Below are 57,671 nucleotides of genomic sequence, written 5' to 3' on the forward strand. Positions count from 1 at the left end.
TTAGTCAATCTAATTATCGTCTTAGCCCCCTTGATATCAAAGGGATTTATACGTGTTTTACCACCTTGAATATATGAATCAAAAGTGTTGAAACTTTTCCCCTTAATCCAAGTATTGGAGCAAACCTTCCTTGATAAGAACTCCAAAACATGGCGTTGATTCGGTGGGAATTTGCGAGACTCCTGCGGAAAAACGATCGAGTGAAGACCCCGCAGAGAGGCAAAGCCGAACGAGGAGGCTTCACCGATTGTCCGCGGAAAGCGAGTGAATTCCCACCGAATCAACCACTCAGCACCAAAACTCCTTATTCCAGATTATGCTTCTTATCTGGAATAAAACTATTTAGATTAGTTGATTCCAAAATCAACACCAAACTTTAACATAGCCTATAATTTAAACTATGTAAAAACAACTCCCATGCCCTGAAGACATGAGAGTTGCACATTTAAGAGCGAACAATATATCCTTGTTGATCCAATGCCTCTACGGCTTCATCAAGCATCTGCTCATTGGTAGCAACAATCGTATGCATATGGATACCGCCTGTTAGTTCCAATAAGTACGTTGCTTGGTTGGATTGGATTTGTTTGATAAATTGCTTAACTTCTTTTCGATTTGAGATATGCAAGGAAGCTGTTAAATCCCCATATACTGGGTGTTCAACGGAGACATCTTTTATAATTACCCCATGATCGACTAGTAGGTTTAGTTCTGCTTCTGTTTGGTCTGCTGTGTGGTAGCTTACGATGGTGCGTTCAACTTGATTAACATTGTTGGAGTCATTCAAGTACATATACCCCTGACTCGTAGCAATGATAGGTTCTTGTTTGGCTTTTAATAAAGAGATATCTCCGACAATAACCTGCCGACTAACATTGGCTTGTTTCGCTAATTCGCTCCCTGTTATCGGTTCAGAGCTAGATCGGAGAATCTCCAAAAGCATGGCACGTCGCTCTTCACCCAGCACTTTCTTCTGATGGCTCATATCTAACGCTCCCTTTAAGTCTTTGTACTAAGTTATTGTAGCACAATTTGATGGCGCTCTTCGATAGTTTGTATAAGGGTATTCGCTAATTGTTTGACTTCCTCTTTCGTATGATCTCTACCAAATGAGATACGAATAAACGTCTTGGCTGTTTCTTTGCTTTTATTCATAGCCATCAAAGTTGGGGAAGGAGCCTGGTTTCCTACCTGACATGCACTTCCTGTGGAGAATGCAAACCCTCGTCGATTACCTTCAAGCATCATCCACTGTCCTTCTATTTGCGATACACATAAACCAACGATTGCATAGATGCGTTTTGACTTGTTCGGGATAATCCAGTCAACATATGAATCTACCGTATTCATTGTTTCGACAAACGTATCATGCAACTCTTTAAAATGATTGGTATGTGCAGATAAGTTCTTTACTATTTTTTGAGATGCAACTGTAAAGCCAACAACTGCAGGTGTATTTACAGTACCGGCTCTTACACCTTTTTCATGACTCCCATTTGGTAGGAACGGGTGAAACGTTAAGCTCGGTCGGATGTAAAGAGCCCCAACGCCCTTAGGTCCATATACCTTATGACTGGAAATGGCATAGCTATCGATTTGAGGGACAATCCCCGTCACATCTACCTTTCCAAATGATTGAACGCCATCCACATGGAGCAACACTCCAAATTCACTGCAAAGAGTAGCGATTTTTTCAATAGGCTGGATTGTTCCTAGCTCTGGGTTTACATGCTGAATAGCTACACATGCCGTATCTTCCGAAAGCTTATTAGCTAGCTCTTCTATGTCTATTATTCCCTCATCTGTAAAGGGGATTCGACTTATTTGATAGCCTTCCCTTTCAAGTTTTTGGGAACAATGTTCAATAGAAGCATGTTCGGCACCGGAAATAATAATGTGCTTTCGGTTTTGATTTGAGCTGATTAACGCATGTATGCCTAAAAAATTACTCTCCGTTCCACCAGAGGTAAAATAAATCCCTTTCGATTCTACCCCTAATAAATTACCGAACGTATTTCGGCACTCCTCGAGTAGCGTCTCAGCCTGACTACCTGTGTCATGTAAACTTTGTGTATTTCCAAAATAGGAAGTCGCTGCTTTGTTGTATGCTTGGAGCGCCTCTTCATCGATTGGACATGTAGCTGCATAATCAAAATACATCATGTAATCGCCTCTTCCTTACAATTTTTCGCACAAAATACTTGTCATTAGTTTAATTGTATGTAAATATAAGTGTCAAGACACCTGTTAACTCAGGAGGTTACAAAATGCAAAAAACAGACGTTGTCATAATTGGTAGTGGGATTGCATCACTCCAGCTTGCGAGTAAGCTTTCTAAGCATTTGAATGTGATTGTTCTCACAAAGTCTAGCCTTCAACATGGGAACTCTTCTTTGGCACAAGGCGGCATTGCTGCAGCTATTGGCTTGGATGATGATCCCTACCAACATTATTTAGATACATTAGAAGCAGGAAGATATAGCAACAACCATCAAGCAGTTCAATTATTAACCGAAGAAGCCCCGGAAATGATTGATGATCTTTTACAACAAGGGTGTGAATTCGATCTTACAGAAGATGGTACCCCTTCGCTAGGTATGGAGGGCTCACACCGCCAACATCGTATTGTTCATGGTGGTGGTGATCAGACAGGAAAGCGAATTGTTGAATGCTTAACACAACAAATCGGAAACAACATTACCGTGATAGAAGATTTTTTTGTTTATGAGTTACTGGTCGATTCCCCTTCCAATGCATGCTATGGCGTAAAAGGAAAAGATCGTGCAGGTGACATTCAAACCTTTGTTGCTAGTCACATCGTACTCTCCACTGGCGGTTGTGGGCAGGTGTATTCATTAACTTCAAATGCATCAACTGTAACTGGAGACGGCATTGCGCTTGCTTATAAAGCTGGAGCAACAGTGATGGATATGGAATTTGTACAGTTTCATCCTACTCTCCTTTATTTAGATGGAGAAACAAAAGGATTAGTTTCAGAAGCTGTACGGGGCGAGGGTGCCAAATTAGTCAATGAACATGGTGAACCTATCATGAAAGGCGTCCATCCCCTAGAAGATCTCGGACCACGTCATGTCGTTTCTCAAAGGATTTACGAATCTATCCAGCAAGGTCATACGGTTTATCTAGACATCCGCTCCATCGCAAATTTCCAAAAACGATTCCCTAGTATTACGAGCCTATGTGAGTCACATGGCGTATCGATAAGCCATGGGTTTATTCCTGTAGCACCTGGATGTCACTTTTTAATGGGTGGAATCCAAACAGATGAAATAGGCAGAACGTCTATTAATGGACTATACGCCATTGGAGAAACCGCATGTACGGGAATTCATGGGGCAAACAGGCTGGCAAGCAATTCATTACTTGAAGGACTTGTCTATGGGAAGCGTTTAGCTAATTACGTTAATCAACAGCCAATTAGAACCTATCAAGCTATCTCGAGCCACTTATTACACAATCAACCTAGCATACATCCTTCTTTACCTCTTCCAACCTTTACACATATCCAAAGAAAGATGATGAGACACACAGGCATTGTCAGAGAGAAAGACTCTTTAAAGGAACAGCTCAACTGGCTTGAATCTTATTCCCTGAAGCATTTATTACAAGCAAACTATAACGCCCTTACGAAAGACCAAATCACGACCATTTTTATGCTTATCACATCTTGGCTGATTACATCCTCTTCCTTAACACGGGAAGAGAGCCGCGGAGGACATTTCAGAAGTGATTTTCCATTGGAAAAGAAAGAGTGGGAGGCGAAGCATATCCTCCATCAGAAACACTATACAAAGGGTGACATACATGAACAAAATCAAGCTACGGCAATTAATTGAACAATTTTACCTTGAGGATATAGGGGAAGGCGATCAAACAAGTAGCCTTTTATTTGATTCAACCACAAAAGGAAAAGTACATTTTATCGCTAAAGAAACTGGTATTTTTTGTGGAACAGATGTTATTGAAATAGGTTATGAGCTTCTATCGAAACATATCGAAATCCAATTCTTTATACAAGACGGAGACCAAGTAGAAGAAGGCCAGATAATCGCGACAGTGGAAGGTCCCATGTCCACATTGTTAACTGGTGAACGTGTCATCTTAAACCTCATACAAAGAATGAGCGGCGTAGCTACCATTACGAAACAAGCAGTGCTTCTATTAGATAGTCCTTATACTAGAATTTGTGATACTAGAAAAACCACACCTGGACTTCGAATGCTTGAAAAATATGCAGTTCGAATGGGTGGGGGCTTTAACCACCGAAATGGATTATATGACGCGGTGATGATCAAGGATAATCATATTGCCTTTGCAGGGTCCATTACGAAAGCGGTGACTAGTTTACGAGAACAGTTGGGACATATGATTAAAGTTGAAGTCGAGACGGAGACAGAGGAACAGGTAAGAGAAGCAGTCGAAGCTGGTGTAGATTGCATCATGTTCGATAACCGAACACCAGAGGAAATAGAACAATTTGATAAGCTCGTTCCTGTTTCCATCACCACTGAAGCCTCTGGTGGGATTAATCTAGCAAACTTGCATACGTACCGCCACACTGGCGTTAATTATATATCGCTTGGGTGTTTAACCCATTCGGCAACGGCCCTTGATATTAGTGTAAGAGTTGAAATGCAATAAGGAGGTACTATAGTGAATATTTTTGAAGCAGTTGAACAGAAAACTCCGATGCTTCCGGAACAGTATAAGCAAGCTAGTACAGAGGATTTAGAGCAACGCGTACGTGGTGTGAAAGAACGAATGGGTTCCCGTCTTTATTTGCCAGGACATCACTATCAAAAAGATGAAGTCATTCAATTTGCAGACGATCGTGGCGACTCATTGAAGTTGGCTCAATTGTCTGCAGATAATCACCAAGCCGAGGCGATTGTATTTTGTGGGGTTCACTTCATGGCTGAAACGGCAGACATTTTAACGAAACCTGAACAGAAAGTGTACTTACCTGACATGCGAGCAGGCTGTTCCATGGCCGATATGGCCAACATTGATCAAACGGAACAAGCTTGGCAAAAGCTCATGGAGCTATTTGATGATACGATCATGCCGCTCACCTACGTGAACTCTACAGCTGCTATCAAAGCTTTTGTAGGGAAGAACAATGGTGCAACCGTGACCTCCTCCAATGCAGAACGGATGGTAAGCTGGGCATTCACACAAAAAGAACGCATTTTATTTTTACCAGATCAGCACCTTGGACGAAACACAGCCTACAACCTGGGTATTCCATTAGAACAAATGGCCGTTTGGGATCCGATTATAAATGAGCTTATTTATGAAGGAAGTATAGAAGATATCAAGGTAATTTTATGGAAAGGACATTGTTCTGTGCATGAGAATTTCACCGTACAAAATGTTCATCAATTACGAGAAGAATCTCCGGATATGAACATCATTGTCCACCCAGAATGCCGCAGAGAAGTTGTGGCATTATCTGATGATGCAGGCTCAACCAACCACATCATCAATACCATTGAAAATGCACCATCTGGATCATCATGGGCCATTGGTACAGAGATGAACCTAGTGAACCGAATTATACAGGAGCATCCTGATAAACACATCATTTCTCTTAATCCGAATATGTGTCCGTGCTTAACCATGAACCGCATAGATCTCCCCCACCTTGCCTGGTGCTTAGAGTCCATCGAAAATGATGAACCACATAATGTTATTGAGGTAGATGCGAACATTGCTCGAGACGCAAAGAAAGCTTTGGATCGGATGTTGGAAAGAGCTTAGAAAAGTTCATCGTGATTGTTCACCACATCGCGATTACGTGTTTTCCGTTTAAAAGATTTGATTATCCAAAAAACAAGGCCTCCGCAATTGGGGAGGCCTTGTTTTACGTTATCCGAGTACATTTTTCGATAGGATAATAATGTTTAAAACTACTAGCGCAGCTGTAATGCTCACTTCTATCGGTGAGCCAGTGCGAAATGTATAAAAGAACTTCACGTGCTTTCTACTTATCGGATAAAACAGTGGAATCCCTCTTTTGGTGAGAAAATCTCCAAATAAATGGGAAACGATACCTGTTAAGAAACCAATTAAATAAAACAAAGGGATGGCGATATATGTATGAAGTAGGAAACTGTACGCCCCCATTAATGCAAGAAAGGCAATGGAATGGGTGAATTTACGATGCCCAGAATACACAAACAATAACGGCGATAAAATCATCAATAAAAACTGAGCAGACCTCGAAAACCCTGGCGTCAATATCTCCACTCCAACGAGGCATATAACAAACATAAATCCCCAGCGCTCGAATGGCCCACCTAGCTTGGACTTTGGTGTATCGATATCCGGTATGAGCGATCCAATAATGACTGCTACAAAAAATAAAATCGTAGCAAACAACTGCTCCGGTATGTAGCCTACACTATTGTATATCGTAATAGCCCCCATCCCCCACGTAAAGCCCATCACCTGATGACTTGTAGCAACCATATGCATCCTCCTTCTCATGTTGAACCTTATCCATGGTGCTGAATGGTTACAAATACCAATAGTACGATATTAATGGGCTTTGGTTCAATAGGATAATCGAGCGAACTTACGAGAGTTGTGGCACAAGAACATAACACTAAGTACTATTATCTTTTATCAGCAAAAAAGCCTTCCTACAAAAGGAAGGCTAACGTATCTATTTATTTGTGTAATCTAGCAGATGCAACTTGATCTAGAGCTTGCTTCAAGTCCTCCCAAATATCCTCCCATGCTTCGAGTCCCACTGATAGACGGACCAGCTGGTCGGTAATGCCCATACGTCTTCTCGTTTCTTCCGGTACGACCGAGTGCGTCATGGTGGCTGGGTGCTGGATTAAGGTTTCTGCATCGCCTAAGCTTACAGCAGTTTTAATAAAACGCAGCTGATTGAGGATATATTGTGCATCTTCCTTCTCTCCCTTTATTTCAAAGGAAATCAGACCCCCGCCTTGCTTCATTTGTTTTTTCATAATGTCATAGTCTGGATTTGTAGCATCACCCGGGAAATAAACCTTTTCTACAACAGGGTGATCTTTCAAATAGGCAACGATTTTTTCTGCATTCTGACAATGACGATCTAGGCGGACAGGAAGTGTTTTTAACCCTCGTAGCAATAACCAGGCATCAAAAGGAGAAATAATTCCTCCTATATCTTTTTGCGTCGTCATCGCCACCTCTTGAATGAATTCCTGCTTTCCAACCAGCAAACCAGCCACCACATCTCCATGACCCCCGATATACTTCGTAGCGCTATGCAACACGACGTCACAGCCTTTTGTTAAAGGCTTTTGTAAATACGGCGAACAGAACGTATTGTCGACGACCACAGGAATGTTGTGCTCCTTGGCCACAGTGGAAACGAGCTCTAAATCGATTAAATCCATGGTCGGATTAATTGGTGTTTCAATATAAATACAGGACGTCTCTGGTTTAATAAGCGAACGAATTTGTTCAGCGGTCTTCATGTCACTAAAATCTGTTTGGATATTATATTTTTCTTCCATCATCGTTAATAAGCCAAACGTACAACCATACACTCCACGCGAACAAAGGATATGATCATTTGCTTTTGTTAAGGCAATTAACACAGCCGATACAGCCGCCATACCAGAACCAAAGGCAAGGCCGGCCTCCCCTTCCTCAAGCTGAGCGATACGATCTTCCAACGCTTTTACTGTTGGATTACCTAGACGGGAGTAAATGTATCCATCTTCCTTCCCTGCAAAACGCATTTCTCCCTGTTCAGCACTATCAAACGTAAAGGTAGATGTTTGGAATAGGGGTGTTGTCAAACTTCCTAAGAAATCCTTTGAATCATAACCCCCATGGATCACCTTTGTTTCAAAACCATGCTCTTTCTTCATCCTATATCCCCCTCTTACTTAGAAGAACCCTTTATTACTATCATATGGGATGATAGCTATAAATGAAAGCGTTTTCTTCTAAAAGGTGCCAGACCCCCACCACGTTAATGCATTAAAGTATGGCTTGAAATTCCTCCTGTCTATTACACTTCTCCTTCATCAAAGCTCAGAATATACTCTTTATAGTTTGAAATTTGGGGTTCTTGAAATAAGTCGAGGATTGTCTGTATTTCTATGAAACCATGATTCGAATTCATATCAACATACAAGGGATAACTACTCCATCGATAAGTATCAGGTGAGTAAGAGAGACCGGCTTTTACTGGATTAAGATGGATGTATTTACTTACCTTTTTCAAGTAGTGAGTAGATTCAATCAATTTCGAATGGTATCTTCCTTGAAAAACATGGCCTGAGAAATCATATTTCTTATTGAAATACTTTGCATAACGAAATTGAATAAATTTCATGATCTCTCCAGGTGAGTGATTTTGCAATTCTACTAAAAGGTGAATATGGTTTGGCATGAGGCAGTAGGAGAGGATAGTAAATGGAGACTCTTCCTGACACTTCTTCAATAGATGTAGATAAGTTTCATAATCTTCATTACCATAAAACAAATGACCTTTTCTATTTCCTCGAGCAGTTATGTGTAATTGTGCGCCCCGATACCATACACGTATAGGTCTAGACAAAATAATACCTCCTTTCATTTCTTCATGATTTTACGAAAAAAAATGAAAAGAGGCGAAAGTATAATTTGCCAATCTTATGGTTCTAAACTGCAGTAATATTAATTTATGAAATAACGTACCTCAACATTTTGCTAGCAAAAGATAGCTCAATACAGTAATTCCATGATATTTTATCACACTAACGCAGTGGGGGTCTGGCACCGTTAAAGAGCGAGCTTCACACCAATCACGCTCAAGATAGCACCCTTAATCAGATTGATCCGTTTTTCTATAGCTGGATATCGCTCCAGCCATATGCGAACTTTTTCAGCAAAAAAACTTATTGTCGTAAAGATGACAAATGCTTGTAGTAAAAACACAATTCCCATCAAAACCATTTGAATAGGAACCGCCCAGGCATTGCTAGTAGAATCGATAAATTGTGGGAATAAAGCTAGAAAAAATAGGGATACCTTAGGGTTCAGAACATTCATAAATATACCGCGCTTATAGAGCTTGCTATAGCTTAGTTTAGGCTGTGAACCTATTTCAAAGGAGGTTTTGCCTTCCCGAAAAGCACCCCAGGCTAAGTATATTAAATATATGGCTCCAGCGTATTTTACTATCATGAACGCGAAACTCGACTGATAGATGATGGCTGATATTCCAGCTGCAGCTGCTGTAGTATGTACAAATATCCCAGTACACAACCCAAGTGTCGTCATGATACCTGCTTTTTTATTTTGTGAAATACTTTGAGCAAGCACAAATAAATTATCTGGTCCTGGCATTATAGTAAGCACAACTGCAGCACCTAGAAATGAAAGTAGCAACGCAATACTCACTTTATCCCCCTCCTTCTCTACAGTTTGTTTATCATGATTTTACTATGGTTTATTGAAAAGAAACACCTTTACGCATAAATTCCTTTATCATGTTAACGCAGTGGGGGTCTGGCACCGCATATTGAAAAAGGATAAGAAAGGCTTTTTCTGCGCAATACCTTTAACGCATTAACGTAACGGGGGTCTGGCACCATAAAAGGCGGCACCGTAAAAAGCCCCTCTGACCATGTTGGCCAGAGGGGTGTTTATCTACCTTCTTGCAAAATCCACGAACCGGAATTTGTCTGGGCGGTGGCGGGATTCTGTGTATTGGAAAAGGGTAGTATCGTCGAGGTACACAAAGTTTTTGATAACGACCACATTGGGATAGTCTTTTAAGTCAAGGTAGCGCTCGTCTTCGTTGGTAGGCTCTTCTACTGTAATCTCTTTCTTAGCAAAGCTTATCTTGAGCTCTAACTCTTGTTCCAAATAAGCATAAATGGATTCTTCGCAAATGCTCTTCGTCAGCTTTGGTACTTGATTATAGAGAATATAATCTTTATCTAAGATGATTTTCTCCCCTTGAAAGGAACGAGAGCGTGTCACATGCCAGATTAGATCCTCATCACCTAGTTCCATTGCGGAACGAATGTGCTCTTCAGGAGATGATAAGGAGAGCTCATGTACCTCGGTAACGGGTGGTTCTCCCATATCATCGGCAAGTTCCTTAAAGCTAACGAGTCCTGAGACAGGGAAATCAAACTTTTTAATATCGAGTACAATAGAGCCTTTTCCACGTACCTTTTGGATATATCCATGCTGAGATAACCGATTCAACGCCTTACGAATCGTTTCTCGTGACGTTTCATACGTTTGAGAGAGTTCATTCTCTGAGGGAAGCTTCTCTCCTACTTTGTAGACCTCTTTTTTTATTTTCTCGACAATGTCCTGATAAATGGACATAAATTTGTTTTGTTGCATGACACCATCACTCTTTTAGTTTACTTAGTTAAATGAAAGACAACAGACTCATACGGACGAAGAGTGATGTGATGAATGTCTCCTTGCGTATCTTGATAATTGGTCAATAGAACGCTTCCAGTGTACCCTTCTACATCAATACCTTCTGGTAACGTAAAGGTTGTTTCATTCGCATAAAAGTTGTTCACGACAAGTAGCTTTTCGCCCTCACCATGACGAACATAAGCAAAGATTTCATCATCATCTTCGAGAATGAGTTCGTACTCTCCATATGTCATGATATCATACTGTTTGCGAAGTTGAATAAGGCGTTGGTAATGATAAAAGATGGAAGTTTCATCTTCTAATGCAGCCTCAGCATTCACTTGTTCGTAGTTAGACGCAACAGGAATCCATGGGATATTTTCTGTAAACCCTGCCTGTCTTCCATCTGTCCATTGCATTGGTGTACGTGAGTTGTCTCTTGATTTTTGACCTAAAATGGCTAGGATTTCCTCTTCATCTTTTCCTTGTTCTTGAAGAATCTTATACGTATTAAGAGCTTCGACATCACGATAGTGCTCGATGGAATCAAATTTTGGATTGGTCATACCAAACTCTTCCCCTTGATAAATATAAGGAGTGCCTCGCATCAGATGAATCGTTGTCGCAAGCATTTTAGCTGACTCTTTGTGATACTCTTCATCATTACCAAAGCGTGATACAACGCGTGGTTGATCGTGGTTACACCAGAATAAAGCATTCCAGCCGCCGCCTTGCTGCATCCCAACTTGCCATTCAGATAGAATCTGCTTCAGCTGTTGAAAATCAAAATCGGCAACTGTCCATTTTTCTCCGTTAGGGTAATCGACTTTTAGATGGTGGAAGCTAAACGTCATATCTAGCTCTTCGCGTTCAGGGTTTGTGTATTTTACACAGTTATCGATTGTTGTAGAAGACATCTCCCCTACTGTCATCATTTCGTATTTAGAGAAGACTTCCTGATTCATTTCATGCATGAACTCATGCACACGAGGGCCGTCTGTGTAATACTTACGACCATCGCCTTCGTAGTCATTAGGGAACGCCTGATTCTTGGAAATCAGATTAATAACATCCAAGCGGAAACCATCAACACCTTTTTGTAGCCAAAAATGCATCATATCGTAGACGCTTTTACGAACCGCTTCATTCTCCCAATTCAGGTCAGCCTGAGTCACGTCGAATAGATGAAGGTAGTATTGGCCTGTACCTTCATCGTAAGCCCATGCATTGCCTCCAAATTTAGACTGCCAGTTCGTTGGTTCCGCACCATCAACTGGATCCTTCCAAATATAATAGTCACGATATGGATTGTCTTTGGATTGTATGGACTGCTGGAACCATTCGTGCTCTGTAGAAGTATGATTAACCACAATATCCATAATGATACGGATGTTTCGTTTATGAGCTTCTTCTAGAAGACGGTCAAAATCCTCCATCGTGCCATACTCTTCATGAATATCAAAGTAATCGCTAATGTCATATCCATTGTCACGTTGAGGGGATTTATAAATAGGAGTTAGCCAAATAACGTCTACTCCCAATTGATCGAGATAATCAAGCTTTTCAATAATACCTTGAATGTCTCCTGTCCCATTTCCAGTCGTGTCATTGAAGCTTTTAGGATAGATTTGATAAACAACAGAATTTTTCCACCATGGTTGTGTCATGTCTGCACCGTCCTTTGAAGATTTTTAGAACGAGCAAATAGCAACCAATAAAGCAAGGTTGCTATTCCACTCGTAAATGTTTCCTACATATATTTTCTATACTTTACGACCTTTAGCAATGAAGTAAGTGGCTACGAATGGTAGTACAATAACAATCGCCATTCCAATTAAGAAGAATAACCAATCCTCAGGAAGGATAGAGAATATTCCTGGTACGCCACCTACACCGATAGAAGAGGCTTGTACGTTTTGCACCGTAATGATTAGAGCTGCAACAGCTGAAGATACTAGCGCTGCAATGAATGGGAACTTATAACGTAAGTTTACCCCGAATAAGGCAGGCTCTGTGATACCTAACCAAGCTGACAAGCCAGATGAACCTGCTAGTCCTTTCAATTTCTCATCTCTCGTGGCCATCATCATACCAAGTGCAGCAGATCCTTGAGAAATGTTGGATAGTGCTAGAATTGGCCATAAGAACGTTGTACCTGTGTTACCAATCAGCTGAATATCGACAGCTAAGAATGTGTGGTGCATACCTGTAATAACCATTACTGGATATAGTGCACCGTAAATTAAACCACCAAGTGCAGCAAAGTTATCGAAGATTGAAACAAGTCCATCTGTAATCAAGTTACCTAGTCCAAACATAAGTGGTCCGATTGCAATAAACGTAATGAAGCCTGTCACTAGTAGAGCAACTGGTCCAACGATAAGTAACTGAATAGAGTCCGGAATACGTTGACGTAAAAACACATCAATTTTAGCTAGTATATACGAAGCAAAGAGTACAGGTAATACCTGACCTTGATAACCAATCTTCTCCACTTCTAATCCAAATAAATTCCATTTTGGAACAGAACCTTCTTTTACCGCTTCACCATATGACCATGCGTTTAATAAATCTGGGTGAACAAGCATTAAACCAAGTACGATACCGAGTAGTGGATTACCACCGAATTTCTTAACCGCAGACCAACCTATCAACCCGGGTAAAAACACGAAGGCTGTATTGGCTATTAGATTTATAATATTCGCCAGGTCACTCCATTGTGGGTACACATCAATCAGGGACTTCTCATCAAAGAAAATGCCCGTCCCAGATAAGATATTGTAGATACCCATAAGCAAACCAGCTGTAACGATGGCAGGTAAAATCGGAATAAAGATATCTGCCAATGTTTTAATGGCACGCTGCAGTGGATTCATTTTCTCGGAAGAAGCTGCTTTTACATCATCTTTCGTAGCTTCTCCAACTCCAAGTTCATTTAACTCTTTATACATCTTCTCAACAGTTCCTTGTCCAATCACAATTTGAAATTGTCCATTTGTTGAGAAAGAACCTTTAACTGACTCTATGCTTTCTAGTTTGTCTTGATCGACTTTACTCTCATCATGTAAAGATAACCGAAGTCGCGTTACACAGTGAGTTGCAGCCGCAATATTCTCTTGACCACCGATGGCCTCAAGAATTTGTTTAGCATCTTTTTTCAAATCCATGATGTACCCCTCTCCCTGCATAAAATTTTGTCTCATAAGAAAAGCGCAAGCGCCCGCTTAGCGACGTACAAACTGCGGCCCACACGACGTGGGTTGGTTCGATGTTGCTACGTGATGTAGCGATTTTAATCGAACTTACCCTGAATCCGTATGAGATAAAGCAACACGAAGAGCTTAAGCGATTCGATGTTGACTTATCGTAAGGAGGAGCAGGAAGTTTGCTAGTCGCTGGGCGCTGAAGCTAGACATGTAAGCGCCAGAAACAATACTTTCTTCACTTAAAAAAAGTTGTCTAACCCAAGTACCAACAGCTAGTTGAACAAAGCACCTGAGTATTTTCACAGAAAAAATAAAGCGTTTTCCTATTACCTTGTATATACATGATATCGCATACATTTAATTTTGTATATACAAGCACTCATTTTCATAATATTTATTCTATTTTTTGATATACAATCCATTAAAAATTGAAAACTAGTATTATTTCGAAGGATTCATCTTTCTGTAACCATCTTCCATGCCTTATACTTATATGGTGTGAATCTGAAGATGAAATGAGGGATCGTATGTCTGAAAATGAACAAAAAGTTGGTATTTTCTATACCCTTTGTGCTTATACCTTATGGGGAGTCTTACCTTTGTATTGGAAGCAAGTACAGAAGGTTCCTGCTGGTGAGATACTAGCTCACCGTATTGTATGGTCATTTCTTTTTATGATGGCTATTGTGTTCATTACGAAAAACGGGAGAGCTCTTTTTCAGGAAGCGATCCAACTCATTGGACAAAAAAAGAGGTTAATCGGAATAACGCTTGCATCTATTACGATTAGTATTAATTGGCTCACCTACATATGGGCAGTGAACGCCAATCATGTTGTAGAAGTTAGTTTAGGATATTACATCAATCCTCTAGTAAGTATCCTGCTTGGGATGATTATTTTGAAAGAACGTCTTACGCCATGGCAGGTTGTATCATTTCTTTTAGCAACGATAGGAGTCTTGAATCTAATCATTCATTTTCATCAAGTTCCTTGGATTGCCTTGCTGTTAGCGTTAAGTTTTGGAGCATATGGACTGTTAAAAAAACAAATTCAGCTCAGTTCCATGTTTGGCTTAACAATTGAAACATTCATGATTACGCCTATCGCGATACTGTATTTAACTCAGAGCAACTTAGCTGGTACAGGATCTTTTACCATCTCCCCTCTCGTCACATTATTATTGGTTGGGGCTGGAGTCGCAACAGCAATACCATTGTTGTTTTTCGCAAGTGGAGCGAGGAGAATCCCTCTTTCCATGGTTGGATTTCTGCAATATGTGGCTCCTACACTCATGTTGTTACTTGGCGTTTTTCTATACAATGAGCCGTTTACGGAGACTCACTTCATTTCGTTCGCATTCATATGGATTGCCTTGTTCCTATACAGTCTTTCGCGTACAAAATGGTTTGTCCATGTAGAGCACAAATTGTTCCCTAATAAGAAGTCCATCCAACAACACTATTAAAAGTTCCCGTTATTATTTGAAAGAAACATTGTCACCTTGCCTATTTTTGAATATACATGTAACGAGTTGATTCATATAGGAAAGGGTGTACGAGAATGGGATATGTATGGGGAGTGGACTCTACCCAAAAGGTTACAAAAGAGCTTTATGATTGCGTATTAAAGACCTTTGGGAAACCTGAATACTGGGGAAGATACTTAACTACTGTACCAAACGCTTCTCAAGGATTAACATCAGAAGAAATTACATTTTTGCAGAATAGCGGCACCAAAGTATTGCCAATTTACAACAATTTCAAGGATGCCACTGGCTATCGAAAAGGAAAAGTTACAGCTCAGAACGCCGCATTTCACGCACAACGACTTAAATTTCCAAAAGGGCGATTACTGTTTGCAAATATTGAGAAGTTTTTTGATGTAGATGAATCTTGGATACGGGGCTATGTGGATGGACTATATAGTACTGATTATAAACCTGGCTTCTACATTGACCCCGTAAATGGTCCGTTTAGTAGTGCTTATTGTAAAGCAGTATCGAAAGACAGCAGAGTTTCCAATCAATCGGTATTATGGAGCACCCTCCCCGATCGTGGCGTGTCAAAGGCAAGAAAAGCCCCGAAATTCAACCCAACCAAACCAACATGCAAATCAAACGTGTGGGGATGGCAGTACGGTCGTAATGCTAAAAACTGTCCCATTAACACAAACCTGGTGGATGACAGGCTCTATAATATGCTTTGGTAAGGTAAAAACGTTAATTCGAGCTAATCTAAAGAAAAGAATGGGTCCGATACTAAAAATGGATAGGATGATAATCGGACCCATGGCTAGTTATAGAACTTCATCATTATCTCCTGTCTGTTCTTTATTCGTATAACTCTTCCCATAATAAGACAAAGTAAAGAGAACAAGTCTTATATGAGGAGGAACTTTTTTATGAACGAAAAGCAAAATGACACCATACCAACAAGCTATTGGATTAAAGACACAAACCTTCCTACCTTCCCGTCTTTATCTCAGGATACATCAGTAGATGTTGGGATAGTTGGCGGTGGTATTACAGGCATTACAACAGCTTATCTATTAGCGAAAGAGGGCTTTAAAGTAGCCCTTCTTGAGGCGGATGAACTAGTAAAAGGGACAACCGGACATACGACTGCAAAAATCACAGCTCAACACGATGTTATTTACCATGAATTATTGCAGCATGTAGGAAAAGAAAAAGCCAGGCTGTATTATAAGTCCAATGCGGAAGCTCTTACATTTATGAAAGAGCTAGTAGAAGAGAAACAAATTGATTGCGATTTCACAGAAGAGGATGCTTTCATTTACGCGAATACAGATAAAGGCGTTGAGAATATTGAGAAAGAGGTAGAAGCGTATAAGGAACTTGGCATACCAGGCGGATATGTAGATGAATTACCTATCGATTTTTCTATAAAATCAGGGATTGTCATGGAAAAACAAGCACAGTTCCATCCCTTACGTTACCTATCATTCCTAATTGATGAGCTAAAGAAAATGGATGTTGAAATCTATGAACATACTGTCGCAAATGATGTGGAAGAAGGAGAACATCCAACCATCGTGACAAAAGAAGGCTCTCGTGTCACGTGTTCCTCCATCATTTCGTGTTCCCATTTCCCTTTTTATGATGGTAAAGCATTGTACTTTAGTCGAATGTACGCTGAGCGTTCTTATATTGTTGGTGTAAAAACCGAGAAACCCGTTACAGAAGGAATGTATCTAAGCGCAGATGAGCCGAAGCGCTCGATTCGAACAGCTACTGTTGATGGTGAGCCTATGTTACTTATTGGTGGAGAAAGCCATAAAACTGGCCAAGGAGGGCATACTTCTGATCACTTTGAGGCTTTACAACAATTCGCAGATGAGCATTTCACCATTAAGCAGACCATGTACCAATGGGGAGCTCAAGACCTAATAACACTAGATAAAATCCCTTATATCGGTCGATTAACTTCTAATCATGACAATATCTTTGTAGCTACAGGTTATCGAAAATGGGGAATGACAAACGGAACAACGGCAGCCATCCTACTTTCCAACCTTATTAAAGGGAAAAAATCATTGTATGAAGAGCTCTATACACCATCACGTTTCTTGGCAGACCCTAGCATAAAGCATTTTCTCAAAGAGAACCTAAACGTAGCGAAGGAATTCGTAAAAGGAAAAGTACAAGCTCCAGAAAAACATATCGAGGACTTACAAAACAATGAAGGCGATATAGTCACCTATGACAATCAACGAGCAGGAGCTTATAAGAATGACGAAGGTAACGTACATGTTGTAGATACTACATGCACTCATTTAGGCTGTGAAGTGGAATGGAATAACGGTGAAAAAACATGGGACTGTCCATGCCACGGCTCAAGGTTCTCGGTCACAGGCGAGGTTCTGGAAGGTCCGGCTGATCAACCTTTGAAAAAACTAATGTAATAATATTTTGTTAACCAGCTGTATCCTGAATCAGTTGGCTTGTTACACACATTGCACATATATCTATCCCGAGCGCCCAGCAACTTGTAAATTTCCAGGGCGCTTTATATTTATTCTATAACCCGGTCAATTGCATCTCCTGCTACTTCTACAAGGGAATGGTCTTGCAAGTCATGCCCATACAATAATTGAATAACAGATACATACACACCAAAAAACCTTGCCAAAATATGAGTATACTCATGGACCTCACCATACATATTGAAAAACCTTTCCCGAGCTTGTTTTGGGAAGAACGTATAAACAAAGGCCAAATCAATTGCCGGGTGTCCAATGTGAGTGTCACCCCAGTCTATAATCCCACTCAACATTCCATCTTCATCAACTAGAACATTCCTTATATGTAAATCACCGTGCACAAGAGTATTCCGGTTAAAATCAACCCCTTCTACCCTCTCCAGTTCTCTCAAAAATGCTGACATCTTTTCATCCCTAGCTAATAACCCAATTTCATAAGCTTTGGTAAGGTTGGCTAAGAGCTTTGGCTTCCTTTTGGTAATGTTCAAACGTTCAATCGGATCCACAGGAACACCACATTGTTGGGCCCAATCCTTTGATACGGAATGGAGTTTTTTCAAAAACTCAGCGATCAATGGAACAGAATCGGCCCGAATATGATCTTCGATAACGCCTGGAACCTCTCCTTTAATAAACGGATAACCAAGAAAAAGCCATGGATATCCGTAATCCGGCTGACCAAACATAATTGGTGTTGGAATAGATATCGGTAGTTGGGTGGACAGCTTAGGTAGGAGTCCTTTTTCTATCTTTAATAAATCTTCAGCAATTTGCTTTCTAGGGAAACGGAAAATATAATTTTGATTCACTTCAAATACGGTATTATCAAACCCCTCTCCAATTTGTTGAATGGATACAGGGTGAAGATTGGGAAACTGGTTTTCAATCAGTTGAACGGCATCTTTTGAAGATATCACAACTTCGGGAGTCCAATCCGCACACATCACAACATCTCCTTTTCAAACAAAATAGCTAACATGTAGACATTATTATAATTCATTTTCATTAAAAGCGCAGGATACATTTCCCCAAAACATCTGATTTTCTTTTAACATAAATCAGAAGCCTCTCTCTAAATTATGCATATTTTCCAGAAAATAAAAACTATCTAGAGCTATTAATAGGAAAATAGTGTTAAATGTATATTTTTCAGAATTTTTGAAAATAGAACAAGCCATACGGCTCTGTTTCGAATTTAAAATTTTCTGATAACTATGGGATAATGTTATTTATGATAGAGATAAACCATTAATTGGAAGGGGACAATTACATGAAGAAGTTATTTACGCTCGTTATTGCACTATTATCATTTTCATTACTAGCAGCGTGTGGCACTAGTGGTGATTCAGCCAACGGTGAAGGCGGAGACAAAGAAACCTATACTGTGGCAACGGATGCTAATTTTAAACCATTTGAGTTCAAGGACCCTGAAACAGGTGAAATGAAAGGGTTTGATATTGAACTAATGAAAGCCATTGCTGATGAGGCTGGTTTTAATGTTGAGTTCAAATCCATGCAATTTGATGGACTTATTACAGGAATGCAGTCTGGTCGTTTTCCATTAGCGATTGCTGGTATTTCCATTACGGATGAGCGTAAGGAATCAATCGCTTTCTCTGATCCATACTATGATTCTGGTGTTGTTCTAATGGTTAATAAAGACAACAACGATATTAAATCTATAGACGACGTAGATGGTGTAACCGTTGGTACTAAAACGGGATCTACGAGTGAAAGCTACTTAAAGCAAAATACTGATGCGGAAGTAAAGGCATTCCCAGATATCATTAATGCATACATGGACGTAAAGTCAGGACGCCTTGATGCAGCACTTTATGATTTACCAAATGTGAAATACTACATCAACCAAAGTGGTGAAGGTAAGTTAAAAACAGTTGGTGACGTACTGGAAGCCCAATCTTATGGAATTGCGTTACCGAAAGAATCTGAGTTAGTTGAAGACGTAAATAAAGCGTTACAAGCTGTTAAAGATAATGGAACCTATGACGAAATCTATGAAAAATACTTTGGTTCCAAATCAGAGTAAGAACCACTCATATACTTCTTAGATTACCTCTATGGGCAAAGAGCGTAACAGGTGCATGTGCTTGTTACGCTTTTTTGCCCGTAAATGAAGACAAGGAGCGATAATACAATGATTGAAGCCATTCAAGAATCTCACTATTACAATAGCTTGCCATTTCTTCTAAAAGGTTTACGTTGGACAGCCTTCATTACCTTTGCTGGATTATTTATTGGCTTTATACTTGGTGCTATCTTTGGTTTAGGTAGACTATCAAAAAGTAAAATCATCAGTACCCTTTCTACTGTTTACGTAGAAGTCGTTCGTGGTACACCGATGTTAGCTCAAATACTTTTTATTTATGCGGGCCTAACAAAAGGAATCATAGGATTTAATATAGATGCTGTGACGGCATCGATTACCGCGATTGCTATAAACGCAGGCGCATACATAGCAGAAATCGTTCGTGGAGCAGTTTATTCTATTGAAAAAGGACAGCACGAAGCTGGCCGGGCGATGGGTTTAACGCAACGCCAAACGATGAGGTATATTATTTGGCCACAAGCTTTTAAACGAATGATTCCTCCTTTAGGGAACCAATTTGTAATTAGTTTAAAAGATACATCCTTACTATCTGTTATTGCGATCCCAGAGATTGTTTACCAGGGTAAACAATACTATAATATTACCTATTCTCCATTCCAAACGTTAGTCATGGTATGTTTGCTTTATCTAGTGATCACCATACCAACATCACTTTACCTACGTCGATTAGAAAGGAAGCTGGATGTCTAAATGATTACAGTAAAAGATCTGCATAAATACTTTGGAAAAAATGAAGTGTTAAAGGGAATCAACGCTCATGTTAATGAGAGCGAAGTGGTATGTGTCATTGGCCCATCTGGTTCCGGTAAAAGTACTTTTTTACGTTGCTTGAATTTATTAGAGGAAGTTACTTCTGGAGAGATTGAAATCGATGGAGATGTACTAACTGACCCTAAGGTGGATATTAATGCTGTGCGCTCGCAAGTTGGGATGGTGTTCCAACATTTTAACTTATTCCCACATATGAGTGTATTAGATAACATCACCTTAGCCCCGATTAAAGTAAAGGGACTCTCTAAAGAAGAGGCAGAGGAAGCTGCACGTCCACTTCTTGATAAGGTTGGACTTTCTGATAAAGCGGACGCATATCCTGAAAGCTTATCAGGAGGTCAAAAACAGCGTGTGGCTATCGCAAGATCACTCGCCATGGACCCTAAAGTTATGTTGTTTGACGAACCAACTTCCGCTCTCGACCCTGAACTTGTTGGCGATGTACTTCAAGTAATGAAGGATCTAGCAAAGGAAGGCATGACGATGGTCGTCGTAACACATGAAATGGGCTTTGCTAAAGAGGTAGGAGACCGTGTACTCTTTATGGATGAAGGAATCATTATGGAAGAAGGGTCCCCAACTCAAATTTTCGATATGCCTCAACATGAAAGAACCCAATCATTCCTTAGTAAAATACTATAATGACAAAAGAGTTGCTGTACACCGGCACTAGATATTTAAAGCCTAGCATACTAGTATGCTAGGCTTTTTCTCTATCATGAATGATATTATGGATGTGAGAAGCTTTTTAGAATGAGCGTTCTTCTTCTACTTCATGATATTTATCAAGAATGTAAACTTTACTCGGAGAATGCTCTTTGGCAATTTCCTCAGCTTTTTCTACTGCAGAATCACGATCAACGTAATGCTCAGTAGGCGCTACATCTTCTACTTTTACTAACCAACCCGTAGCATCTTTGTTTGGTGCAACTGTGTATTCGTTCATGATTTATCGCTCCTTTTTTTTATGGGTTTGGTAGAGATGTTCCCATTCTTTTGCCAACGCAAACATTATATTTAAAAAATATGCGTTTGGTGATTCCACTTTCTCTAATGAAGTGGAATATTTGCTGGGGATTTATGAGCGAGATTTAATTTTTGGTTTGTTAAAGTTTGTTGTTGATATAATAATGAAAGAGTTTTATGTTCTTACACAACATAACTGGTGAGGCTGGACCCGTTACGTTTGTGAGGAAGGGGCTACGGTGAAATGGTTCGCTTTCCGCGGAGGAACATGCAAGCCTCCTCGTTCGGCTACGCCTCTCTGTGGGGTCTCGCATTGTCCCTTCTTCCGCAGGAGTCTCACCATTTCCCTCCGCCCATAGTATGTGGTATAACGGATCCTTCGTATTTAGTGCTAGATTGAGTATTAAGATAGCAACACATCAGTCAATCTTGTTCATTTTAGGTCCCTTGATATAAAAGGGGTTTCAGCATGTTTTACCACCTTGAATATATGAATCAATAGCGTTGAAACTTTCCCCTTAATCCAGATAAAAGGTAAATACCTTCCTTGTCGACTAGCGTACTATAAACTAGTTATGTTTGTGGATAGCTTTGATAAAGTGATGTGGGCCTACAGGATGTAGGTCAGTTCGATGTTGCTGCAGGAAGCAGCGATCTTAATCGAACCTCCACCTGTTCTCGAACTTCACCATAAACAGGACAGTTTGTACATCGCTAAACGGGCGCTCACGCTTTTGTTTATAAGGACAACAAAACATGGCGTTGATTCGTTGGGAATTTGCGAGACTCCTGCGGAAATACGATCGAGGGAAGACCCCGCAGAGAGGCGAAGCCGAACGAGGAGGCTTCACCGATTGTCCGCGGAAAGCGAGTGAATTCCCAACGAATCAACTATTCAGTACCAAAAGTTTAACGTTTCTTAATTTTAAGAGCGAAATCAACGATATATGGCGACCGACTATTATTTTCACTAAAAAAGTCGCATGAGAATAACTCTCATGCGACTTTGCGCTTCATATCGCTTATGCAAGCTATGCAGTTGCCCATTTACCAATCGTCTCTAGTGCTGATGATTGAGGGAAACTTTCTTTAAAGTACTTGTAGTATAAGCATTCTTGTTTGCTTCGGATGGGTACTGTTGCTTCTTGATTTAGCTGTTTAAATTCTTTATCAGATATATGCTCGTTTGCATAGCTTTCCAATATATCTAAAGCACCGCTCCCTGCTGAGAATTCCTCTTTCTTTCTCCACAATACATGTTCCGGAAGCATATCGTTAAAGGACTTACGAAGAATGGTCTTCTCCATTTGTTCTTCTGTATGAAGCTTTAAATGGGCAGGAATTTGTAACGCCTCATCAATTAACTCTAAATCCAAGAACGGAACACGAAGTTCAAGTGAGTGTGCCATACTCATTCTGTCCGCTCGTTGAAGATTAATATTATGCAGCGTATTAATGATTCGGATGATCTCCTCATTCAAGGATTCTGTTGTTTCAAACTTGCTAAGATAATCGTATCCTGCAAACAACTCATCTGCACCTTCTCCTGAAAGGATAACCTTCACATGCTTAGAAGCTAGTTTCGATACAAAGTAGTTCGGTAATGCACTTCTGACTAACGACGGTTCATATGATTCTAAGGAATAGATGACATGTGGAATAGCTTCAATTAGTTCTTCTTGCGTGTACACGTACTCATAGTGTTCCGTCCCAATCGCTTCTGCTACTTCACGAGCACGTAAAAGGTCTTCACTACCTTCTGATCCTACACAGAATGATTTGATTGGTTGATCCGATTTGTTTAACTTAGCCGCAATTGCTGCAATTAAACTACTGTCTAATCCTCCACTTAGTAGGACGCCTACTTCTACATCAGCTAACATACGCTTCTCAACAGCCTTTGTTAAGGAATCATGGATAGCTGAAGTATATGCTTCTTCCGGCTTTTCCTCCGTAGTATTGGTTGGATTCTCTATTTTTCTATAACATACAAACCCTTTTTCAGGAGTGAAATAATGACCTGCAGGAAACTCTCGTACGTCATCCGTCACCTGGTATAACGTCTTAAGCTCTGATGCGAAAATATATTGGTCGTTCTCATCCTTACCGTAATATAGAGGCTTAATCCCTAATGTATCACGTGCTGCGATGAATGTATTGGTTTCTTCATTTGCAATAAAGAAAGCAAACATACCATCTAGCTTCTTAATTCCCTCTACTCCTTCTTTCTCCACTATTTTAAGTGCTACTTCACTATCTGACTCTGTTAAAAATGTTTCTGTTTTTTGTAATTCCTGTTTTAATTCAGGGTAGTTATATATTTCTCCGTTACAGACAATCCATTTTGACTCATCTTGATTATGAATAGGCTGGATGCCATCATGTAAACCAATAATAGATAACCGCTGATGCCCGAGGTGAAAATGTGTTAGTGGTACCTCTTTCCCTTCGTCTGGACCTCGATGTTTCATACTGTCTAATACGTTGTTCATTTGTTGTTTATTGATATGGCCTGTCATTGCAAATATGCCACACATGTTTATTAAGTCACCTCAGTGTATTTTATTTAAACCGTCTTATATTATATACTTCCCCATAAAAATAACCAAATGTAGGAAGATACAACATTTTGGAATCCCCTCTATTATTTGTAAGCATAAGCTTTCTATTTTATTAAGACTAGATAAATTAGCTACTCATTAAACGAGAGTGTCATTTATTAAAATTTTAGAAATAAATGTGTAGTAATAAGCTGTTTTTGTTTATTTTTCATTCACTGTATTACAGTCAGCTTTTATAATATAAATACGAACCACTATACCACATTTCCAATAATTGATAACAAACCCCGTCCCCAACTCTCGTAAAAATGAATGTGGGACAAGTGTGATTGTACTATCCTAAATGTTAGACAGGATGTGATGAAGGTGAAGCATAAGCTTATAAAAACCATTACCATATTAGTCTCTTTAGTTGTCGTTTTTACAGGAGCTCTGTATCTATACGGTAAAGAAAACGCAACTTCAACCGAAAATAAAGAAGTAGAGAAAATCCATACAAAACAAGCAACAAAGCCAGTAAGAGATACTTCTGAGGAAGAACCAGAAACCGAAGAAAAGAATATATCCGAGGGAATCAAAGAAGCCTTCTCTCATGTAATAGATGGAGCAAAGGGTATTTTTATTCGTGAAAATCTAGATATTGTCGCCATAGGAGATTCGTTAACCGAAGGGGTGGGTGATAGTACGAATAATGGAGGCTACGTAGGGATTGTGGAGAGTACGTTACAAGAAAACAAGAATAACGTAGAGATTTCGATCAAGAACTTTGGTAAACGAGGCAACCGTACCGATCAATTACTTAAACGATTGGAAGAAGATAAAATCGCTTCCTCTATCGAAGATTCTGACCTTATCCTTATTACGATCGGTGCCAATGATATTATGAAAGTTGTAAAAAATAATGCCACTAACCTAAACTACCAGGCTTTTGTTCAGGAGCAAAAAAGTTATCGTAATCAACTACAAGAGATTTTCACAACCATACGAAATAAAAACGATGAAGCGTCTATCTACTTAATTGGATTATACAACCCATTCAATCAATATTTCAGCAACATCCCAGAGCTTGAACAAATTATTCAAGATTGGAATAGCATTAGTAAAGACGTTGTAAGGGAAAATGAAGGAGTTGAATTCATACCTATCAAAGATTTGTTTGAAAACCCTACCCAACCTCTTTACTCAGAAGACAATTTTCATCCAAATGAAAATGGCTATAAACTAATGGCAAAACGGGTACTTGATTCTATTAAAAGTGAGATTGAAAAGATAGAAGACGAAAATACCACTGAAGAAGACAGCAATCAGGAGGAAACAGAATGATCGATAGAGTGGAGTTTTGGTATGTTCAATGCAATTAAAGTAAACAAGTGGAAATGGCTATTTTGGTTGTTGGCCATTATTAATGTTGGTGTGATAGCGTGGTTAGTCTTTCTCGTCTATGTGCCGTCGAATACAACAACCATTCCTGAAGATGACCCTATACAAGGCAAACAAGCTGAGTTCACCCTTCAATCCACTACTAATAATATTAATGAAATTATTAATAGTTATTTAATAGAATTATCAAAAGGGGAACCACTAAAATACTCTGTTTCCCTTGAAGATAGTGTAGAATTGAGGGGAACGATTATTGCTTTTGAGAAAGAAATACCATTAACAATGAAGTTTGAACCAAAGGTACAACAAAATGGCGATCTTATGTTAGAGCAAACTTCTATTACACTAGGTCGATTACAATTACCTAATAGAAAAGTATTAGATTATATACGTGATAATTATCCAATGCCCGATTGGGTCATCGTAAACCCAGATGAGGAAAGTATTTATGTAGCTTTCACGAAAATAAAAGCTAAATATGGCTTAAAAGTAAAAGCCAAAGCCTTTGATTTAGAAAAGAATCAAATCGCCTTTAAAGTAACTGTTCCACATGAAACGCTAGGCCTAGGAAAATCAACTTGGCTCAAAAACTTCATGCAAAAACAAACAGAACTGCCTGAGAACAATTAATGTTCCCAGGCAGTTTTTTTGTTACTATTGTTCCTCTATCTAGCTCAAACCTAGAAAGTAGGGAATATGTGTGCTAATTAGCAGCCCACGGACTGACCTAGATACAGCATTATGAGCGAGATTCTTGATTTATGATCGAGAATTGCATTTTATGAGCCAGATTCTTGATTTATGAGCGACAATTTAAATTTATGAGCGAGCTTCCAATTAAGTACTATTCCTCCTCAACAAGTGGATAAACGCCGTTTTCATCATGGATCTCTTTACCTGTTATAGGAGGATTGAATACGCACACCATTCTCATGTCCGTTTTTCCTCTTAAGTAATGTTCATCATGTTGGTCGAGAGCATACACGGTCCCGGTTTGGATAGGATAAACCTTCCCATCAGATACCGTTTCGACCTCTCCTTCCCCTTCAATACAATAGACAGCTTCCAGATGGTTCTGGTACCAAATATGGGTCTCCGTTCCAGCTTTGATTATAGTGTCATGCATAGAAAATCCCATGTGGTCTTTTTTTAATAGAAGACGACGACTCTCCCATGTGTCTCCTTTAACCTCCTGCTCAGTACCAATGATGTCCTCTAACTTAACAATTTTCATAAAAATGACCTCCTAATTTTTCAAATAGTTCAGACATTATAACTACTACTCTATCGATATCCCTTAGCTTAATCAAGTGAGATCTATTTTAAGGATTAGGTATGGAGCTAAATTATACGCTCTTTACTCTTGATGAAACAGAAGGGAAACGTTCAGGTCTTATCGAAGAATACACAAGTGAGCAAACATAAATAAAAGGAGTGACACACTATCTTAAATGAAGAAATGTTGTTTCAACAATTATCATTTGTACGCATGAGAACACTAGCAGCCCTTGATGCCACTAGGGAGGATATGGCTGATGTACAACCTGAGGGATTTCAAAATACAATTCGCTGGAACCTAGGGCATATCTATACTGCCCAAGAAAACCTGATACACCGTTTCATCGGAGAAGAGCCCACACTCCCTGCCCATTATGTAGAACTCTTTAACGCAAATACTAATCCATCTATGTGGGAAGCATCACCTCCTTCGCTCCAAGAACTTCGCGAAAATCTAGCTGAGCAAACAGAAAGATTGAAGCAAACTTTTCAAGGGCGCTTGTACGAAGAAGGAGATAAACCCTTTCAATTAGGTGAAAACGTCACGTTTACCACCCTAGCTGAGATTGTGAATTTCACTATTTGGCATGAGGGATTACACCAGGGTACGATTACAGCATTAAAACGTGCTCAAGGCGAAGAGCAGCTCTTTGCAACAACAACTAAAAAATAACCAACACAAAAGCCCCCTTGGTTTTATATGAACCAAGGGGGATCTTCTTATGAAGACATCGATTGATTGGATTTTTGCTCATCTTTTGTACTAGAAGAGTTTTTCGTTTGATCAATTAATATGGCCTTGTCCTCCACAAGAGCCTTATAGAGCGAGTACATCATGAGCAGCATAATGACCGAGAATGGGAGTGCCGCTGTAATTAAAGCATTCTGCAATCCTTGTAATCCTCCCGTGTACAGAAGAATTGCTGCCATGGATGATTGTGCAACTCCCCAAGCGAATTTCACCGTCTTTGGTGGATTTAAAGAACCATTTGTACTTTGCATACCCAGTACAAACGTCGCTGAGTCTGCAGATGTTACAAAGAATGTACCGATTAAACACAAGGCTATTATGGACGTTACAATCCCTAACGGATATTGAGTAAGCGTTCCAAATAATGCTTGCTCTGGTGCTAGACCTGCAATGTCCGCTCCAGCTTGTTCTAAGTTAATCGCCGACATTCCGAATGTTGCAAACCATAAAAAGCTTACTAGCGGTGGTACAATGAGTACGCCCATCAAGAACTCACGAATGGTACGCCCTCTTGATACCCGAGCAATAAAGATTCCTACGAACGGAGACCACGCTATCCACCATGCCCAGTAAAATATAGTCCAGTCTTGAATCCACGTTTGATTTTCATCATTCGTTGGAGAAAGTCGAAAGCTCATTTGTGCAACATCATTAAAATACGAACCAATAGTATCCGTGAAGACATTCATTATCTTCAATGAAGGTCCTACAACTAACATGAATGCAAATAACAAAAGCGCTAAGAACATATTTGCATTACTTAAGTACTTAATCCCTTTACTTAATCCGGTATAAGCAGAGAACATAAATAATACAGTTACAATACCAATAATCAGAAGTTGTACCCAAAACTCGTTAGGTAAATCAGTTAAGAACGTTAATCCACCATTGATTTGAGCAGCACCAAACCCTAATGTGGTAGCTACCCCGATAACCGTCGCAAATATGGCTATAACATCAATTATCTTTCCAATTGGTCCTTTAACCTTGTCTCCTAATAAAGGGTACAAGGTCGCACTAATTAAACCAGGCGCATCTCTCTTAAACTTAAAATATGCCAATGTTAATGCTACTAAGGCATATATGGCCCATGCATGTAATCCCCAATGGAAATAAACATATTGTACTGATTCCTGTAATGCTGCAGGTGTTCCTGCTTCTGCTGTTGGGGCGTTATTGGAGTAGTGAGAAACAGGCTCAGCTACCCCCCAGAAAACTAGTCCAATTCCCATACCTGCACTAAATAGCATAGCGAACCATGTAGGCATACTATATTCAGGTTTTTCATCTGCCTTCCCTAGCTTCAAGCTACCGTATGGGCTCACAATGATAAACAGACAAAACAATACGAATAAGGTAACGATTAATAAGTAATACCACCCAAAATGAACACTTATAAAACTACGAATGGATGAGGTAACACCTTTTAAATTTTCAGGAGATAGTACCCCCCAAACAACGGATATTGCAGACATAGCAATTGCTATCCAGAATACTAAGGTGACTTTCTTCGATAATGGATTTGTCACAATCATACTCCTTTCAGAAAGTAATGCCTTTAAGGTTGGTTTGAGTAAACTCAAAGGATCTTGGCTAATACGACTGGATTTTTATGGAGTAACATAATATACCTATACCCATTAAGGGGGAATATAAACAATAGAATCATTTCATGATATAGCTATTCCTTCATATAAATAAATAAGAGAGGTGGTTATATGAAAAGGGATAAAAGCAGAGTGAACTGGGATCAATTTTCAAAAAGCGTAGAACAGGTTCTTGGGGAAGATTTTTGGGATGAGATGCATCATATGATTCCCAAGCGTGGGCCAGCCTATGATATGTATGAAACAGACAACGAAGTCGTTATCGTAATCGAAATACCAGATCTTAGATCAGCTGAAGAAATAACGCTAAAACAACATGGAACAGACTTATTGTTACAAGGTGCATTGGCATATCGGTATCCTATCCCTAAAGAGGAATTACTTCATGAAGAACGCTTACATGGAAAGTTCAAGCGAACCATTCACATTCCATTCCACTTCACATCAAACGACATCCATACATCCTATAAAAACGGCTTATTAGTCATTCATGTGAATAAACCGGCCACACCTGATGGAATTCCCATCACCTTCCAAGAGGAAGAATAATGATAAGAAAGCATAGTATGCTGCAAATATAAAAAACAACAGTACCTCATGAGATACTGTTGCTATGATTGAATATAGATGTCTCGAGATGAGTCATCGCCCTTTTTCATGAGCCTCACTTCAATTATGCCATCTTTATATTGAGCACTATACTGTTTACTGTAAGGTTGTTCAGGAAGTTGTATGGCCTGGGTTTCCCCTCCCGGCAGACCAGTTATAATGAGCTTACAGTTTCCTAAGGAAATCGACAATTCATGAACAGAAACCGTGTCAGGTATTTCTATTTTCACAATATAATATTGGTGAAGCTCTACTAGTTCATAGTTCAATTTATTGGATTTTGATTCAATTACATCTTCATTGTGTTTTTGTGGAACATAGCTTCCATTAAGTGATTGTTGAATTGTACGCTGAATATAGGAATCTATTGTTTTCATATCCATCATGTCTGGTAATTGCCCATTCCATTGATGGGTATTACCCATTTTGTTTAACTGCGATAATATATCAAATAAATGCTTCAACCTTGGTCAATCCTTTCCATTTAGTTTGAAGGAGGTGTAGATAATGAAAATCCAATTTCAGAATTTCTCCATCGATCAGTTAAGCGAATCTTCTGCCGTCTTCTCCGGTGATAATTTTCAGACCAACTTCTCCACCTCCACACGTCGTAATGAAGGTAATGGCTCTATTAATGGAGATAAGAATATTCATATAAACAACAAACACATCATTATGAAAAACACAGATCAACAGGATGATTCCTAATGTTTTTTTTCAAGAAAAAAGAAAAGCAGTTAGAGGAGACAATACAACAATTACAAAGACAAATATTAGAACTGCAAAAGTCGATTAGTACTGAGCAACAAAAAGGAAATGAATTTCATTTTCATATTCAACATGTAGATATCAAAGATCCTACTTTAGAACAGTTAACCTTCTCTCTAGAATCCTTAGATATTGAGGAACTAAGTGGTGCACTAAACGTTGGAAATAACTTTGGAGTATCTGTAGATACCCCTGAAAAGAAACAACAATCACAACAACAAAATCAACAGGTTTCTACAACCAAAAAAGGATACTCAGTGTCCTTTCCAACAAGTAAGGAGGGTTGAAATGGACTGTCCTTCACCTAATTTTTTTATTGGAACCATACGGATTGGAACAGTTGAAGGCGCTTCTTGTGTGAACTTTGGAAATAACGCACCTTCCCATTTTGAAAGTTATAAAAAGCATTCTCAGGGCTTTGGCTCAATTACTGGAGATGGGAATAAAACAGAAGGGGTTCGCTCATTGTTACAAGATGCAGCCTTTATGGATATGATGACCAATCAAGGACCTAAAAGTGAGCAACCTGAATGGGTCCAACAGTGGATGAAGAAGAAAATGGAAGAGGAGCATGATTAAGTCTCCTCACCTTTTTTCTCCGCCTCTTTGTAGTTATTTGAGACCGTTTTAATTGGTGTATCTACAATATCATTATCATCTACAATATTCAGGTTATGAGCGATAACATTCCCGTTCCCAACAACCAAACCGATGCCGTTATTCATTTTAAAATTTGTAGACCAATTTGCTTGGTAATTTGAACCGGTAAATACTCCACTATTCATCTCCATATTGTTTATGTTTATCGAATCAAATTGAATATGCATATAGAACCTCTAATACTGAATGTTTGGCTGAGGGTTTACAATCTCTGGGTTCGTAACTGGAACATCTACAACATCATTATCCATAATAATGTTTACATTGTTTGGCATCACTACAAATCCGGCGGATATCCCTGCAGCGTTATTGCTTTTCCCTTGCCAAGACCAGTCTGGTTGGTTATTTTGTCCTGTTGTTATCGTAGAATTATCACTAAGCTGATTAGCAGCAATTTGATTAAAAACAATAGATATTGGCACAATCTCACTCCTCACTATTCGTCATGTTGTATCGTATTCAGTTATACATTTATTGTGCTGTTTGCCTAAGGGGATGATAAAAGAGTTTTTAGTTTTATCACATGATCTCCCCTTGCATATTTGTGTGTGAGGCGTATGATTAAGGATGAAATAAGGAGGGATTACTATGGCATGGCTTCACATAGCACATTCCATGCGTTTTGTCATAATAGGGTTATTTTCCTTAACAGCTGCTAGTTTATTTACTTTTCAATCTATCGAAATCATTCAAGCATTCTCGGAATTATTCGCTGATTTATTTAAGCGTAGATAAGGAATAGGAATGGGTCTATTCACAAGGAATAGACTCTTTTTTTTTAGGAAATTATAAAATTCAATGCTTGTGTACACTAAAAAAGTGAAGTGGCCACGTCCAGCTCCAGCGCCTACCCCCTCGGGATGACCAAGGCGCTTGCGCTTTTGTTCTTACATAATTTTAAATGATTGCTATAATGGAAATACAAATAATCGTCAGGAGGTCTTTATGTGAACATTATTGTATTTGGTGCAGGAGGGCGTACAGGACAAGAGGTTGTCAAACAAGCATTAGACGAAGGTCATCAAGTAACAGCATTCTTAAGAACACCTTCAAAAATAAGCCTCAAACATCCTAACTTAACTATTCAAGAAGGAAATGCTCGTGATGAACAAGCTGTATGGAAAGGTGTAGAAGGACAAGATGCCGTTATATCTTGCCTCGGCACAGCTGGTCGTAAGAAATCAACGAACCTCTCGAATAGTACAGCGAATATTATAAACTCTATGAAAGGACACGGAGTTGAACGGATTGCTTATATGGCTTCTGCAGGTATTCATAAAGAAATTCCTGGTGTAACAGGAATTATGGCAGGCATCATTTTAAGAAACGTTCTAGCAGACCATAAAAATGCCTACCTTCAACTAAAAGACAGCAACCTTAAATGGACCGTAGCTAGACCCTTACGTTTAGATAATGGCCCTATAACTCGGGAATATCGTACATCTGATGAAGGTGTACCATCAAAAGGAAAGAAAATTTCGCGTGCTGATGTAGCACACTTTTTAATCAAAGCTGTAAAAGAAGACACCTTTGTCTCAAAATCTATTGGACTAGCTTATTAATATAATGGTTGGGAAAGATAGCCTACGTGGCTATCTTTTTTTGTATAAGAAGTTCTGATTTGTTATAGTGAAGTTTATATTTAGATACTCGAAATAGTTTCCTTGGATGAAAGAAGGGTTTTTTACAAATGAATACAGAACACCTTGCAAAACGAAATTTGCTAATCATGTGGTTTGCAAACTTCTTCATTGCAGGAAGTATGACGATGGTTATGCCTTTTCTGTCTTTATACATTGAGACATTTGGTAACTTTTCTGATCCATATGTACAACGTTGGTCCGGATTAACCTTTGGGATAACCTTCTTCACAGCTTTTATTTTTTCGCCTATATGGGGAAGGATTGGTGATCATTACGGGCGAAAGATAATTCTCGTCCTATCTGGCATCGGTTTAGCACTATGTGTGTTTCTTATGGGATTTGTCACTTCTGTCCTGCAATTATTTATTTTACGCCTGTTTATGGGTGTGTTTACTGGATTTATCTCGACCTCACAGGCGTTAATTTCGACGCAAACACCGAAAGACATTTCAGGAAGAGCTCTTGGCACACTACAGACTGGAAATGTCACTGGTAGTTTAATGGGGCCGTTATTCGGAGGAGTGCTAGCTGATACGGTAGGTTTTTCAAGTACATTTCAACTAACCTCCATCTCTTTATTTATAGCAGCGATGTTCGTTCTTTTAGGGATTCAGGAATACAGAATCGAGACAGAAAATGAGTCCGCGCAGCCCTATTCACGAAAAGAAGTTATACATTATATTTTAACTCATCCAGTTTTGTTAACCGTTATGATTGTATCCATGTTTGTGCAAATCGCTCACTTCAGCATCCAGCCCATTTTAGCTCTTTATGTAAGTGAATTACATGGACCTGTTAATCTAGCATTCTACTCTGGTATTGCCTTTTCTATTGCAGGATTAGGTAATCTGCTTATGGCTCGAAAATGGGGTAAGATTGCTGACTCTATTGGTTATGAAAAAGTTCTTGTCTTCTTGCTTTTGGCATCTGGAATCATTTATTTACCGGGAGCGTTTGTGGAGAACATTTGGCAGCTTGTTGCCCTCCGTTTCTTACTAGGGATTACCATTGGCGGGATTATCCCAGTTCGAACAGCTTATATACGCCAAGTTGCCCCTGTCTCAATTCAAGGCGAAGTACTTGGCTACAGCACAAGCTTACGTTTCCTGGGAAATATTATCGGACCTGCTTTAGGAGGATTACTTGCTAGTGCGTATGGCTTCACCTCCGTTTTCTTTACGACAACCGCGTTATTGCTTATAGGTGGATTTAGCTTTGGTCTGATTCTACAAAAACAACCTAAAGCTATCGGAAAATATAGCTCGTAAAAAATGGCGCAAATTCCCAAGTGAACAGACACCCAAAACGATATAGATTTCACGAACACTTTGGTGTAAGAACATGCAACTATTCAAAGGAGGAATTTCATGTCTTCTTACACAGACGAGACAAATCAACAACAAACGACATCTATAGATAAGCATAATCCCGCCACTTCACACACAAAAGACAAGACACCTAAGAAGCCATGGTATAACCAGGGATGGGTGTGGCTAATTGTTACGGCTATTGGACTAAGCGTCTTGTTCTTTCTACTTCGTGGTGTCATTGATCAATTAAGTCAATTAACACAACAAACTAGCGAGCAAACGAAAGCTCTTCAAGACCAAACGCAAGTGTTACAAAATGTAAAAGATGCTATCAATCAACTAGCTATGAAAGTACAAGCTTCCGCAACAAAAATTGCAGATGCTATTAAAGAAACCACTGCTTAAGTATGGTAATAGATTCATCAAGTAATATACTAAAAGGGCTTGGAACTTGATGTTCCAAGCCCTTTTGCTATACCTCTAGACCCTCGTTATCTTGAAAATTAGAGTTCGTATTGCGCTCTTCCATTCTCTTATGCTCTCTATGAACTACTTTTGCTCTCTTCACTTCCTCTTATGCTCCCTTCCTCTCACCCCCACCCTAGTCGAACCCAAGTCTTATAGATTATGCCTCTCTACTAGAACAAGAAACCAATAAAAAACGCAAAAGGAATTTTTACATTGAACTCCCTTTTGCGTTTCCTATAGTAATTACTATTGTATAATCGTCTTCCGTCTCTCTTATGTGCATACCTTATCCATGTTCACTCAAAAAGTTTTGAATGTATAAATATTTATTCAAGTCTACTTCCCCGACCACTGGGCGCCCTATTGAATGGTATTCTAAATAGGCTTCTTGTACTGCTTCTAATGTATAGCAATTTCGACCATCGAATACGATTGGCACTCTCATATGTTCTGAGTATGTGTTTAGTGGCAGCTGCTTAAATTCATCCCATTCTGTAATAATAAGAGCAACATCTGCTTCTTGTAGGGCCTCTACTACAGAATTTGCAAATTCAATATTTAGCACTTTAGCTGCGTTGGTCATGGCAATTGGGTCGTAGGCTGTTACATAGGCACCTTCTTGAATAAGTTCATTGGCGACTACTACAGAAGCTGCTTCGCGAATGTCATCCGTATTTGGTTTAAAAGCTAATCCAAGCATTGCCACTCGTTTGCCATGTAATGAGCCTAATCGCTCTTTAGCTTTTTTCACTAGTAAGAGTTGCTGGCGATTATTTACGTGAATGACAGATTCAAGTAAATCGAATTTGTGCTCTACATTTCCAGCAATTTGGACTAAAGCGTTTGTGTCCTTAGGAAAGCAAGAGCCGCCATATCCAATGCCAGCCTGTAAAAATTGAGTCCCTATTCTTCGGTCTTTCCCCATTCCATATGCTACATCTTCTATGTTTGCGCCTACTTTTTCACAAATAGAGGAAATTTCATTGATAAAACTAATCTTTGTAGCCAGAAACGCATTCGACGCATACTTAATCATTTCCGCACTCCGAATGTCCGTTTTTACTACAGGCAATTTTAAACGACGATAAAGTTCTTCCACGAGTAAAGCAGCATCTTCATTGTCTGCTCCAATAATAATACGGTCTCCATGGAACATATCATACACAGCAGATCCTTCCCGCAGAAATTCCGGATTCGATACAACATCCACTTGCCCCAATTCTCCAACGTGTTGATTAAAATATTGTTGTATGCTTTCATTTGTTCCCACTGGTACTGTACTCTTGTTCACAACTACTACATCTCGATTGATATGCTGGGCAATATCATTCACTGCCCTTTGCACATATGATAAATCTGCAGAACCATCTTGTTGCTGAGGGGTACCAACTGCAAGAAAGATAACATCCATATTTCGAATCCCCCATGCATGATTGGTGGTGAATGTTAGCCGCCCCTCTTCAATGTTCTTCTTCATTAGATCTTCTAATTGCGGCTCATATATCGGTGAATGTCCTTTACGCATTTGACTTACTTTTTCTTCGTCTACGTCTATACAAATGACATGGTGACCAAGGTCAGCAAGACACACTCCCGTCACTAAGCCTACATATCCCGTCCCTACTACAGCAATATTTTTCATAAGGTTCACCAGTCCCTTTCCTATGTGTAATCAGCGTTACTCGTAAGGACCTGTATGATACAGTTAAATCATTGCCCCTATAAAGCAACAGAGCGTTCTTCAAGTTGAAGAGCCTTTTCATACTGATCTAATAAATCCTCAAAAATAGATGACCATGAACGCTTTAGTGCATATTCTCTTGCTTCATAGCTCATCCTCTTTAATTCACTTTCATTGTCCACTGCATTGGAGATGGATGCTACAAACTCATCCACTTCTCCTGGATTGCATAAAAACCCGGTCTGATTATGAGAAATAATCTCTTGAACTCCCCCTGCTCTCGCACCAATTGCAGGAGTTCCACAAGCAAGGGATTCCAATACGACATTTCCAAATGTTTCAGTAGTAGAAGGGAAAACAAATAAACTTGAAGCTCCGTACACTTCTGCAAGATTCTCTCCATTCAAATATCCGGTAAAACTCATATTGTCTGGTGCTTGCTTCTTCATGTCATTGGCCATAGGTCCATCCCCTACAATCAACCAATGTACTTGATCTTTTATGTGGTCAGGAAGCTGTTCTGCCGCTTCCATCAATGTATGCAAATCCTTCTCGGGAGCAAGTCGGCCAACATAGGATAAGATGTGTGGAGCTTTTATATTGTATCTAGAGCGTAAAGGTTCAGCATCCTGAAGTGGTTTGAATTTTTTACAATCAACTCCACGACTCCAAATTCCAACGTCGTGAAAACCGTGCTTTAGGAGTTCATGCTTCGTTTCTACAGAGGGTACAAATGTGGTTCGGAATGATTGATGAAACCAGCGCATATATTTCCATATCCATTTTGATAGAAACTGTAGGTCGTAGTACTTTAAGTAACGGTCAAAGTGAGTATGATAGGATCCTACAATTGGTATGTTCAATTTTTTACCATAATACAAACCACTTAGGCCTATATTAAATGGCGTAGCGATATGGATTAAATCTGGCTGAAATTCTTCTAGTTGCCTGCGGATATGACTCATCTTCGGAAATGAGAAACGGCACTCTGGATACAAGTAAAAAGGTACACTTGTAAAACGGTGGATCTGATTGGAGAACAGATCTTCTTCCTTCGTCTCGGGAACAAATAATCGATACTCAATACCTTGTTCATCTAGATAATCTACAAACAATTGAAACGTCCGCGCAACTCCGTTTACCTGAGGGGTAAACGTATCCGTAAAAATAGCGATTTTCATCAGGATTCCCCCTTTTCCTGAGTCAACATTCGTATTTTCTTTCCCCAAGACCTAACGTCAATTTATGCTTCTAGTATATAAAGTCAATGTGTTGCTAATATCAATTAATTGTAAATTTTCAAACAAAAAATATAAAAAATGCTTTACATATATGAAGTTCAATTCCAAAAATAACAAGGGCTTTTGTCATTCATTATCGAATAAGAATTGGAGCATATGTTTACATAACGAGAGGAGTTTTTATCCATGCTTCACTTTGATTCATTGTATTCTCCATATTCATCAAGGCGTACAACAACAGTTGCTAATCAGGGGATGGTCGCCACATCCCAGCCACTTGCCGCTCAGGTCGGTCTAGACATAATGAAACAAGGTGGTAATGCGATTGATGCCGCAATTGCTACAGCAGCTACGTTAACTGTCGTAGAGCCTACTTCAAATGGAATTGGCGGTGACGCTTTTGCCTTGGTTTGGACGAAAGATAAACTTCATGGCTTAAACGGTAGTGGACCCGCCCCAAGCTCCATATCCATTGATAAAGTAAAGGCTCAAGGATATGATGAAATGCCTACACATGGATGGGTACCTGTCACAGTCCCAGGAGTACCTGCTGCTTGGGCTGAGCTATCTGATCGCTTCGGTAACTTGTCATTCAAAGATCTTTTAGAACCTGCTATCCACTACGCTGAAAAAGGCTTCCCCATCTCCCCTACATTAGGAAAGTTTTGGAGAGCAACTTACGAAGCTTTCAGGGAAAAGCTTACGAACGAAGCCTTTACATCATGGTTCGAAACATTCGCCCCAAATGGCAGAGCACCTTATGTTGGGGAAGTATGGAGTTCTCCTGATATGGCTCAAACATTGCAGTCCATTGCAAATACAAAGGGCGTATCTTTTTATAAAGGGGATATAGCGGATCAAATTGCTTCTTTTTCTGAACAATATGGTGGATATTTACTGAAAGAGGACCTGGCTAACTTCTCCCCTGAGTGGGTAGATCCGATATCCATTCCTTATAAAGGCTATGACGTATGGGAGATTCCCCCAAACGGACAAGGGTTAATTGCCCTACAAGCCTTAAATATCTTGAAAGGGTATGAACTTACCGAAAAAGAGTCAATCGACACCTATCATAAACAAATAGAAGCAATGAAACTCGCCTTTACTGATGGGAAGACATATATTACCGAGGAAATGAACATGTCTGTATCTGCGAAGGAATTACTATTAGAGGAATATGCTGAGGAAAGAAGGAAGCTTATAAAAGATACCGCTGGCACACCTGAACCTGGTACTCCACCAAAAGGCGGCACCGTTTATCTTGCAACAGCTGACAATGAAGGAAATATGGTTTCTTTTATTCAGAGCAATTATATGGGATTTGGGTCTGGTTTGGTCGTACCAGGAACAGGTATTGCACTTCAAAACAGAGGTCATAGCTTTTCGTTGAATCCTCACCATGATAATGCATTAGAAGGCGGTAAGCGCACCTACCATACCATCATTCCAGGATTTTTAACGAAAGGAAAGGATCCTGTTGGTCCTTTTGGTGTTATGGGAGGATTTATGCAACCGCAGGGACACCTTCAGGTCATCATGAATACGATTGATTTCCATATGAACCCACAGGCAGCTCTGGATGCACCACGTTGGCAATGGGTCGAGAAGAAAAAGGTCGTGGTCGAACCATCATTTCCATCTCATATTGCAGAAGCTCTTGCTCGTAAAGGTCACCACATTCAACTAGAGCTCGAAACAGGCTCTTTTGGGCGAGGTCAAATCATATGGCGCGATTCTAATACCGGCACTTTATATGGTGGTACAGAATCGAGAACAGACGGCACGATCGCAGCTTATTAAAGAAGTACTTGAGTTAGAAATAGGAAGCCATCCCCTATTAAAATCCCCCTCTTCAAAAACTGAAGTGGGGGATTTCACTAACTGATTTCCATCTCATCTAATATAGGATAAACAGCCTCTATTCCTTTGTCCGCAACCAAACAGCTCACCCCAAGTGGCGTTTCCCAAAATGAATCTGGAATGACTGGATTTTTCAACCCTGCAGCCGAAAATAATGCACGGTAAATCCTTTGCAGGTGTTGTTGTGTGACAGCTCGATCTCGCTCTTTTTCTCCCCGTGCAAGCAAAAATACATATCGCATGGACTGAAATAAGTTATCTCCTGGCATAAAGGTGTATGCCTTATATAGTTGCATACGATCTTCAACTTCTTGTTTGACTGCATCTTTTGCAGCTAAATCTTCTAAATGTTCATAAACATGACGATATACTTGTTGGAACACGCGCCGTTTCTCTTCTTGCATCACATCATCTGTATATATTTCTTTCATAGCGTCATAAGCAGTCTCTGGAGTCCATGTCATCTAACCATCCCCTTATAATTGTAAGCGTTTACGTTAATTGTAACAGAGATTTTCCAATTGTGAGGGATTACTGCTTCATGTCCAGACTAACGTTCAAAAAAGTCTAAGACATGAGTACTCTAAGGGGTTTATGTTAAACTTATAAGAAACGAGGTTATGTAGGGAGTGACATCATGCGTGTTGTAAACAATATGGCAGAATTAATCGGAGATACCCCTTTAGTGAAACTAAATCGCATCAACCCTCAAGGTGGTGCAGATGTATATGTGAAACTAGAAATGTTTAACCCGAGCGGAAGCGTAAAAGACCGCGCAGCTTATAATATGATGGTGGAGGCTGAGAAAGCTGGAGACTTAAAAGAAGGATCTACTATAATCGAGCCTACTAGCGGAAATACAGGTATTGGACTTGCAATGAATGCAGCAGCCCGTGGATACCGGTCCATTTTGGTGATGCCAGATACGATGACTCAAGAACGAATCAACCTATTAAAAGCTTATGGTGCTGAGGTTGAGCTAACACCCGGCGCTGATAAAATGCCTGGCGCAATTAAGCGTGCTGAGGAATTAGCTAAAGAAATTCCAGGAAGTTTCGTTCCTATGCAGTTCAAAAACACCGCAAACCCTGACGCACACCGTAACACTACTGCTACGGAAATTATTGAAGCAATGGATGAGCTAGGTAAACCATTATCCGCATTCGTTTCCACTGCCGGTACTGGTGGTACGGTAACAGGTACAGGCGAAAGCTTAAAAGAGCATTATAAAGATATGACCGTTCATGTAGTAGAACCTGAAGGCTCCCCCGTCCTTTCTGGAGGGAAACCAGGTAAGCATAAGCTTGTCGGAACAAGCCCTGGCTTTATTCCTGATATTTTAAACCAGGACGTATATGATGAGATTTTCAAAATATCAGATGAGATTGCCTACGATATTACACGACGCTTGGCTCGTGAAGAAGGTATGTTAGTAGGACCTTCTGCCGGAGCAGCTTGCTATGCTGCAATGGAAGTGGCAAAACGCAAAGAACCTGGTGAGGTAGTTGTTGTTATTGCACCAGATACAGGGGAGCGCTACCTATCCGGTGATTTGTTTCGATTTAACGAATAATGGATGATAGAGAGGTTAACAAATGTTAACCTCTTTTTAATACCATTTTTTATATTTGAGGAGGTTAATGGTGAAGGAAGAGATGATTTTTAAACAGATGGAATTTGTACGAACACGCACCCTAAAAGCTTTAGAAGCAACAACAGAAGAGCAGGCCGATGTCATCCCTGAAGGATTTAACAATTCGATTCGATGGAACTTTGGACACATATTAGTGAACCATGAGAACTTGCTAGCTGGTTTTCTTCAAAAAGAGAAAGAAATCCCATCCCACTACATTGACTTATTTAACGCTCGTACAAGTCCACGAGATTGGCAAACAGAGCCACCTTCTCTAGATGAACTACGCATGCATTTGTCCCAACAGATAGAAGCGATGCGCACCCACTATCAAGGACGTCTTGAAGAAGAACGAGAATCCCCTTTCAAACTAGGCTCTATTATGGAGTTCTCCACTTTAGGTGAGCTTTTCACTTTTTCAAACTGGCATGAAGGCCTTCACCAAGGAGCCATCACAAGCCTGAAACGCGCCCAAGGAATAGAGAAGTGAACAGAGGGGACAGGTTCCTCGTCCCATTTAAGTGGGACGAGGGACCTGTCCCTTCATCCCATTAAATGGGGAAGTTCGATTAAAACCGCTACATCACGTAGCAACATCGAACCAACCTACGTCGTGTAGGCCGAAAAAAAGCACGGAATTTCTGTAATAGAAATCCCGTGCTAATATGAGTGTCTCTTCCTTAATTCACTTCTGTTTTAGGCTTGGTAGGTGTCTTTGGCTTGTTCTTGCCTTTATTTTTGCTTACTTCATTCAAACGCTCTAGCAATCCAACCCCAAACTCACCGTTGTCTTCTGGGTTATTTTCATTAAAGATGCTTCCAGAAGATTCGTATGCACGAGATCCGTGTTCAGTGAAATCAAGTCCGGAGATTTCTTCTTCACGACTCACTCGGATGGATGTAACTCTAGTAACGATGAATAGAGAAAGACCAACAGAGCCCATCGTCCAAACCATAACAGCTGCAATTCCGACTGCTTGAACGCCTAATAGGGATACTCCGCCTCCGTAGAATAGACCACCTTCCATTGCGAATAGACCAACTGCTAACGTACCCCAGACACCACAGATACCGTGAACAGCAATTGCACCAACTGGGTCATCCAGTTTGAATCGTTGGTCGATTAGTGTAACAGCTTCTACTAGAATAACACCTGCAATAATTCCGATAATGATGGCACCACCTAAAGATACAGCAGCAGTACCGGCTGTAATTCCGACAAGTCCACCTAATGCTCCATTTAAGGTCAAGGATGCATCAACACGTTGGTATTTCATATAAGAGTATAATGCAGAGCCAATTACACCTGCAGATGCTGCTAATAACGTAGTAGAAACAACATGAGGAATAAGAGAAGGATCCGCTGCTAATGTACTTCCACCATTAAATCCGAACCAACCGAACCAAAGAATGAATACACCTAGTGCACCAATTGGTATGTTATGTCCTGGGATAACATTGGCTTTCCCTTTGGAATACTTACCAATACGACTTCCTAGAACAGCTACAGCTACAACAGCTCCTAATGCACCAGTTAGGTGAACAACTGTTGAACCAGCAAAGTCCGTAAAGCCTAAACTAGCTAACCAACCGCTACCCCAAATCCAGTGCCCAACAACTGGATAGATAAATCCTGTCATAAGTACAGTTAATAGAATATACGCACCTAACTTCATTCGTTCAGCTACAGCTCCTGAAATTATAGTAGCACATGTTGCAGCAAAAACTGCCTGGAATGCAAAGAAGCCAACTTGGTCTTCATAACCCGTTAACATGAATCCGTCTGTTCCAATAAAGCCTCCTGCTGAAGAACCAAACATAAATGCATAACCAACAAGAAAGTATAAAATAGAGGCAATCGACATGGTTAGGAAGTTTTTCATTAAAATATTCAAAGCATTCTTCGATCTAGTGAAACCCGCTTCTACCATCGCAAAACCAGCATGCATGAAGAAAACCAAAAAGGCAGCTACCATGATCCAAACCATATCCATAGAAGCACTCAATGATTCAATAGAAGGTCCACTTGTTTCGGCGTACACAGGACTGGCTAACAACAAACTCCCCGTAAGTAATGATCCTACTTTCTTTTTCATTCCATTCATTCCTCCTAAAATATGTTATAAATAAATTAAATAATAGCTTCTTTACCTTCTTCACCAGTTCTGATACGAATGACATTTTCTACAGGATAAATAAAAATCTTCCCATCACCTGTCTCTCCCGTAATGCATGTTTCTTTAATGAGATTAACAATTTGATCTACTTGATCTTCATCAACAATCATTTCTACTTTCACTTTTGGGTATAATTTTATTTCATAACGTGTTCCCCGAAATACCCCTTCTAACCCTTTCTGCTTACCGTATCCTGCAACTTCGGAAACCGTTAATCCATTCACTTCCACTTCATCTAACTTTTCACGCAAAACTGGGAACGATTCCGGACGAATGACGGACTCAACTTTTTTCATGATTGGATCCCCTTTCGGTTTATGTTAGAAATTCTAACATGTTTTGTTATGTTAATAATCCTACATGCTGGAAAAGGAAAAAGCAAGGGATTTTTCTAAAATTATTAAATTTTCTGATTATTAAGGTTGTACCTAGCAGACCTTGATTTCATGCGACGCAACCATGTAAGCATTTACATCTTGGGGTCGCCAAATTGGGCTCGAATTTGCCCTTTCAACATTCGATTTCTTACTTCTTTCTCGGTAACCCCTTTTTTCTTTTTAGCCATTTCTCTTCGAATTTCATGCGTTTGAACTCCCTCTTCGATTTTGTTCGCTATTTCCATAAGTGTTTCCACATCCGAAAAAGAGAATTTACGACTACCTTGATTGGATCGTTCAGGAAAAATAAGCTTCCTTTCCTCGTAGTATCGAATTTGCCTTACCGTTAATCCTGTCAACTCACTCACAATACCTATTGTAATAACCTTTCGTTCCTTCAAAGAATGCTTATCTTCTTCCATACCATCCTTTCACCTCTCAGATCGTGCTGAATTGTTGAATGCTATAAATAGGATTATACACACAAGGAGTATATTTTGTAACTAGGTTTGTTAGGTTTTCTTACATACATGAAACAGACTTTTCAAAATTTTCGTGTAAGTTAAACTGACAAACTTCATGATAACGGTTCGATATGGGGCTATAATGACATTAATCCAAGTCAGGATGATGACAAACTAAAGGGAAGGGATGGAGGAAAGATGACATTATTACAAAAGGCTGTTGAGGTTAAACGAAAGAGGCTATTTAAGCAGTTAGTAGAGGATGGAATTTATAAGCGAACAGATATACTAGAAAATATCACGATGGCTGAGCTAGAAAGAGATTTTGAAAGGAGGCATGCCTATTTAGCAACAAAAGCGCAAGCACCCGGTTAGTGACGTACAAACTGCGGCCTAAACGAGGTAAGTAGGTTGGTTCGATGTTGTTACGTGACGTAGCGATTTTAATCAAATTCCCTTTATAAGAAGTAAGTACTTTTAGATAAGGAAAACACAAAGAGCGCAAGCTTGCGCAAAATTAGTATCCTGATGTCATCTTTTCCGTCTCCAAAAGAAAGTATATGTACATGAGCTATTAACCTGTTGTAAGAACAAAAAACTCCGCCAGGTTGGCGGAGTTTTTTACTATGTGCATAGCTTTATTTAATTTCGTTATCGACAACGTTTAAATTCTCAATAACTTTCCTCAACTCTTTTTTGCTTACATTCGTAGTAAGCTGATAGTAGTAATCCTTCCATAATTCCGTATCCTTTGGTAGGAATGTGTACTGGTAGGTTTCATGAAGACGTACTGCTTCTGTATCAATAAAGCCGACATAATCTTCCGTTTCAAATATTTCATTAACCTGCCCAAAGGCTTCATCAAATTCTCCTGTGAGAATGTATTTCTGAACGTGCTGAATCATCCATCTATCACTTGCATGTTCTTGATAGATTTCAAGATGCTTCTCTTCACTTTCGTATGCTACAAATAACGACCCATATTCTACTCTCAATTTAGTTTGTTCCATACCATCTGGAACGTATGTAGGTTCTACAACCGGGAATCCTGCCTTGTCTCTAGCATCAGGAAATGAGTTAGCAGTGGCATTAGAACAACCAGCTAGTAATAAAGCGATCGCTACGATGAATAGTATTTTTTTCATTATGATGTCCCTCCAGCAAATCGATTGCTCTCTACCAAAATATACATTACTTTCCACCACAGGTCTAGTGGTAACCTTGGTTATTCCATTCAGATATTCTTATCATCCTCTGGAATTCTATACAATTTTTCATCTCCACTACCGTCTTACTTCTACAATTTTTGACTTTTTTCCTGTCCACTTCATATACAAGCATTGAATTTTATAAATTCCTAGACGACAATGTAAAAAACCCGCCAATTCCTTGGCGGGTTTCAATCCATTACTTTTTACTGCTGAGCAATCGCTTCTTTACTCTCAAGCTCTACAGTATTACTATTTTCGTTTTCGCGATTAACTGTTGTTACTTTAAGTGTTCCGTCAAATTTATCGCCTTCTTGTGTAATGAACGTAACTTCGACATCTTGGTTTTCATCTTTACGATGTTCAAACATTTCGTATTGTTCTACATTATTTAAAGTTAGCTCGCAATGTTGCTTTCCATCTACTTGTGTAATAATGTAATTTCCGTGTGCAAAGCGGATTGATTCACCACTTTTTTTCATATATAAGTCTTTTAATTCTTTCTCTGCTGCTGGCATTCTTGATCCCTCCATTACATTTTCTTCTATACCCATTTCCTGTTTACCAGATCATCAAACATTATTTTGATATCATATTTTGAAAAAGAGGAGCTTGTTCCGTTAAAAAGTGATCGATGATTCTGTTGAAATACACTGATTGTCGTGATGGTAATTGATGAAATGCCTTAGGGATTTGTTGTAACGTGCAAAAAGCGCATTGATTATAATACGGGATATGCTTTTTCATCCATGTTTCCCTTTTACCATAAAGGAGTAACACGGGGACCTTAATGGTTGATAATTGCTGAGAACAATCATAATGATACGATTCTTTATAGAATTCATACCAAACAGTTGGATCTGCCTTCATCATGTAACTCTTCAATGCATGCTGAAATGTAGGATGCTTGGTATGACTTCTCGCTATTATGTTAGCTAATCTCTCACGATTCTTTTTTACAAGGCGCATACCAATTTTATATTCCGTTGCTAATACGAACGAATTAACCTTAGGGAACCCTCCAGACAAAATCATGGCATGCGTGCGTTCAGGATAGGAGATTACAAAGTCTTGAGCGACCATGCTTCCTGCAGAGTATCCACATATCACCGCTTTTTCAATTCCAGCATGATCTAGCATTTCTTTTATATCCAAAGAAAAACCCGCTATACTCACTGGATTGTCCCGCTTTGAAGACATACCATGCCCATTTAAGTCTGGAAGTAATACTCGATACGATTGCGATAAATTCTCTTGATACAGAAATACTTTATGACCCATCCCTGGCGGGTGAATAAATACAACCGGAAGCCCATTACCTAAATCCTTATAAAAAATTGTCTGCTCTACCATGTACGTAACTCCTTTTATGTAGTTCACTTTCACTATTCAACCTTAGAACCAACCCGATCTTCCCCACATAAGATACAACCTAGCCATCTACAGAAAAGCACTTAACATAAGCTTTTTCATTTTTACGATGAAAGGTGGGTTGTATTTATGTTACTTCCGTTTTATCATAAGCAACTTGCTTTATTTTTATTAAAGATGTGTGAATTGAGCTACGTGCAATTTAAACAAGGTGGAGATTTTACAATACCTAAAGGATTTAAACTAGTGAAATCATTCAAAGCCCATACGCTTCAATCAGAAGAATGGTTTGGCTTCATTATAGAATCTGAACACTCGGTGGTAATCGCCTTTCGTGGGACAAATACGGAACCAGATTGGATTGCAGATGCTCTAGTTTTTCAACATCCGTATCCATATGCAGACAAAGGTGGTCTCGTCCATAATGGTTTCTTATCCATCTACGAGTCGTGCCGTGATGACATCTTCCAAGCTTATCAGCACATTTCTCCTCACAAGGAGCTCTACATTACAGGACATAGCCTTGGTGGAGCTCTAGCAACACTACATGCTCTAGATGCAAAACGAAACGCCCCATTCGCTAAAGTTGTTATGTACAACTACGCCAGTCCAAGGGTAGGAAATGAAGAGTTCACCAAAGCATATAGTTTTTCCGTCCCCTTAAGCATTCGCTTTGCCAACATGCATGACCTTGTCACACAATTACCTCCCACCATTATCTACTGCCCTTTCACAAAGCAACTATGGCATTATTCGCATATTCGCTCCCCTATTGAATTCTCCTTGCAAACCGATACCATCAAAGGAAACCATTCTCTCACCACTTACAGAAAAGGGGTTCAAGGGCTTCCATCTTCAATAGGAACTAAATAAATAAAAATCCTAGATAAGACTAAATAAAGCCTCGATGCAGTGATTCCTACCACATCGAGGCTTTAGAACGTATAAAAAAAGCTAGACACCTTACTAGATGTCTAACTTACGTTTCATTGATTACTGTATATGGTTTTCTTCTCTAGTTTACTTCCAAGGTACGTTGCAAGTTCCAACATACCATACTTACCCTCATGTTCCTCAGCCTCTTTATTATAGTTCGTATTGGTATTCACATCATAGGTGTACAGATATCCGTTTTGGTCTTGGATACATTCTATCCCAGCAACCTCAACATTATTTTCTGAAAGGAATTGTTCATACTTTTCGATAATCGGATCATTGAAATAATCTAAGACTTTAAACTTTGGTTGTTCCTCTTCTTGTTGCGGAGCTTCTCCTGTTGGACAATTCAATTCCTCAATGGTACAAGCATCAGCTGGGCATAGTTCAAATCCATCAGACGTATCGACACGAACCGCATAGAAAAACTTCCCGGCAATGAATTCACACCTTACAATATAAGGTTCTGGTGCTTTAATGTACTCTTGCACAAGCGTTATACCATCTACAGGTTCATCAAAGTCATCGCTGTACACATACTGGTGCAAAGCTTCTAGCGAGTGGAACAATTGAACGCCTTGGCCTTTACCTGCACGATTATGCTTTGTAATAAAGGATGGTCGATTAAGCTGCTTAGCAGCCTCTATGATTTGGTCACGCCCAACAGCTGTGATCGTTTTAGGTGTTTGTATCCCTTGCTGGTCTAATGCCATATATTGATTGACTTTACTAACTTCAAGACGGAGGGCCCTGCTACCATTAATTACCGTTCGACCATGTCGCTCAAGCCACGCTAGAACCGCTTCAGCAAATTCCGGCGCAAATCGATGATTTCTTGTGTGGGAAGAAGCGCTCATCCTATTGTAGAAAACACCTTCTGGGGGCTCCTCTGATAAATCAATCGTTCCATAATCCAAATGCCAGCTTTCATATGGGATGCCTAATTGCTCTAAACGATCTGTGAGGTGAATAGTCCATTCTTCATTTTCGTGTAAAATATATACTTTACTCACGTTTGAGTCTCCTTCCTTTTTTCTTCTACTAGAGGCATGACTTGCTTAGAAAACCGCTCCATTTCCTCAAGTTGTGGGGAACATTGAAGCAGCAACAAATCAAGTCCAACTTCTTCATAATCAATAATTTTCTCTGCTATTTGATTAGGTGTGCCAATCAAATTTGGTCGTAAACCACGATTGGATACCGAATAATCCAACAATTCCACCTGCTGTTCAAGCTGTGATTTACTAGTGAAATCTTTGTACCCTGCATAAGCGCTAGACTGCTTCACCTGCGTAATTCGCTTCAACTCCTCAAGTGCTTCTTCTTCCGTGTCACGACAGATGACATAAGCAGCCATTCCAAACGATTGAAATGGTGTTGAAGTTACTTGAAGTCTCCGCTCTTTCATATCGCTTATTTTTTGGGAAATCTCCTCAACCGTCCCTCCATGCATTACATAAGCATCACAATACTGCGAGATGGTTTGTTTCCCTCTCGGACTTTCCCCACCTGCGTATATCGTTGGGGCTTGAATAGGTTTAGGTTGTAATTGGGTATCAGCAACGTGATAAAACTTCCCTTGAAAACTATAGGTATCTTGAGACCATAACCCTTTTAAAATTTGCAAAAACTCATCCGTACGATCATATCGTTCATCGTGCTCTGTAAAAGCACCTCCGTATTGTCGTGCTTCTTCTTGCCACCAAGCTGAAACAACATTCAACGTAAAGCGTCCATTACTAATATGATCTATTGTAGAAGCCATTTTTGCTGTAACGGCAGGATTATGAAAATTCGGTCGAACAGCTGCCATGATTTCTATCGAATCCGTAACAGCAGCTAATGCTGCAGCAGTGGACCATGCTTCTAATGAATCCCTTTCAGGACCTTTGATATCGTTCAAATACAATTCTGCTATAAGCGTCGTGTCATACCCCCACTTTTCAGCTGATTGAATAACTTCTTTCACATAATCAAATGTTGGGGGCATTTGTTCATCATCCACATTCCGTAACCAACCACCAAATATAGGGAGCCAAAATCCATATCTCAATTCCCCAGTCCCCTTCCTTTACCATAACGATAATACTTGATAATTCCAATAATTTTACTAAGTTTTAAACATTTAATCTTAAATGTCATATACATAAAAGCAGAGCCCTTCTCCTTTTTTAGAAAGAAGAGGGGCTCTGCTTTTATGTAGATCCCAACTCTCCTCATCTTCCAAGCCACGTTTAGCTTGAAGGAATTAGCACGGTGTTCTGTTGGACAGAATCCGTTGCCGAGGTTTCAAAGGGCCAGTCCCTCCACCTCTCTGGATAAGAAGATTACGTTAATAATGTATAAGCTGTTGCTATATATACTACTAATCACCCAATAATATGTCAAACTTATTGAATAGTTGAAATATTTTCACAAAAGCATTATGAAAGCGTCTAACCTTCTAAAAATCCTTAACCTCTGACAGCATTACTGCATATCCTAATAACAAAATATTCAGTATTTAAGGGGTGATCACATGTTATCTGTTCGGATGTTAAAACCGTTTTATGTGAAGCATGAAGAAAACTGTATTCGTATTATGTTAGCTTATCAATACTTCTCCATACACTTTGGTGATGACCTGTATCAATTCACTCCCATTGAAGGACGTGAAATTGTAGTCGATCGTAAAACGAAAAAAATCACCAATGTGAATGATGTGCTTGTTTTTCAGAAGGGTAAACACATGATGCAGATTACGATTCAAGAGCTTTTGGATTTACCTGATTTTGTTACCCACGTTCACTCAATTGCGAGTCGATATTTAAATCGAAAAAAATCAATAAATATGAAAACCATCGATAAATTGATTCACGAACTCGAGCGAGAAAATGCCATGAGATTAATTGATCAAGCGTTAGACAAACAAGATGAGCCTGGGTTTATTGAGTTATCCTCCTACTTAAAACAACACTTTTAATCTTCTGAGACGTCAAAGTAAAGATGTGCATGATTACGGCAACCAGGATTGAAAGAAGCTTCACAATGAGGGCATGCGTAGCCACTGTTCATATACTCGTTTATCGTTAGCTCCATACCACATGAACCACACAAAACTGCCTTCTTGTTTCGCTCTTCAACCGTCCATGTCTCAGCTTTGTGATCGGCAATTTCGTCATGACATTGATAACAAGGGTAATAGGTATCGCAGCACTTAAATTTAAGCGCGATTCTATCTACTTCCTTAGGGTAATGCTTGCACCGTGTTTGTGCATCAACGTCTATCCCCTTCACTTCATGACCTTTGATATTCATTTCATTTCCTCCCGTATAAAAAAGAAGGCGCGTATATATACGCACCTCCTCTTTTGCTTTATAAAGATCGTTTTAGTATATCTCTTACACTATCATGATCTAATTCTTTGTAAGTCCCTACTGTAGGTCTAATAAAGGTTTTTTGAATAATATCATCAAAATGCTGGTCATCAATGTCATAATCACTTAATTGACTTGGTGCACCAAGTGAATTCCAGAAAGTACGCAATGCTTTTGCTCCTTCTTTTGCTACTTCAGAATCCGTTTTACTTTCATCAGAAATACCAAAGACATTTACAGCTAATTGCTTCACACGGGTTGGATCTTCTTCCAATACATGCTCCAACCAGTTCGGGAAGAGGATTGCTAATCCACCTCCATGAGGGATATCATATATGGCTGATAACGCATGTTCAATACCGTGTGTTGCCCAATCCCCGCCATCAGTACCATTTGACAGAGTACCGTTAAAGGCAGTCGTACTTAAATACATCATCGTTTCTCTATATTCATAGGTTTGCGGGTTTTCTACTAGCTTCGGCCCGTTTTGCAATGCCGTACGAAGAAGAGACTCAATAAACCCGTCAATCATCGGCGTGTTTTCTGTGCGATGGAAGTAATGCTCTAGCGCATGGGACATGCTATCGACAATCCCATACACGGTTTGGTCCATTGGTACAGATTTCGTGTTCGCCGGATCCAAGATTGAAAAAGTAGGGAAGACATAAGGAGAGCCCCAACCTAACTTTTCATGGGTGTCCCAATTAGTAATAACTGATACCTGATTCATCTCTGATCCAGTAGCGGCCAACGTTAACACCGTTCCAAGTGGTAAAGCGTCTTCTATCGGTGCCTGTTGGGTAATTAAGTCCCAAGGATCACCTTCATATTTTGCACCAACTGCAATGGCTTTTGTACAGTCAATGACACTACCGCCACCAACCGCTAGAAGGAAGTCTATATTTTCTCTTTTACAAATGTCTACACCTTGTTTTACAGTCGCTAAACGAGGGTTGGGCTCTACTCCTGAAAGTTCATAAACAGTTGCTTCTGCTTTTGCTAGCTGTTCCATTACATTATCGTAAACGCCATTTTTCTTGATGCTTCCGCCACCATAAACAACGAGAACGTTCAAGCCTTTTCGCCCAAGTTCTGAAGGGATTTGAGTGATTTGGTCTTTACCGAAAAATAAACGAGTTGGATTATACTGTAGAAACGTATTCATGTCCTAATTCACTCCTGATTATAAAATCTTTCTAAACTCACCTTTTTCGATGATTATTGCTTTAGTAATTCTTCTACAAATGTCTCAGGATGTACTTCTTCGATAAACGGACTTCTCTGCCCCAATGAAAGTAAATGTAACTCATGCATCGCTCTTGTGCATGCAGTATAAAACAAGTTGCGTTCGATTTCATCTTTGTATTGCTCTGCTGATGCATTAAAGATTACAACAGCATCAAATTCAATCCCTTTTGCTAAATAGGCAGGAATTACAATAAGTCCTTTCTCAAACGTGTACGTATCCTTATCCATTAGTCTAACAGGTAGATTATTTTTTAGGGCCTCATATGCTTGGCGACTTTCTTCAGCCGTTTTACAGATAATCGCAATCGTTTCATATGCTTTCTCTTGCAAGGAGTGAACCTTTTGCTCCACTGCTTCTATATGCTTCACCGCATCTTCTGCTTCAACAAGACTTGGACGCTCCCCCTCTCGATTAAACGGTTCAATATCTTCGCCACCAGTAACAAGCCCTTTCGTAAATTCAATAATAGGCTTGGTGGAACGATAACTCCGTAACAGAGTAAGCTTTTCTACTTCTCCTTCAGGGTGGAGCTCTTCTGATAAAGGCGTTGGCGCATTGACGTTATGCGCATAAATTGCTTGGTTATAGTCACCCAAAATCGTCATACGGCTATATGGGAAAAGTTTCTTCAGAAATTCAAACTGGAACGGAGAATAATCCTGAGCTTCATCGATAAATAGATAACGAATTTTCGTGTATACGTTTGTTCCTTTCAGCTGATCTTCCAGGTAGAGAAACGGCGTAACGTCTTCATGTGGGAGATGCTTTTCATTTAATGAGGCCAATGTTTGTTGAACCATTTCCTCCCATTGTGCTGGTTTATTATGTGGTTCTATGGAAAACAGACCTTTATAAACAGCGGTCATGTTTAGAAATTCAAGATTCTTGATTTTATTTTTGATCGGCTTGATATACTTGCGCACAACAGCCTTTGATAACATTTGTTGTTCTAATTGAAAATCATCAAAGTTATCCTGATTACCTCGATTTCCTTTTTGCGTTTTGTGATAAATCCGCAAGTATTCTTCTTTACTTAAATGCTGAATCTCATCCTCAACCCATGCTTTTTTCCGTTCTGCTTGCTCAAAGGCACTAACTTGTTCCAAAAGCCAGTCTGACAGCATTTGCATTGCATTTGGAGTAGAAATAGCTGCATCTAGGTTATAGAAATAATCAGCCATCTGTTGCTTGGTGACAATAGTTTGATCTCTAAATTTCACATTTTTAAAGATCAACCCTTGCTTTGTTAACTGCTCCATATACTGGTCCACAACTGCTTTAAAATCTAAACCAGCTTTGTATTGGATATTATTTAATCGAACAAGGTATTCCTTGTCTTTTTGAGAGGTTAGAAGATGTTCTAATTGCTCATATGCATCTTCGTAGCTCACACGTCCCTCTAGGCGTTTGTCGATGTACTCTAAAAAGGTCGTTTGATCCATATTTTCCTCTCCGAGTTCAGGAAGAACGTTCGCAACATAGCTGTTAAACATTGGATTTGGCGAGAAAAGCATGATTTGGTCCGCCTGAATACTGCCACGGTATCGATACATTAAGTAAGCCACACGTTGTAATGCTGCTGAGGTCTTGCCGCTACCCGCTACACCTTGAACCAATAAGTATTTCTTTTTATCATAACGAATGATTTCATTCTGTTCTTTTTGAATGGTTGCAACAATGCTTTTCATTTGTGTATTCGCGTTGTTACCAAGCACCTCTTGAAGCAATTCATCCCAAATCGTAACGCCTGTATCAAATAAACCTTTGATTTCTCCGTTACGAATGATAAATTGACGCTTCAACGTCATTTCCCCTTCTATTTCTCCCTCAGGCGTTTCGTAGGCTGCCGGACCTGGTGAATAATCATAATAAAGACTCGATATAGGAGCTCGCCAATCATAGACAAGAAAATCCTCATCCTGTTTATCCATCAAGGACGCGACCCCAATATACACTTCTTCAGCCTCCTGTTCTCCTTCTTCAACAAAATCCACTCGCCCAAAGTAAGGAGAGTTTTTCAGCCGGTGTAATGTTTTCAACTGGTCATAGAATTGTTTATGGCTACGCTCTCGTTCCCCTAGTAGTTCTGCTTGCTGACGAATACTACTATACGTTTCCATCACGTCATCAGGCTCATCCATGTTGACTGTGACATCTTCAAAAAAGTCTTCACGAAGACCAATAACCTCACCTTTCACGCCGCCAACTTTCTCCCGAAGCTGTTCTTCCTTTTCGTTTATTTCTTCAACAACACGATCTACACGTTGCTGTTCAACCTGCCAATCTTCATGTTTCTCAGACATACTATCACTCTCCCCTACTCAACATAATCAAATGGTTTGACATTTCGTTTTTATTCATGTAAAATTATAATTGGATAAATGTAATTGCACATCATTTTTAATGTGTGCATGGATTTTTATCATAGCATGGTTTTTACATATTCACAACTTTTATCAGTCAAGGTGCCGATGTCTCGGCACCTTTTTTTATGTTTTTATCTATACGTGTTATAACACGTTTTAAGCTTCTCTACACTCGTAGTAGAGCTCACCCTATTATTCTGATACCAAGCTGCAATTATCCCCCGTTTTTTGCTCGAATAGTTTCACTCTATATTACGAAAACTAACCTTGATCTTATCACAAGGAGGAGAATGATATGAACCGACAACGCGCGAGAGAAATTTCTGAGTCCCCGGTCATGGCGAATGTTTCTTATAACGGAACTCCCATCTACATTCAACACGTAGACGATCAAAAAGAGACCGCCCGTATCTTCCCACTAGACTTTCCAGATCAAGAGCAAGAGGTGTCTCTGAACAGCTTGAGAGAAGATTATCATTAACGCGAGAAAAGCCCTGGAGCTATAGACATTTTCTGAAAAACTTAAACCCTTAAGCCTTCCCTTAAAAGGGGAGGCTTTTTTTGGACTTCATACTACTACGCCTTAGAAAGTTGCTGCTGCATAAACGACGCATACATTCCATTTTGTCTTAGCAATGTTCCATGGGTTCCTTTTTCAACAATCTTCCCTTCATCCAATACAATGATTTGATCGGCGTTTTGGATAGTGTTCAAACGGTGAGCAATGACAAAGCTAGTGCGCCCTTCCATCAATGTGGAAAGAGCTTCGTTTATTTTTACTTCTGTAATCGTATCTATGCTGCTCGTTGCTTCGTCTAGAATTAGTAATTGTGGATCTGCTAACATTGCCCGGGCAATAGATAATAATTGGCGCTGTCCATGGCTAATTCGTTGCCCATCAGATTGAAGCATGGTCTCATAGCCTTCTGGTAAAGACTCGATAAATCGGTGGGCATTCGCTTTTTTAGCGGCTTCCATTACTTCTTCATCCGTGGCATCCAATCGCCCATAGCGTATGTTTTCCCTTATGGTTGCTTCAAATAGAAAAGAGTCCTGTAATACCATTCCTAGATTATTGCGTAAGCTCTTACGACTAATGGATGAGAGCGATTTGCCATCTACATAGATTTCCCCTTCATTGGGGGTATAGAACCGAGACAAAAGCGATATAATCGTCGTTTTCCCTGCACCTGTTGGACCCACCAAAGCAACCGTTTCCCCTGGTTTCACATCAAAATGAATATTCTCAAGTGTGGGCTGCTCTTTTTCATAGGCAAATGATACGTTCCGGAACTGTACCTTCCCCTCAATAGCGGTGACGTGTTCTACATCCTTTTCATCTTCCGTTTCACTCGGTTCATCCATGATGTGAAAGACACGTTCCGCTCCAGCAACAGCTGATAATATAACATTAAATTGGTTCGCTAGATCATTTAATGGCCGTGTGAACTGACGTGAATACGTAGTAAAGGTAACAATGACCCCAATGGAAATCCACCCATTTAGTGCAAACAGTCCACCTAACCCTACAATTAGAGCAAAACTTAAGTTATTGAGCAGATTAAGTAGCTTTGGGATAAACCCTGTATAGGTTTGCGCCCAATAACTAGCATTTCGGTACGCTTCATTTTTATGCTTGAATTGTTCCATCACTTGGGCCTCTCGTGAATAGAGAGTGATGATGTGATGACCTGTTAAGGATTCTTCAATATATCCGTTCATATCTCCAAGATGACGCTGCTGTTCCTTGAAGTAAACACCCGTGCGACTGGTAATCCACTTCATACCGTAAAACAATATCGGAACAATGACTAAGGTTACGATCGTTAACAAAGGGCTCAGCCAGATCATCATCCCAAGTGTCCCTATTAACGTTAAGATACTGGTAGAGAATTGAATGACGGATGAATTCAACGTTCTGCTTATATTCTCCATATCATTGGTTGCACGACTCATTAATTCTCCATGCTGTTTCGTCTGGAAGAACGACATCCCCATTTTGTGAAAGTGTTCAAATAGATCGTTCCGCATCGTATAAATGGTATTCTGAGCAACACCAATCATAAAAAACTGTTGCAACAACACTGCCCCGTATTGAAAAACATACACACAAGCAAGTAGAACTAACATCCAAACAAGCGTGGAAACCTCTACCTTGGCAATTATTTTATCCACCGTAACCCCTAATAAATAAGGACCCAATAACGACAGAATGGAGCTAATGAGGACCATAGCTAAAACAAGTGTGATCCTGCCTTTTTCCACCATCATATATCGCCAAATTCGTATAAGTGTCCTCTTCATATGCTCAATTTTTGGTGGTTTTGTAGGAATCCCACGACGTTGATGTGGGTGGCTTCGATTAGATTGACTCATCCAATACCTCCTCACGCTGCACTTGTGACTGAAAGATATTTTTGTAAGCTTCACTATCCTTCATAAGCTCACTGTGCTCTCCTTTCGCAATGAGCTCCCCATCTTGAAGTAACAAGATTTGATCGGCAGCTTGGACAGAGCTAATTTTCTGAGCCACGATAAATGTAGTGCATGATAAATGTTCTAAAGTCTGTAACACACTTGCTTCTGTTTGTGCATCAAGGGCACTCGTACTGTCATCTAACATTAAAATAGCCGGACGCTTAATCATGGCGCGGGCCAATGAGAGACGTTGTTTTTGTCCACCAGATAGATTTACTCCCTTTTGCCCTAAGTGCGTTTCATATTGGCTAGGTAAGGACATGATGAAGTCGTGGATATGCGCGTCTTTCGCTGCCTGTTTCACCTGTTCCATACCTGCTTGTTCGTCCCCCCACTTTATATTGTCCGCAATCGTACCAGAAAAGAGGTGCGCTTCCTGTGTGACGAATCCAATTTCTCTTCGGAGGGATTGAACATCATGAGTATGGATATCTTTTTGATCAATGCATATTTGTCCCTTTGTAGGTGAATACAGTCTTGGAAGCAATTGTAATAAGGACGTCTTGCCTGAACCTGTTTCACCTAGGATTCCTATTGTTTCTCCTGCCCTTACAGAAAACGTTAGATGTTTGATCACATCAACATCCATACCTGGGTAGCGAAAGGATACATCTTCAAAGGAAACATCACCGTTAATGGTGTTCGCCTCGCCTTTTGTATTCACTTCTTCACCTGCATCTTTATGCAACACTTCCGCAATTCTGGTAGTCGATGCTCTTCCTCTTGAGAACACCATCAACAAAAACGAAAAAGTAGAAAAAGAGAACAT

Annotated in this window: 60 protein-coding genes and 1 riboswitch (1 of these 61 running past the window's edge); of the genes, 27 read left to right on the forward strand and 33 right to left on the reverse strand. The window is 39.8% G+C overall.

Annotation, left to right across the window (positions count from 1 at the left end):
• Positions 1 to 445: 445 nt before the first annotated feature.
• Positions 446 to 985, reverse strand: coding sequence for a transcription repressor NadR (locus N782_RS02925; protein WP_036815963.1), 540 nt, complete (start codon positions 983 to 985; stop codon positions 446 to 448).
• Between the two features lie 32 nt (positions 986 to 1,017).
• The gene (locus tag N782_RS02930) at positions 1,018 to 2,163 is read right to left on the reverse strand and encodes an IscS subfamily cysteine desulfurase (protein WP_036815965.1); all 1,146 of its coding nucleotides are present in this window, start codon (positions 2,161 to 2,163) and stop codon (positions 1,018 to 1,020) included.
• 104 nt (positions 2,164 to 2,267) lie between these two features.
• Here N782_RS02930 and nadB point away from each other — a divergent pair, with 104 nt between their 5' ends.
• The 3 genes from nadB to nadA are packed head-to-tail and all read left to right on the forward strand — an operon-like array spanning position 2,268 to position 5,781.
• Complete coding sequence (nadB, locus tag N782_RS02935; protein ID WP_036815966.1) at positions 2,268 to 3,857, forward strand: L-aspartate oxidase; 1,590 nt, start codon at positions 2,268 to 2,270, stop codon at positions 3,855 to 3,857.
• Positions 3,826 to 4,662 (forward strand): carboxylating nicotinate-nucleotide diphosphorylase, encoded by an 837-nt coding sequence (gene nadC, locus N782_RS02940; RefSeq protein WP_036815968.1) that lies wholly within the window; start codon positions 3,826 to 3,828, stop codon positions 4,660 to 4,662. The genes nadB and nadC overlap by 32 nt, the downstream gene beginning before the upstream one ends.
• A 12-nt stretch (positions 4,663 to 4,674) precedes the next feature.
• Positions 4,675 to 5,781, forward strand: coding sequence for a quinolinate synthase NadA (gene nadA / locus N782_RS02945; RefSeq protein WP_036815978.1), 1,107 nt, complete (start codon positions 4,675 to 4,677; stop codon positions 5,779 to 5,781).
• A 108-nt stretch (positions 5,782 to 5,889) separates the two neighbouring features.
• Here the strand turns inward: nadA and N782_RS02950 are convergent, their stop codons facing one another.
• The 7 genes from N782_RS02950 to treP all read right to left on the reverse strand — a co-directional run bounded on the left by N782_RS02950 (position 5,890) and on the right by treP (position 13,565).
• Complete coding sequence (locus tag N782_RS02950) at positions 5,890 to 6,492, reverse strand: metal-dependent hydrolase (RefSeq protein ID WP_036815981.1); 603 nt, start codon at positions 6,490 to 6,492, stop codon at positions 5,890 to 5,892.
• Between the two features lie 200 nt (positions 6,493 to 6,692).
• Positions 6,693 to 7,895, reverse strand: a complete 1,203-nt coding sequence (megL, locus tag N782_RS02955; RefSeq protein WP_036815983.1) for a methionine gamma-lyase — start codon at positions 7,893 to 7,895, stop codon at positions 6,693 to 6,695.
• Positions 7,896 to 8,038: 143 nt separating this feature from the next.
• On the reverse strand, positions 8,039 to 8,590 hold the full coding sequence (locus tag N782_RS02960; protein ID WP_036815984.1) for an REP-associated tyrosine transposase: 552 nt from the start codon (positions 8,588 to 8,590) through the stop codon (positions 8,039 to 8,041).
• A 203-nt stretch (positions 8,591 to 8,793) separates the two neighbouring features.
• On the reverse strand, positions 8,794 to 9,414 hold the full coding sequence (locus N782_RS02965; RefSeq protein WP_036815985.1) for a LysE family translocator: 621 nt from the start codon (positions 9,412 to 9,414) through the stop codon (positions 8,794 to 8,796).
• Between the two features lie 249 nt (positions 9,415 to 9,663).
• A complete protein-coding gene (gene treR / locus N782_RS02970; protein ID WP_036815986.1) occupies positions 9,664 to 10,374 on the reverse strand; it encodes a trehalose operon repressor in 711 nt (236 codons plus the stop codon).
• Between the two features lie 20 nt (positions 10,375 to 10,394).
• Positions 10,395 to 12,065 (reverse strand): alpha,alpha-phosphotrehalase, encoded by a 1,671-nt coding sequence (treC, locus tag N782_RS02975; protein WP_036815988.1) that lies wholly within the window; start codon positions 12,063 to 12,065, stop codon positions 10,395 to 10,397.
• A 96-nt stretch (positions 12,066 to 12,161) separates the two neighbouring features.
• A complete protein-coding gene (gene treP, locus N782_RS02980) occupies positions 12,162 to 13,565 on the reverse strand; it encodes a PTS system trehalose-specific EIIBC component (protein WP_152600701.1) in 1,404 nt (467 codons plus the stop codon).
• Between the two features lie 566 nt (positions 13,566 to 14,131).
• Between treP and rarD the strand changes: the two genes are divergently transcribed.
• The 3 genes from rarD to N782_RS02995 all read left to right on the forward strand — a co-directional run bounded on the left by rarD (position 14,132) and on the right by N782_RS02995 (position 17,526).
• A complete protein-coding gene (rarD, locus tag N782_RS02985) occupies positions 14,132 to 15,070 on the forward strand; it encodes an EamA family transporter RarD (RefSeq protein WP_420805573.1) in 939 nt (312 codons plus the stop codon).
• Positions 15,071 to 15,165: 95 nt separating this feature from the next.
• Complete coding sequence (locus N782_RS02990) at positions 15,166 to 15,813, forward strand: glycoside hydrolase domain-containing protein (protein WP_036815993.1); 648 nt, start codon at positions 15,166 to 15,168, stop codon at positions 15,811 to 15,813.
• A gap of 192 nt (positions 15,814 to 16,005) precedes the next feature.
• Positions 16,006 to 17,526 (forward strand): FAD-dependent oxidoreductase, encoded by a 1,521-nt coding sequence (locus N782_RS02995; RefSeq protein ID WP_036815997.1) that lies wholly within the window; start codon positions 16,006 to 16,008, stop codon positions 17,524 to 17,526.
• Positions 17,527 to 17,636: 110 nt separating this feature from the next.
• Here N782_RS02995 and N782_RS03000 read toward each other — a convergent pair whose 3' ends face one another.
• Positions 17,637 to 18,548 carry a phosphotransferase gene (locus N782_RS03000; protein WP_036816003.1) on the reverse strand — a complete coding sequence of 304 codons (912 nt, stop codon included), beginning with the start codon at positions 18,546 to 18,548 and terminating at the stop codon, positions 17,637 to 17,639.
• 326 nt (positions 18,549 to 18,874) lie between these two features.
• Here N782_RS03000 and N782_RS03005 point away from each other — a divergent pair, with 326 nt between their 5' ends.
• From N782_RS03005 to N782_RS03015, 3 genes are all read left to right on the forward strand, one after another.
• Positions 18,875 to 19,651: a glutamine ABC transporter substrate-binding protein gene (locus N782_RS03005; RefSeq protein WP_036816004.1), complete on the forward strand. Its 777-nt coding sequence runs from the start codon at positions 18,875 to 18,877 to the stop codon at positions 19,649 to 19,651.
• Positions 19,652 to 19,759: 108 nt separating this feature from the next.
• Positions 19,760 to 20,422, forward strand: a complete 663-nt coding sequence (locus N782_RS03010; RefSeq protein ID WP_052111139.1) for an amino acid ABC transporter permease — start codon at positions 19,760 to 19,762, stop codon at positions 20,420 to 20,422.
• On the forward strand, positions 20,423 to 21,145 hold the full coding sequence (locus N782_RS03015; protein ID WP_036816008.1) for an amino acid ABC transporter ATP-binding protein: 723 nt from the start codon (positions 20,423 to 20,425) through the stop codon (positions 21,143 to 21,145).
• Between the two features lie 106 nt (positions 21,146 to 21,251).
• Here N782_RS03015 and N782_RS03020 read toward each other — a convergent pair whose 3' ends face one another.
• Both N782_RS03020 and asnB read right to left on the reverse strand, forming a co-directional pair.
• Complete coding sequence (locus tag N782_RS03020) at positions 21,252 to 21,449, reverse strand: DUF2188 domain-containing protein (RefSeq protein WP_036816009.1); 198 nt, start codon at positions 21,447 to 21,449, stop codon at positions 21,252 to 21,254.
• Positions 21,450 to 22,500: 1,051 nt separating this feature from the next.
• The gene (gene asnB, locus N782_RS03030; protein WP_036816011.1) at positions 22,501 to 24,006 is read right to left on the reverse strand and encodes an asparagine synthase B; all 1,506 of its coding nucleotides are present in this window, start codon (positions 24,004 to 24,006) and stop codon (positions 22,501 to 22,503) included.
• Positions 24,007 to 24,396: 390 nt separating this feature from the next.
• Between asnB and N782_RS03035 the strand changes: the two genes are divergently transcribed.
• Both N782_RS03035 and N782_RS03040 read left to right on the forward strand, forming a co-directional pair.
• Positions 24,397 to 25,353 (forward strand): SGNH/GDSL hydrolase family protein, encoded by a 957-nt coding sequence (locus tag N782_RS03035; protein WP_420805574.1) that lies wholly within the window; start codon positions 24,397 to 24,399, stop codon positions 25,351 to 25,353.
• 21 nt (positions 25,354 to 25,374) lie between these two features.
• Complete coding sequence (locus tag N782_RS03040) at positions 25,375 to 26,040, forward strand: YpmS family protein (protein WP_036816012.1); 666 nt, start codon at positions 25,375 to 25,377, stop codon at positions 26,038 to 26,040.
• 214 nt (positions 26,041 to 26,254) lie between these two features.
• Here N782_RS03040 and N782_RS03045 read toward each other — a convergent pair whose 3' ends face one another.
• Complete coding sequence (locus N782_RS03045; protein ID WP_036816013.1) at positions 26,255 to 26,644, reverse strand: ectoine synthase; 390 nt, start codon at positions 26,642 to 26,644, stop codon at positions 26,255 to 26,257.
• Positions 26,645 to 26,869: 225 nt separating this feature from the next.
• Here N782_RS03045 and N782_RS03050 point away from each other — a divergent pair, with 225 nt between their 5' ends.
• Entirely contained in the window at positions 26,870 to 27,361 is a 492-nt protein-coding gene (locus N782_RS03050; RefSeq protein WP_052111141.1) for a DinB family protein, read from the forward strand.
• Between the two features lie 47 nt (positions 27,362 to 27,408).
• On the opposite strand, the gene N782_RS03055 is transcribed toward N782_RS03050, so the two are convergent.
• Positions 27,409 to 28,968, reverse strand: a complete 1,560-nt coding sequence (locus N782_RS03055) for a glycine betaine uptake BCCT transporter (protein ID WP_272913637.1) — start codon at positions 28,966 to 28,968, stop codon at positions 27,409 to 27,411.
• A gap of 189 nt (positions 28,969 to 29,157) precedes the next feature.
• On the opposite strand from N782_RS03055, the gene N782_RS03060 reads away from it, so the two are divergent.
• Positions 29,158 to 29,595, forward strand: coding sequence for an Hsp20/alpha crystallin family protein (locus tag N782_RS03060; RefSeq protein ID WP_036816015.1), 438 nt, complete (start codon positions 29,158 to 29,160; stop codon positions 29,593 to 29,595).
• A 62-nt stretch (positions 29,596 to 29,657) separates the two neighbouring features.
• On the opposite strand, the gene N782_RS03065 is transcribed toward N782_RS03060, so the two are convergent.
• Complete coding sequence (locus tag N782_RS03065; RefSeq protein ID WP_036816016.1) at positions 29,658 to 30,119, reverse strand: Hsp20/alpha crystallin family protein; 462 nt, start codon at positions 30,117 to 30,119, stop codon at positions 29,658 to 29,660.
• Positions 30,120 to 30,162: 43 nt separating this feature from the next.
• On the opposite strand from N782_RS03065, the gene N782_RS03070 reads away from it, so the two are divergent.
• Genes N782_RS03070 through N782_RS03080 form a run of 3 tightly spaced genes read left to right on the forward strand, consistent with a single transcriptional unit; the run spans position 30,163 to position 31,002 of the window.
• Positions 30,163 to 30,363: a hypothetical protein gene (locus N782_RS03070; protein WP_052111142.1), complete on the forward strand. Its 201-nt coding sequence runs from the start codon at positions 30,163 to 30,165 to the stop codon at positions 30,361 to 30,363.
• Positions 30,363 to 30,710, forward strand: a complete 348-nt coding sequence (locus N782_RS03075) for a hypothetical protein (protein ID WP_052111143.1) — start codon at positions 30,363 to 30,365, stop codon at positions 30,708 to 30,710. The genes N782_RS03070 and N782_RS03075 overlap by 1 nt, the downstream gene beginning before the upstream one ends.
• A gap of 1 nt (position 30,711) precedes the next feature.
• Positions 30,712 to 31,002, forward strand: coding sequence for a hypothetical protein (locus N782_RS03080; RefSeq protein ID WP_036816023.1), 291 nt, complete (start codon positions 30,712 to 30,714; stop codon positions 31,000 to 31,002).
• On the opposite strand, the gene N782_RS03085 is transcribed toward N782_RS03080, so the two are convergent.
• Positions 30,999 to 31,250 carry a hypothetical protein gene (locus N782_RS03085; protein WP_036816024.1) on the reverse strand — a complete coding sequence of 84 codons (252 nt, stop codon included), beginning with the start codon at positions 31,248 to 31,250 and terminating at the stop codon, positions 30,999 to 31,001. The two genes, N782_RS03080 and N782_RS03085, sit on opposite strands and share 4 nt — an antisense overlap.
• A gap of 9 nt (positions 31,251 to 31,259) precedes the next feature.
• Positions 31,260 to 31,505, reverse strand: a complete 246-nt coding sequence (locus N782_RS03090; protein WP_036816026.1) for a hypothetical protein — start codon at positions 31,503 to 31,505, stop codon at positions 31,260 to 31,262.
• A gap of 166 nt (positions 31,506 to 31,671) precedes the next feature.
• On the opposite strand from N782_RS03090, the gene N782_RS21740 reads away from it, so the two are divergent.
• The 4 genes from N782_RS21740 to N782_RS03105 all read left to right on the forward strand — a co-directional run bounded on the left by N782_RS21740 (position 31,672) and on the right by N782_RS03105 (position 34,441).
• Positions 31,672 to 31,818, forward strand: coding sequence for a hypothetical protein (locus N782_RS21740; protein WP_202595662.1), 147 nt, complete (start codon positions 31,672 to 31,674; stop codon positions 31,816 to 31,818).
• Between the two features lie 212 nt (positions 31,819 to 32,030).
• Positions 32,031 to 32,645, forward strand: a complete 615-nt coding sequence (locus tag N782_RS03095; RefSeq protein ID WP_036816029.1) for an NAD(P)-dependent oxidoreductase — start codon at positions 32,031 to 32,033, stop codon at positions 32,643 to 32,645.
• A 128-nt stretch (positions 32,646 to 32,773) separates the two neighbouring features.
• Positions 32,774 to 33,994 carry an MFS transporter gene (locus N782_RS03100; RefSeq protein ID WP_036816031.1) on the forward strand — a complete coding sequence of 407 codons (1,221 nt, stop codon included), beginning with the start codon at positions 32,774 to 32,776 and terminating at the stop codon, positions 33,992 to 33,994.
• Between the two features lie 99 nt (positions 33,995 to 34,093).
• Positions 34,094 to 34,441: a hypothetical protein gene (locus tag N782_RS03105; protein ID WP_036816032.1), complete on the forward strand. Its 348-nt coding sequence runs from the start codon at positions 34,094 to 34,096 to the stop codon at positions 34,439 to 34,441.
• Between the two features lie 349 nt (positions 34,442 to 34,790).
• Here N782_RS03105 and N782_RS03110 read toward each other — a convergent pair whose 3' ends face one another.
• Together N782_RS03110 and N782_RS03115 are read right to left on the reverse strand one after the other, a co-directional pair.
• The gene (locus N782_RS03110) at positions 34,791 to 36,146 is read right to left on the reverse strand and encodes a UDP-glucose dehydrogenase family protein (protein ID WP_052111152.1); all 1,356 of its coding nucleotides are present in this window, start codon (positions 36,144 to 36,146) and stop codon (positions 34,791 to 34,793) included.
• Between the two features lie 77 nt (positions 36,147 to 36,223).
• Complete coding sequence (locus N782_RS03115) at positions 36,224 to 37,366, reverse strand: glycosyltransferase family 4 protein (protein ID WP_036816034.1); 1,143 nt, start codon at positions 37,364 to 37,366, stop codon at positions 36,224 to 36,226.
• 246 nt (positions 37,367 to 37,612) lie between these two features.
• On the opposite strand from N782_RS03115, the gene N782_RS03120 reads away from it, so the two are divergent.
• Positions 37,613 to 39,226 (forward strand): gamma-glutamyltransferase family protein, encoded by a 1,614-nt coding sequence (locus N782_RS03120; protein WP_036816035.1) that lies wholly within the window; start codon positions 37,613 to 37,615, stop codon positions 39,224 to 39,226.
• A 77-nt stretch (positions 39,227 to 39,303) separates the two neighbouring features.
• Here N782_RS03120 and N782_RS03125 read toward each other — a convergent pair whose 3' ends face one another.
• Complete coding sequence (locus N782_RS03125) at positions 39,304 to 39,750, reverse strand: hypothetical protein (RefSeq protein WP_036816036.1); 447 nt, start codon at positions 39,748 to 39,750, stop codon at positions 39,304 to 39,306.
• Between the two features lie 173 nt (positions 39,751 to 39,923).
• On the opposite strand from N782_RS03125, the gene cysK reads away from it, so the two are divergent.
• Positions 39,924 to 40,859: a cysteine synthase A gene (gene cysK / locus N782_RS03130; RefSeq protein WP_036816040.1), complete on the forward strand. Its 936-nt coding sequence runs from the start codon at positions 39,924 to 39,926 to the stop codon at positions 40,857 to 40,859.
• Between the two features lie 70 nt (positions 40,860 to 40,929).
• Positions 40,930 to 41,409, forward strand: a complete 480-nt coding sequence (locus tag N782_RS03135; protein ID WP_052111144.1) for a DinB family protein — start codon at positions 40,930 to 40,932, stop codon at positions 41,407 to 41,409.
• A 190-nt stretch (positions 41,410 to 41,599) separates the two neighbouring features.
• Here N782_RS03135 and N782_RS03140 read toward each other — a convergent pair whose 3' ends face one another.
• The 3 genes from N782_RS03140 to N782_RS03150 form a co-directional block, all read right to left on the reverse strand.
• The gene (locus N782_RS03140) at positions 41,600 to 43,015 is read right to left on the reverse strand and encodes an ammonium transporter (RefSeq protein WP_036816046.1); all 1,416 of its coding nucleotides are present in this window, start codon (positions 43,013 to 43,015) and stop codon (positions 41,600 to 41,602) included.
• 35 nt (positions 43,016 to 43,050) lie between these two features.
• Entirely contained in the window at positions 43,051 to 43,392 is a 342-nt protein-coding gene (locus tag N782_RS03145; RefSeq protein WP_036816047.1) for a P-II family nitrogen regulator, read from the reverse strand.
• Between the two features lie 173 nt (positions 43,393 to 43,565).
• A complete protein-coding gene (locus N782_RS03150; protein ID WP_036816049.1) occupies positions 43,566 to 43,895 on the reverse strand; it encodes a MerR family transcriptional regulator in 330 nt (109 codons plus the stop codon).
• Positions 43,896 to 44,135: 240 nt separating this feature from the next.
• Here N782_RS03150 and N782_RS21435 point away from each other — a divergent pair, with 240 nt between their 5' ends.
• Complete coding sequence (locus tag N782_RS21435) at positions 44,136 to 44,312, forward strand: hypothetical protein (RefSeq protein WP_161783068.1); 177 nt, start codon at positions 44,136 to 44,138, stop codon at positions 44,310 to 44,312.
• A 263-nt stretch (positions 44,313 to 44,575) separates the two neighbouring features.
• On the opposite strand, the gene N782_RS03155 is transcribed toward N782_RS21435, so the two are convergent.
• The 3 genes from N782_RS03155 to N782_RS03165 all read right to left on the reverse strand — a co-directional run bounded on the left by N782_RS03155 (position 44,576) and on the right by N782_RS03165 (position 46,498).
• Complete coding sequence (locus N782_RS03155) at positions 44,576 to 45,082, reverse strand: membrane lipoprotein lipid attachment site-containing protein (protein WP_036816050.1); 507 nt, start codon at positions 45,080 to 45,082, stop codon at positions 44,576 to 44,578.
• A 269-nt stretch (positions 45,083 to 45,351) separates the two neighbouring features.
• Entirely contained in the window at positions 45,352 to 45,663 is a 312-nt protein-coding gene (locus N782_RS03160) for a hypothetical protein (RefSeq protein ID WP_036816052.1), read from the reverse strand.
• Between the two features lie 61 nt (positions 45,664 to 45,724).
• The gene (locus N782_RS03165; RefSeq protein WP_036816054.1) at positions 45,725 to 46,498 is read right to left on the reverse strand and encodes an alpha/beta fold hydrolase; all 774 of its coding nucleotides are present in this window, start codon (positions 46,496 to 46,498) and stop codon (positions 45,725 to 45,727) included.
• A 147-nt stretch (positions 46,499 to 46,645) separates the two neighbouring features.
• On the opposite strand from N782_RS03165, the gene N782_RS03170 reads away from it, so the two are divergent.
• Entirely contained in the window at positions 46,646 to 47,389 is a 744-nt protein-coding gene (locus N782_RS03170) for a lipase family protein (RefSeq protein ID WP_036816062.1), read from the forward strand.
• A 113-nt stretch (positions 47,390 to 47,502) separates the two neighbouring features.
• Here the strand turns inward: N782_RS03170 and N782_RS03175 are convergent, their stop codons facing one another.
• Together N782_RS03175 and N782_RS03180 are read right to left on the reverse strand one after the other, a co-directional pair.
• The gene (locus N782_RS03175) at positions 47,503 to 48,465 is read right to left on the reverse strand and encodes an ATP-grasp domain-containing protein (RefSeq protein WP_036816064.1); all 963 of its coding nucleotides are present in this window, start codon (positions 48,463 to 48,465) and stop codon (positions 47,503 to 47,505) included.
• Positions 48,462 to 49,505: an LLM class flavin-dependent oxidoreductase gene (locus N782_RS03180; protein WP_036816065.1), complete on the reverse strand. Its 1,044-nt coding sequence runs from the start codon at positions 49,503 to 49,505 to the stop codon at positions 48,462 to 48,464. Before N782_RS03180 ends, N782_RS03175 begins: the two co-directional genes overlap by 4 nt.
• A 160-nt stretch (positions 49,506 to 49,665) precedes the next feature.
• Positions 49,666 to 49,777, reverse strand: a riboswitch (SAM riboswitch).
• Between the two features lie 208 nt (positions 49,778 to 49,985).
• Between N782_RS03180 and N782_RS03185 the strand changes: the two genes are divergently transcribed.
• Positions 49,986 to 50,414 carry an IDEAL domain-containing protein gene (locus N782_RS03185; RefSeq protein WP_237582504.1) on the forward strand — a complete coding sequence of 143 codons (429 nt, stop codon included), beginning with the start codon at positions 49,986 to 49,988 and terminating at the stop codon, positions 50,412 to 50,414.
• Here the strand turns inward: N782_RS03185 and N782_RS03190 are convergent.
• From N782_RS03190 to helD, 3 genes are read right to left on the reverse strand one after another with little or no spacing between them, the layout of a single operon-like run.
• Entirely contained in the window at positions 50,411 to 50,749 is a 339-nt protein-coding gene (locus N782_RS03190; RefSeq protein ID WP_036816067.1) for a CHY zinc finger protein, read from the reverse strand. The two genes, N782_RS03185 and N782_RS03190, sit on opposite strands and share 4 nt — an antisense overlap.
• 58 nt (positions 50,750 to 50,807) lie before the next feature.
• A complete protein-coding gene (locus N782_RS03195; protein ID WP_036816068.1) occupies positions 50,808 to 51,974 on the reverse strand; it encodes an iron-containing alcohol dehydrogenase in 1,167 nt (388 codons plus the stop codon).
• Positions 51,975 to 52,027: 53 nt separating this feature from the next.
• Complete coding sequence (helD, locus tag N782_RS03200) at positions 52,028 to 54,361, reverse strand: RNA polymerase recycling motor HelD (protein WP_036816069.1); 2,334 nt, start codon at positions 54,359 to 54,361, stop codon at positions 52,028 to 52,030.
• 358 nt (positions 54,362 to 54,719) lie between these two features.
• Here helD and N782_RS03205 point away from each other — a divergent pair, with 358 nt between their 5' ends.
• Positions 54,720 to 54,905, forward strand: a complete 186-nt coding sequence (locus N782_RS03205; protein WP_036816071.1) for a small acid-soluble spore protein H — start codon at positions 54,720 to 54,722, stop codon at positions 54,903 to 54,905.
• A 95-nt stretch (positions 54,906 to 55,000) separates the two neighbouring features.
• Here the strand turns inward: N782_RS03205 and N782_RS03210 are convergent, their stop codons facing one another.
• Both N782_RS03210 and N782_RS03215 read right to left on the reverse strand, forming a co-directional pair.
• Positions 55,001 to 56,800 carry an ABC transporter ATP-binding protein gene (locus N782_RS03210; protein ID WP_052111145.1) on the reverse strand — a complete coding sequence of 600 codons (1,800 nt, stop codon included), beginning with the start codon at positions 56,798 to 56,800 and terminating at the stop codon, positions 55,001 to 55,003.
• On the reverse strand, positions 56,787 to 57,671 hold the 3' portion of the coding sequence (locus N782_RS03215; protein ID WP_036816073.1) for an ABC transporter ATP-binding protein. The gene runs 846 nt beyond the window's last position; the window shows 885 of its 1,731 coding nt (coding positions 847–1,731); its start codon lies off the right edge, out of view; it ends in the stop codon at positions 56,787 to 56,789. Before N782_RS03215 ends, N782_RS03210 begins: the two co-directional genes overlap by 14 nt.

It is taken from the genome of Pontibacillus yanchengensis Y32, assembly GCF_000770635.1.
Taxonomy (GTDB): Bacteria; Bacillota; Bacilli; order Bacillales; family BH030062; genus Pontibacillus; species Pontibacillus yanchengensis.

Bases quoted from the DNA above. Each gene is read 5' to 3' on its own strand.
- N782_RS02925 (WP_036815963.1), bottom strand. From the start codon at position 985: ATGAGCCATCAGAAGAAAGTGCTGGGTGAAGAGCGACGTGCCATGCTT.
- N782_RS02930 (WP_036815965.1), bottom strand. From the start codon at position 2,163: ATGATGTATTTTGATTATGCAGCTACATGTCCAATCGATGAAGAGGCG.
- nadB (WP_036815966.1), top strand. From the start codon at position 2,268: ATGCAAAAAACAGACGTTGTCATAATTGGTAGTGGGATTGCATCACTC.
- nadC (WP_036815968.1), top strand. From the start codon at position 3,826: ATGAACAAAATCAAGCTACGGCAATTAATTGAACAATTTTACCTTGAG.
- N782_RS02950 (WP_036815981.1), bottom strand. From the start codon at position 6,492: ATGGTTGCTACAAGTCATCAGGTGATGGGCTTTACGTGGGGGATGGGG.
- megL (WP_036815983.1), bottom strand. From the start codon at position 7,895: ATGAAGAAAGAGCATGGTTTTGAAACAAAGGTGATCCATGGGGGTTAT.
- treR (WP_036815986.1), bottom strand. From the start codon at position 10,374: ATGCAACAAAACAAATTTATGTCCATTTATCAGGACATTGTCGAGAAA.
- treC (WP_036815988.1), bottom strand. From the start codon at position 12,065: ATGACACAACCATGGTGGAAAAATTCTGTTGTTTATCAAATCTATCCT.
- treP (WP_152600701.1), bottom strand. From the start codon at position 13,565: ATGGATTTGAAAAAAGATGCTAAACAAATTCTTGAGGCCATCGGTGGT.
- rarD (WP_420805573.1), top strand. From the start codon at position 14,132: ATGTCTGAAAATGAACAAAAAGTTGGTATTTTCTATACCCTTTGTGCT.
- N782_RS02990 (WP_036815993.1), top strand. From the start codon at position 15,166: ATGGGATATGTATGGGGAGTGGACTCTACCCAAAAGGTTACAAAAGAG.
- N782_RS02995 (WP_036815997.1), top strand. From the start codon at position 16,006: ATGAACGAAAAGCAAAATGACACCATACCAACAAGCTATTGGATTAAA.
- N782_RS03000 (WP_036816003.1), bottom strand. From the start codon at position 18,548: ATGTGTGCGGATTGGACTCCCGAAGTTGTGATATCTTCAAAAGATGCC.
- N782_RS03005 (WP_036816004.1), top strand. From the start codon at position 18,875: ATGAAGAAGTTATTTACGCTCGTTATTGCACTATTATCATTTTCATTA.
- N782_RS03010 (WP_052111139.1), top strand. From the start codon at position 19,760: ATGATTGAAGCCATTCAAGAATCTCACTATTACAATAGCTTGCCATTT.
- N782_RS03015 (WP_036816008.1), top strand. From the start codon at position 20,423: ATGATTACAGTAAAAGATCTGCATAAATACTTTGGAAAAAATGAAGTG.
- N782_RS03020 (WP_036816009.1), bottom strand. From the start codon at position 21,449: ATGAACGAATACACAGTTGCACCAAACAAAGATGCTACGGGTTGGTTA.
- asnB (WP_036816011.1), bottom strand. From the start codon at position 24,006: ATGTGTGGCATATTTGCAATGACAGGCCATATCAATAAACAACAAATG.
- N782_RS03040 (WP_036816012.1), top strand. From the start codon at position 25,375: ATGTTCAATGCAATTAAAGTAAACAAGTGGAAATGGCTATTTTGGTTG.
- N782_RS03045 (WP_036816013.1), bottom strand. From the start codon at position 26,644: ATGAAAATTGTTAAGTTAGAGGACATCATTGGTACTGAGCAGGAGGTT.
- N782_RS03050 (WP_052111141.1), top strand. From the start codon at position 26,870: ATGTTGTTTCAACAATTATCATTTGTACGCATGAGAACACTAGCAGCC.
- N782_RS03060 (WP_036816015.1), top strand. From the start codon at position 29,158: ATGAAAAGGGATAAAAGCAGAGTGAACTGGGATCAATTTTCAAAAAGC.
- N782_RS03070 (WP_052111142.1), top strand. From the start codon at position 30,163: ATGAAAATCCAATTTCAGAATTTCTCCATCGATCAGTTAAGCGAATCT.
- N782_RS03075 (WP_052111143.1), top strand. From the start codon at position 30,363: ATGTTTTTTTTCAAGAAAAAAGAAAAGCAGTTAGAGGAGACAATACAA.
- N782_RS03080 (WP_036816023.1), top strand. From the start codon at position 30,712: ATGGACTGTCCTTCACCTAATTTTTTTATTGGAACCATACGGATTGGA.
- N782_RS03085 (WP_036816024.1), bottom strand. From the start codon at position 31,250: ATGCATATTCAATTTGATTCGATAAACATAAACAATATGGAGATGAAT.
- N782_RS21740 (WP_202595662.1), top strand. From the start codon at position 31,672: ATGGCATGGCTTCACATAGCACATTCCATGCGTTTTGTCATAATAGGG.
- N782_RS03100 (WP_036816031.1), top strand. From the start codon at position 32,774: ATGAATACAGAACACCTTGCAAAACGAAATTTGCTAATCATGTGGTTT.
- N782_RS03105 (WP_036816032.1), top strand. From the start codon at position 34,094: ATGTCTTCTTACACAGACGAGACAAATCAACAACAAACGACATCTATA.
- N782_RS03110 (WP_052111152.1), bottom strand. From the start codon at position 36,146: ATGAAAAATATTGCTGTAGTAGGGACGGGATATGTAGGCTTAGTGACG.
- N782_RS03115 (WP_036816034.1), bottom strand. From the start codon at position 37,366: ATGAAAATCGCTATTTTTACGGATACGTTTACCCCTCAGGTAAACGGA.
- N782_RS03120 (WP_036816035.1), top strand. From the start codon at position 37,613: ATGCTTCACTTTGATTCATTGTATTCTCCATATTCATCAAGGCGTACA.
- N782_RS03125 (WP_036816036.1), bottom strand. From the start codon at position 39,750: ATGACATGGACTCCAGAGACTGCTTATGACGCTATGAAAGAAATATAT.
- cysK (WP_036816040.1), top strand. From the start codon at position 39,924: ATGCGTGTTGTAAACAATATGGCAGAATTAATCGGAGATACCCCTTTA.
- N782_RS03140 (WP_036816046.1), bottom strand. From the start codon at position 43,015: ATGAAAAAGAAAGTAGGATCATTACTTACGGGGAGTTTGTTGTTAGCC.
- N782_RS03145 (WP_036816047.1), bottom strand. From the start codon at position 43,392: ATGAAAAAAGTTGAGTCCGTCATTCGTCCGGAATCGTTCCCAGTTTTG.
- N782_RS03150 (WP_036816049.1), bottom strand. From the start codon at position 43,895: ATGGAAGAAGATAAGCATTCTTTGAAGGAACGAAAGGTTATTACAATA.
- N782_RS21435 (WP_161783068.1), top strand. From the start codon at position 44,136: ATGACATTATTACAAAAGGCTGTTGAGGTTAAACGAAAGAGGCTATTT.
- N782_RS03155 (WP_036816050.1), bottom strand. From the start codon at position 45,082: ATGAAAAAAATACTATTCATCGTAGCGATCGCTTTATTACTAGCTGGT.
- N782_RS03160 (WP_036816052.1), bottom strand. From the start codon at position 45,663: ATGCCAGCAGCAGAGAAAGAATTAAAAGACTTATATATGAAAAAAAGT.
- N782_RS03165 (WP_036816054.1), bottom strand. From the start codon at position 46,498: ATGGTAGAGCAGACAATTTTTTATAAGGATTTAGGTAATGGGCTTCCG.
- N782_RS03170 (WP_036816062.1), top strand. From the start codon at position 46,646: ATGTTACTTCCGTTTTATCATAAGCAACTTGCTTTATTTTTATTAAAG.
- N782_RS03185 (WP_237582504.1), top strand. From the start codon at position 49,986: ATGTTAAAACCGTTTTATGTGAAGCATGAAGAAAACTGTATTCGTATT.
- N782_RS03190 (WP_036816067.1), bottom strand. From the start codon at position 50,749: ATGAATATCAAAGGTCATGAAGTGAAGGGGATAGACGTTGATGCACAA.
- N782_RS03195 (WP_036816068.1), bottom strand. From the start codon at position 51,974: ATGAATACGTTTCTACAGTATAATCCAACTCGTTTATTTTTCGGTAAA.
- helD (WP_036816069.1), bottom strand. From the start codon at position 54,361: ATGTCTGAGAAACATGAAGATTGGCAGGTTGAACAGCAACGTGTAGAT.
- N782_RS03205 (WP_036816071.1), top strand. From the start codon at position 54,720: ATGAACCGACAACGCGCGAGAGAAATTTCTGAGTCCCCGGTCATGGCG.
- N782_RS03210 (WP_052111145.1), bottom strand. From the start codon at position 56,800: ATGAGTCAATCTAATCGAAGCCACCCACATCAACGTCGTGGGATTCCT.